This is a genomic window from Bradyrhizobium sp. OAE829, assembly GCF_040546575.1.
GTDB lineage: Bacteria > Pseudomonadota > Alphaproteobacteria > Rhizobiales > Xanthobacteraceae > Bradyrhizobium.
Genome location: NZ_JBEPOE010000001.1, coordinates 5832694 through 5886629, shown reverse-complemented (window position 1 = coordinate 5886629; position 53936 = coordinate 5832694). Strand labels below are relative to the sequence as shown.

General features: G+C 61.7%; 63 protein-coding genes, 1 tRNA gene and 1 pseudogene (1 of these 65 running past the window's edge). 24 read left to right on the top strand and 41 right to left on the bottom strand.

Annotated elements, in window-relative coordinates; all coding sequences use genetic code 11:
* Positions 1-168, bottom strand: the 5' end (the start) of a protein-coding gene (locus ABIE49_RS28245) for an MFS transporter (protein WP_354067013.1). Its footprint begins 1068 nt before the window's first position; only the first 168 of its 1236 coding nucleotides appear in the window; the start codon lies at positions 166-168; its stop codon lies off the left edge, out of view.
* Between the two features lie 148 nt (positions 169-316).
* A complete protein-coding gene (locus tag ABIE49_RS28240; RefSeq protein WP_192739928.1) occupies positions 317-1870 on the bottom strand; it encodes an amidase family protein in 1554 nt (517 codons plus the stop codon).
* 49 nt (positions 1871-1919) lie between these two features.
* Here ABIE49_RS28240 and ABIE49_RS28235 point away from each other — a divergent pair, with 49 nt between their 5' ends.
* On the top strand, positions 1920-2531 hold the full coding sequence (locus ABIE49_RS28235; protein WP_192739927.1) for a hypothetical protein: 612 nt from the start codon (positions 1920-1922) through the stop codon (positions 2529-2531).
* 224 nt (positions 2532-2755) lie between these two features.
* The gene (locus ABIE49_RS28230) at positions 2756-3982 is read left to right on the top strand and encodes an SMP-30/gluconolactonase/LRE family protein (RefSeq protein ID WP_192739926.1); all 1227 of its coding nucleotides are present in this window, start codon (positions 2756-2758) and stop codon (positions 3980-3982) included.
* A 367-nt stretch (positions 3983-4349) separates the two neighbouring features.
* Here ABIE49_RS28230 and ABIE49_RS28225 read toward each other — a convergent pair whose 3' ends face one another.
* The 3 genes from ABIE49_RS28225 to ABIE49_RS28215 all read right to left on the bottom strand — a co-directional run bounded on the left by ABIE49_RS28225 (position 4350) and on the right by ABIE49_RS28215 (position 5157).
* On the bottom strand, positions 4350-4607 hold the full coding sequence (locus ABIE49_RS28225) for a DUF3551 domain-containing protein (protein WP_192739925.1): 258 nt from the start codon (positions 4605-4607) through the stop codon (positions 4350-4352).
* A gap of 172 nt (positions 4608-4779) precedes the next feature.
* Complete coding sequence (locus ABIE49_RS28220) at positions 4780-4962, bottom strand: hypothetical protein (RefSeq protein ID WP_192739924.1); 183 nt, start codon at positions 4960-4962, stop codon at positions 4780-4782.
* A 42-nt stretch (positions 4963-5004) separates the two neighbouring features.
* Positions 5005-5157: a hypothetical protein gene (locus ABIE49_RS28215; RefSeq protein ID WP_192739923.1), complete on the bottom strand. Its 153-nt coding sequence runs from the start codon at positions 5155-5157 to the stop codon at positions 5005-5007.
* Positions 5158-5392: 235 nt separating this feature from the next.
* On the opposite strand from ABIE49_RS28215, the gene ABIE49_RS28210 reads away from it, so the two are divergent.
* Positions 5393-5572, top strand: a complete 180-nt coding sequence (locus tag ABIE49_RS28210) for a hypothetical protein (protein ID WP_192739922.1) — start codon at positions 5393-5395, stop codon at positions 5570-5572.
* 187 nt (positions 5573-5759) lie between these two features.
* On the top strand, positions 5760-6734 hold the full coding sequence (locus ABIE49_RS28205; RefSeq protein ID WP_192739921.1) for a dihydrodipicolinate synthase family protein: 975 nt from the start codon (positions 5760-5762) through the stop codon (positions 6732-6734).
* 6 nt (positions 6735-6740) lie between these two features.
* Here ABIE49_RS28205 and ABIE49_RS28200 read toward each other — a convergent pair whose 3' ends face one another.
* The gene (locus tag ABIE49_RS28200) at positions 6741-7844 is read right to left on the bottom strand and encodes a SecDF P1 head subdomain-containing protein (protein ID WP_354067012.1); all 1104 of its coding nucleotides are present in this window, start codon (positions 7842-7844) and stop codon (positions 6741-6743) included.
* Positions 7845-8002: 158 nt separating this feature from the next.
* On the opposite strand from ABIE49_RS28200, the gene ABIE49_RS28195 reads away from it, so the two are divergent.
* Positions 8003-9208 carry an amidohydrolase family protein gene (locus tag ABIE49_RS28195; RefSeq protein ID WP_354067011.1) on the top strand — a complete coding sequence of 402 codons (1206 nt, stop codon included), beginning with the start codon at positions 8003-8005 and terminating at the stop codon, positions 9206-9208.
* Between the two features lie 33 nt (positions 9209-9241).
* On the opposite strand, the gene tenA is transcribed toward ABIE49_RS28195, so the two are convergent.
* The gene (gene tenA / locus ABIE49_RS28190) at positions 9242-9910 is read right to left on the bottom strand and encodes a thiaminase II (protein WP_192739919.1); all 669 of its coding nucleotides are present in this window, start codon (positions 9908-9910) and stop codon (positions 9242-9244) included.
* Between the two features lie 227 nt (positions 9911-10137).
* Between tenA and ABIE49_RS28185 the strand changes: the two genes are divergently transcribed.
* Positions 10138-10362 (top strand): hypothetical protein, encoded by a 225-nt coding sequence (locus tag ABIE49_RS28185; protein WP_192739918.1) that lies wholly within the window; start codon positions 10138-10140, stop codon positions 10360-10362.
* A gap of 424 nt (positions 10363-10786) precedes the next feature.
* On the opposite strand, the gene ABIE49_RS28180 is transcribed toward ABIE49_RS28185, so the two are convergent.
* The 3 genes from ABIE49_RS28180 to ABIE49_RS28170 all read right to left on the bottom strand — a co-directional run bounded on the left by ABIE49_RS28180 (position 10787) and on the right by ABIE49_RS28170 (position 11448).
* Entirely contained in the window at positions 10787-10927 is a 141-nt protein-coding gene (locus ABIE49_RS28180; protein ID WP_192739917.1) for a hypothetical protein, read from the bottom strand.
* A 56-nt stretch (positions 10928-10983) separates the two neighbouring features.
* Complete coding sequence (locus ABIE49_RS28175) at positions 10984-11169, bottom strand: hypothetical protein (RefSeq protein ID WP_192739916.1); 186 nt, start codon at positions 11167-11169, stop codon at positions 10984-10986.
* 114 nt (positions 11170-11283) lie between these two features.
* Positions 11284-11448, bottom strand: coding sequence for a hypothetical protein (locus ABIE49_RS28170; protein WP_192739915.1), 165 nt, complete (start codon positions 11446-11448; stop codon positions 11284-11286).
* A gap of 312 nt (positions 11449-11760) precedes the next feature.
* Here ABIE49_RS28170 and ABIE49_RS28165 point away from each other — a divergent pair, with 312 nt between their 5' ends.
* Entirely contained in the window at positions 11761-13071 is a 1311-nt protein-coding gene (locus ABIE49_RS28165; RefSeq protein WP_354067010.1) for a TadE/TadG family type IV pilus assembly protein, read from the top strand.
* Between the two features lie 5 nt (positions 13072-13076).
* Here ABIE49_RS28165 and ABIE49_RS28160 read toward each other — a convergent pair.
* Together ABIE49_RS28160 and ABIE49_RS28155 are read right to left on the bottom strand one after the other, a co-directional pair.
* Positions 13077-13181, bottom strand: a pseudogene (locus ABIE49_RS28160) (IS5/IS1182 family transposase); the annotation flags it as partial.
* Complete coding sequence (locus ABIE49_RS28155) at positions 13182-13928, bottom strand: alpha/beta fold hydrolase (RefSeq protein WP_192739914.1); 747 nt, start codon at positions 13926-13928, stop codon at positions 13182-13184.
* A 780-nt stretch (positions 13929-14708) separates the two neighbouring features.
* Here ABIE49_RS28155 and ABIE49_RS28150 point away from each other — a divergent pair.
* Positions 14709-14894: a hypothetical protein gene (locus tag ABIE49_RS28150; RefSeq protein WP_192739913.1), complete on the top strand. Its 186-nt coding sequence runs from the start codon at positions 14709-14711 to the stop codon at positions 14892-14894.
* Positions 14895-15224: 330 nt separating this feature from the next.
* Here the strand turns inward: ABIE49_RS28150 and ABIE49_RS28145 are convergent, their stop codons facing one another.
* The 6 genes from ABIE49_RS28145 to ABIE49_RS28120 form a co-directional block, all read right to left on the bottom strand.
* A complete protein-coding gene (locus ABIE49_RS28145; protein ID WP_192739912.1) occupies positions 15225-16274 on the bottom strand; it encodes an MBL fold metallo-hydrolase in 1050 nt (349 codons plus the stop codon).
* Between the two features lie 337 nt (positions 16275-16611).
* The gene (locus ABIE49_RS28140) at positions 16612-16893 is read right to left on the bottom strand and encodes a hypothetical protein (protein ID WP_192739911.1); all 282 of its coding nucleotides are present in this window, start codon (positions 16891-16893) and stop codon (positions 16612-16614) included.
* A 531-nt stretch (positions 16894-17424) separates the two neighbouring features.
* Positions 17425-17658, bottom strand: coding sequence for a hypothetical protein (locus tag ABIE49_RS28135; RefSeq protein WP_108522855.1), 234 nt, complete (start codon positions 17656-17658; stop codon positions 17425-17427).
* A 135-nt stretch (positions 17659-17793) separates the two neighbouring features.
* Positions 17794-17946 (bottom strand): hypothetical protein, encoded by a 153-nt coding sequence (locus tag ABIE49_RS28130; protein WP_192739910.1) that lies wholly within the window; start codon positions 17944-17946, stop codon positions 17794-17796.
* Positions 17947-18297: 351 nt separating this feature from the next.
* Positions 18298-18561 carry a DUF3551 domain-containing protein gene (locus ABIE49_RS28125; RefSeq protein ID WP_192739909.1) on the bottom strand — a complete coding sequence of 88 codons (264 nt, stop codon included), beginning with the start codon at positions 18559-18561 and terminating at the stop codon, positions 18298-18300.
* A gap of 81 nt (positions 18562-18642) precedes the next feature.
* A complete protein-coding gene (locus tag ABIE49_RS28120) occupies positions 18643-18771 on the bottom strand; it encodes a hypothetical protein (protein ID WP_354067009.1) in 129 nt (42 codons plus the stop codon).
* Positions 18772-19090: 319 nt separating this feature from the next.
* On the opposite strand from ABIE49_RS28120, the gene ABIE49_RS28115 reads away from it, so the two are divergent.
* The gene (locus ABIE49_RS28115; RefSeq protein ID WP_192739908.1) at positions 19091-19357 is read left to right on the top strand and encodes a DUF3551 domain-containing protein; all 267 of its coding nucleotides are present in this window, start codon (positions 19091-19093) and stop codon (positions 19355-19357) included.
* A 32-nt stretch (positions 19358-19389) separates the two neighbouring features.
* Here the strand turns inward: ABIE49_RS28115 and ABIE49_RS28110 are convergent, their stop codons facing one another.
* The 5 genes from ABIE49_RS28110 to ABIE49_RS28090 form a co-directional block, all read right to left on the bottom strand.
* Positions 19390-19569 (bottom strand): hypothetical protein, encoded by a 180-nt coding sequence (locus tag ABIE49_RS28110; protein WP_192739907.1) that lies wholly within the window; start codon positions 19567-19569, stop codon positions 19390-19392.
* A gap of 218 nt (positions 19570-19787) precedes the next feature.
* Positions 19788-20027 carry a DUF6894 family protein gene (locus ABIE49_RS28105; protein ID WP_192739906.1) on the bottom strand — a complete coding sequence of 80 codons (240 nt, stop codon included), beginning with the start codon at positions 20025-20027 and terminating at the stop codon, positions 19788-19790.
* Between the two features lie 314 nt (positions 20028-20341).
* A complete protein-coding gene (locus tag ABIE49_RS28100) occupies positions 20342-20548 on the bottom strand; it encodes a hypothetical protein (RefSeq protein ID WP_192739905.1) in 207 nt (68 codons plus the stop codon).
* A gap of 189 nt (positions 20549-20737) precedes the next feature.
* Positions 20738-21433 (bottom strand): Crp/Fnr family transcriptional regulator, encoded by a 696-nt coding sequence (locus tag ABIE49_RS28095; protein ID WP_192739904.1) that lies wholly within the window; start codon positions 21431-21433, stop codon positions 20738-20740.
* Between the two features lie 717 nt (positions 21434-22150).
* Positions 22151-22306, bottom strand: a complete 156-nt coding sequence (locus tag ABIE49_RS28090) for a DUF2934 domain-containing protein (RefSeq protein ID WP_192739903.1) — start codon at positions 22304-22306, stop codon at positions 22151-22153.
* 15 nt (positions 22307-22321) lie between these two features.
* Between ABIE49_RS28090 and ABIE49_RS28085 the strand changes: the two genes are divergently transcribed.
* A complete protein-coding gene (locus ABIE49_RS28085) occupies positions 22322-22768 on the top strand; it encodes a hypothetical protein (RefSeq protein WP_192739902.1) in 447 nt (148 codons plus the stop codon).
* Positions 22769-22859: 91 nt separating this feature from the next.
* A complete protein-coding gene (locus ABIE49_RS28080; RefSeq protein WP_192739901.1) occupies positions 22860-23048 on the top strand; it encodes a hypothetical protein in 189 nt (62 codons plus the stop codon).
* A 120-nt stretch (positions 23049-23168) separates the two neighbouring features.
* On the opposite strand, the gene ABIE49_RS28075 is transcribed toward ABIE49_RS28080, so the two are convergent.
* From ABIE49_RS28075 to ABIE49_RS28055, 5 genes are all read right to left on the bottom strand, one after another.
* Entirely contained in the window at positions 23169-23555 is a 387-nt protein-coding gene (locus tag ABIE49_RS28075) for a response regulator (RefSeq protein ID WP_192739900.1), read from the bottom strand.
* A gap of 178 nt (positions 23556-23733) precedes the next feature.
* The gene (locus tag ABIE49_RS28070) at positions 23734-23931 is read right to left on the bottom strand and encodes a hypothetical protein (protein ID WP_192739899.1); all 198 of its coding nucleotides are present in this window, start codon (positions 23929-23931) and stop codon (positions 23734-23736) included.
* Positions 23932-24461: 530 nt separating this feature from the next.
* On the bottom strand, positions 24462-24731 hold the full coding sequence (locus tag ABIE49_RS28065; protein ID WP_192739898.1) for a hypothetical protein: 270 nt from the start codon (positions 24729-24731) through the stop codon (positions 24462-24464).
* 92 nt (positions 24732-24823) lie between these two features.
* Entirely contained in the window at positions 24824-24958 is a 135-nt protein-coding gene (locus tag ABIE49_RS28060; RefSeq protein ID WP_354067008.1) for a hypothetical protein, read from the bottom strand.
* A 131-nt stretch (positions 24959-25089) separates the two neighbouring features.
* A complete protein-coding gene (locus tag ABIE49_RS28055; protein ID WP_192739897.1) occupies positions 25090-25248 on the bottom strand; it encodes a hypothetical protein in 159 nt (52 codons plus the stop codon).
* Between the two features lie 785 nt (positions 25249-26033).
* Between ABIE49_RS28055 and ABIE49_RS28050 the strand changes: the two genes are divergently transcribed.
* Positions 26034-26681, top strand: coding sequence for an NAD(P)-dependent oxidoreductase (locus tag ABIE49_RS28050; protein WP_192739896.1), 648 nt, complete (start codon positions 26034-26036; stop codon positions 26679-26681).
* Between the two features lie 335 nt (positions 26682-27016).
* On the opposite strand, the gene ABIE49_RS28045 is transcribed toward ABIE49_RS28050, so the two are convergent.
* Both ABIE49_RS28045 and ABIE49_RS28040 read right to left on the bottom strand, forming a co-directional pair.
* Positions 27017-27736 (bottom strand): hypothetical protein, encoded by a 720-nt coding sequence (locus ABIE49_RS28045; protein ID WP_192739895.1) that lies wholly within the window; start codon positions 27734-27736, stop codon positions 27017-27019.
* 1565 nt (positions 27737-29301) lie between these two features.
* Positions 29302-29505 carry a hypothetical protein gene (locus ABIE49_RS28040; RefSeq protein ID WP_192739894.1) on the bottom strand — a complete coding sequence of 68 codons (204 nt, stop codon included), beginning with the start codon at positions 29503-29505 and terminating at the stop codon, positions 29302-29304.
* Between the two features lie 1036 nt (positions 29506-30541).
* Here ABIE49_RS28040 and flhA point away from each other — a divergent pair.
* Together flhA and ABIE49_RS28030 are read left to right on the top strand one after the other, a co-directional pair.
* Positions 30542-32674: a flagellar biosynthesis protein FlhA gene (gene flhA, locus ABIE49_RS28035; RefSeq protein ID WP_192739893.1), complete on the top strand. Its 2133-nt coding sequence runs from the start codon at positions 30542-30544 to the stop codon at positions 32672-32674.
* Between the two features lie 377 nt (positions 32675-33051).
* The gene (locus ABIE49_RS28030) at positions 33052-33258 is read left to right on the top strand and encodes a hypothetical protein (protein ID WP_192739892.1); all 207 of its coding nucleotides are present in this window, start codon (positions 33052-33054) and stop codon (positions 33256-33258) included.
* A gap of 345 nt (positions 33259-33603) precedes the next feature.
* Here the strand turns inward: ABIE49_RS28030 and ABIE49_RS28025 are convergent, their stop codons facing one another.
* From ABIE49_RS28025 to fliI, 4 genes are all read right to left on the bottom strand, one after another.
* Entirely contained in the window at positions 33604-34497 is an 894-nt protein-coding gene (locus ABIE49_RS28025) for an anti-sigma factor (RefSeq protein ID WP_192739891.1), read from the bottom strand.
* Between the two features lie 43 nt (positions 34498-34540).
* Positions 34541-35086: a sigma-70 family RNA polymerase sigma factor gene (locus ABIE49_RS28020; RefSeq protein WP_192739890.1), complete on the bottom strand. Its 546-nt coding sequence runs from the start codon at positions 35084-35086 to the stop codon at positions 34541-34543.
* 177 nt (positions 35087-35263) lie between these two features.
* Positions 35264-35683, bottom strand: a complete 420-nt coding sequence (fliJ, locus tag ABIE49_RS28015; protein WP_192739889.1) for a flagellar export protein FliJ — start codon at positions 35681-35683, stop codon at positions 35264-35266.
* A gap of 109 nt (positions 35684-35792) precedes the next feature.
* Positions 35793-37115 (bottom strand): flagellar protein export ATPase FliI, encoded by a 1323-nt coding sequence (fliI, locus tag ABIE49_RS28010; protein WP_192739888.1) that lies wholly within the window; start codon positions 37113-37115, stop codon positions 35793-35795.
* A gap of 365 nt (positions 37116-37480) precedes the next feature.
* Here fliI and ctrA point away from each other — a divergent pair, with 365 nt between their 5' ends.
* The 5 genes from ctrA (at position 37481) to ABIE49_RS27985 (ending at position 41435) form a co-directional block, all read left to right on the top strand.
* Positions 37481-38182, top strand: a complete 702-nt coding sequence (ctrA, locus tag ABIE49_RS28005) for a response regulator transcription factor CtrA (RefSeq protein ID WP_015688285.1) — start codon at positions 37481-37483, stop codon at positions 38180-38182.
* 296 nt (positions 38183-38478) lie between these two features.
* Positions 38479-39285, top strand: a complete 807-nt coding sequence (locus ABIE49_RS28000) for a cytochrome P460 family protein (protein ID WP_192739887.1) — start codon at positions 38479-38481, stop codon at positions 39283-39285.
* A gap of 133 nt (positions 39286-39418) precedes the next feature.
* The gene (locus tag ABIE49_RS27995; protein ID WP_192739886.1) at positions 39419-39823 is read left to right on the top strand and encodes a DUF350 domain-containing protein; all 405 of its coding nucleotides are present in this window, start codon (positions 39419-39421) and stop codon (positions 39821-39823) included.
* A 2-nt stretch (positions 39824-39825) separates the two neighbouring features.
* The gene (locus ABIE49_RS27990) at positions 39826-40272 is read left to right on the top strand and encodes a hypothetical protein (RefSeq protein WP_192739885.1); all 447 of its coding nucleotides are present in this window, start codon (positions 39826-39828) and stop codon (positions 40270-40272) included.
* A 5-nt stretch (positions 40273-40277) separates the two neighbouring features.
* A complete protein-coding gene (locus ABIE49_RS27985; RefSeq protein WP_192739884.1) occupies positions 40278-41435 on the top strand; it encodes a glutathionylspermidine synthase family protein in 1158 nt (385 codons plus the stop codon).
* A gap of 22 nt (positions 41436-41457) precedes the next feature.
* Here ABIE49_RS27985 and ABIE49_RS27980 read toward each other — a convergent pair whose 3' ends face one another.
* The 6 genes from ABIE49_RS27980 to chpT form a co-directional block, all read right to left on the bottom strand.
* Positions 41458-42339: a CheR family methyltransferase gene (locus ABIE49_RS27980; RefSeq protein ID WP_192739883.1), complete on the bottom strand. Its 882-nt coding sequence runs from the start codon at positions 42337-42339 to the stop codon at positions 41458-41460.
* Positions 42336-43523: a protein-glutamate methylesterase/protein-glutamine glutaminase gene (locus ABIE49_RS27975; protein WP_192739882.1), complete on the bottom strand. Its 1188-nt coding sequence runs from the start codon at positions 43521-43523 to the stop codon at positions 42336-42338. Before ABIE49_RS27975 ends, ABIE49_RS27980 begins: the two co-directional genes overlap by 4 nt.
* A gap of 75 nt (positions 43524-43598) precedes the next feature.
* Positions 43599-43964: a response regulator gene (locus tag ABIE49_RS27970; RefSeq protein ID WP_192739881.1), complete on the bottom strand. Its 366-nt coding sequence runs from the start codon at positions 43962-43964 to the stop codon at positions 43599-43601.
* A 73-nt stretch (positions 43965-44037) separates the two neighbouring features.
* Positions 44038-44508: a chemotaxis protein CheW gene (locus ABIE49_RS27965; protein WP_192739880.1), complete on the bottom strand. Its 471-nt coding sequence runs from the start codon at positions 44506-44508 to the stop codon at positions 44038-44040.
* Between the two features lie 18 nt (positions 44509-44526).
* On the bottom strand, positions 44527-47304 hold the full coding sequence (locus ABIE49_RS27960; protein WP_354067007.1) for a hybrid sensor histidine kinase/response regulator: 2778 nt from the start codon (positions 47302-47304) through the stop codon (positions 44527-44529).
* A gap of 193 nt (positions 47305-47497) precedes the next feature.
* Positions 47498-48145: a histidine phosphotransferase ChpT gene (gene chpT / locus ABIE49_RS27955; protein WP_192736560.1), complete on the bottom strand. Its 648-nt coding sequence runs from the start codon at positions 48143-48145 to the stop codon at positions 47498-47500.
* A 162-nt stretch (positions 48146-48307) separates the two neighbouring features.
* Here chpT and ABIE49_RS27950 point away from each other — a divergent pair, with 162 nt between their 5' ends.
* Entirely contained in the window at positions 48308-49135 is an 828-nt protein-coding gene (locus ABIE49_RS27950; protein ID WP_192736561.1) for a 3'(2'),5'-bisphosphate nucleotidase CysQ family protein, read from the top strand.
* Positions 49136-49177: 42 nt separating this feature from the next.
* On the opposite strand, the gene ABIE49_RS27945 is transcribed toward ABIE49_RS27950, so the two are convergent.
* Complete coding sequence (locus tag ABIE49_RS27945; protein WP_354067006.1) at positions 49178-49642, bottom strand: YHS domain-containing (seleno)protein; 465 nt, start codon at positions 49640-49642, stop codon at positions 49178-49180.
* A gap of 153 nt (positions 49643-49795) precedes the next feature.
* Here ABIE49_RS27945 and ABIE49_RS27940 point away from each other — a divergent pair, with 153 nt between their 5' ends.
* The 4 genes from ABIE49_RS27940 (at position 49796) to ABIE49_RS27925 (ending at position 53840) form a co-directional block, all read left to right on the top strand.
* Positions 49796-50488: an EipA family protein gene (locus ABIE49_RS27940; RefSeq protein WP_192736563.1), complete on the top strand. Its 693-nt coding sequence runs from the start codon at positions 49796-49798 to the stop codon at positions 50486-50488.
* A 246-nt stretch (positions 50489-50734) separates the two neighbouring features.
* Positions 50735-52015 (top strand): coiled-coil domain-containing protein, encoded by a 1281-nt coding sequence (locus tag ABIE49_RS27935; RefSeq protein WP_192736564.1) that lies wholly within the window; start codon positions 50735-50737, stop codon positions 52013-52015.
* Positions 52016-52162: 147 nt separating this feature from the next.
* Positions 52163-52237, top strand: a tRNA-Val gene (locus tag ABIE49_RS27930).
* A gap of 1267 nt (positions 52238-53504) precedes the next feature.
* The gene (locus ABIE49_RS27925; protein WP_192736565.1) at positions 53505-53840 is read left to right on the top strand and encodes a hypothetical protein; all 336 of its coding nucleotides are present in this window, start codon (positions 53505-53507) and stop codon (positions 53838-53840) included.
* Positions 53841-53936: the final 96 nt, after the last annotated feature.

Here is a 53936-nt window from a genome sequence, read left to right as displayed (position 1 = left end):
CGTGGCGCCAAAATCCTGCTGCACCACCGGCAGCGCGACCACCACCGACCACATGCCGACGCTGCCGAGCGAGCCGATCAGCACGGCCACGGCAAGCCGGGCCCAGGCTCGGCGCGAGTCGGGAACGAACAGTTCGGAATCTCGAATGAATTCAGAAGAAATTACCACGGCGGGCGCAACTTCTAGCGCAATTGCCTAGAGGTCAAGCCACAATGGCGCGATATTGGGCATGCAGATGTGGAGGGGGTGCGCGTCATATGACGAGCACCTCCCCCTCAGAGCATTGGCGCCTACCCCTCAGAGCAATGGCGCCTGCTCACGCCATCTGCTGCCACAATTTTTGTACCAGCACGCCGGCGCGTTTTTCGATCGCCGCCGCGGCATCGAGCGCAAGGTCCTCGCGATAACGTCCCGCGATCAGCTGCACGCCGATTGGCTTGCCCTCGTGCAGTGCGACGGGAACCACCGCGGACGGCAGGCCCAGCACGTTGATGGCGGAAATGAACCGCAGATCGTTGAAGAACATCTCGGCCACGCGTTCAGGGCTGGTCGTATCCGCGCGCGGCCCGGGCGTCGGCATGACCGTGGTCGGCGCCAGCACGACCGGATAATCCTCAAAGAAGGCTTGCCAGGCGCGAATATGACCGCTGCGCGCGGCCGTCGCACGCATCCAGCCCGCCAGATCGAGCGTGTTCGCCTTCAGCTTGATACCGCCCCACGCGGTGTGGAAATGCTCCGAGGCTACCGCCAGCATTCCGGCCTCCTGCAGCACGGCGACTTCATTGACGATGATGTCGCACCAGGTCTGCCAGACGCCATTAATATCGGGCACCTCGACTTCGCTGACGCGATAGCCCCCGCGCTCCAGATGGTCGGCGGCCTGCTTCAGCGCCGCGCGCACCGACGGATCGACGTTCATGTCGGCGGGCAGCTTCGCCAGCGCGACCTTGATCGGCCCTTTCGGTTTCGGACCCGCCAGCGGTGCCGGCACCCACCAGGGATCGCGCGGATCGCGCTGGCACATCACTTCAAGGCCGAGCCTGACGTCGCCGACGCTGCGCGCCAGCGGTCCCTGCGCCGACATCAGGTGCGCGAGCATCGGCCGCTCGGCCGAGGCGCTTTGATTGAAGGCGGGGATACGGCCTTGCGTCGGCTTGATGGTGGCGACGCCGTTGCAATGCGCCGGCCAGCGCAGCGAGCCGCCGATGTCGTTGCCATGCGCGATCGTACCGATGCCAGCCGCGACCGCCGAGCCGGCGCCGCCCGATGATCCGCCGCAAGTGATATCGGGGTCCCATGGGTTGAGCGTCAGCCCGTGCAGCGGATTATCCGTGAAGCCGCGGAACGAGAATTCGGGCGTGTTGGTCAGCCCCAGCACGACAGCGCCGGCCTTCCTGAGGTTGCGCACCACAGGCGCGTCTGATGGAGCGATGATGTTCATTTGCGCGGGCACGCCATTGGGATTGGGCCTGCCTTCGTAATCGACATTTTCCTTGATCGTGATCGGCACGCCATGCAGCAGGCCGAGTTCTTTGCCTTTCGCCCGTGCCTGGTCCGCCGCCCTGGCGGCCTTGAGCGCTTCGTCGGAGAGGTCGACCACAATCGCGTTGAGCTTTGGATTGATCGCGCGCATCCGCGCGACGTGAGCCTCCGTCACCTCGACCGAAGAAATCGCGCCGGACCGGATGGCGGCCGCGGTCTCCAGCGCCGACCATTGCCAGACCGGCCCCTTGGGCGTGGCCGGCTTGCGCGAGGCAGTCTTTTTCCCGGTCTTGCTGGCCGCCTTCGTGGCTGCGCGGACAGTCGTTTTTTTCGACGATTTCTTCGCGGGCGTCCTTTTCGAAGCGCGCTTCACAACTCTCTTGGCCAATTCGGTTCTCCTCCAATTGCGCGGCGGAGGTTATGGGCCGAGAGGCCGCGTGTCGAGGCTTGCGCGGCGGACCAACGAGCTTCGCCAATCGATTGATTCAAAAGCGATCGATGCGAGCAAGCGCGGTCCAATCGCAAAATGCGCCGGGAGGCTGAACGGCGATCGAATGGGAAAGGCGCATTTCCATCGGCATTTCCGTGATCCGGATCACTTTTTCAAAGGCGCGGATCGTTCAGGCTGCGCGCGGGCTCGGGACCACCGCCCGGTCACCCCTAACGGATTTGTGAGCGGCGATAGTGAAGCAGCTCACGATTGCCGCCGCGCGTCTCGACTTACAAACGCGAATGCAACGTGGGAGCTGAACATGCCAAGAGACTTAACGAGAGTCCTGCGCCATGACGTCACTCAGCGTACACATAAAGATTGGGCGATCGCGATCCCGGTTGGATTGGTGATCGCGGGCGTGCTGGGCTTCGTCGCCTTTTATCCGAAGCCGTCACATCTATCCAAAGCCGGACAGGCTGAAACCGTGGGTGTGGTCACCGCGAAGCCGGAGCCGGTCCCCGCTGCAAGGAAGCCGGTCCGCTACGAAGCGACCATCGAAAACTGGAAGCGCTATCGCGCGGCAACCAAATCTGCCGAGAATCCTCCGGCGGATTGAGCCCTCCTGATCTGCGAGCGGACCAGCGGAGTGCTGACATCCCGGCGATCCCCTTCGCGCGCCACCGCCTTCCGGCGGACAGAGATCAACGGGTAAAGCCATCTTGCACTGCATCCTTCAGCCCCGGGCTGCATCGAAAGATGCTCGCAACCGAGGCCGGGCCGGCATAGCCTTGTCCCCGCTTGGCCGGATCAACCGGCCGGCGCATATCCTGGGAGGAAGTGATGACACGCGACGTGCAGCGCGATCCGCAATCCATGATTTCACGACGAACGCTGGTCCACGGCCTGGCGCTCGCCGCGGGGGCCACCGTGGCGGGGGCCGGCACCGCGCTGGCCCAGCAGGGCGGCGCGGTGGGCCCGCCATCCGTGGTCACCACCCCGCCGCGCGATTTCAGCCCCAGAGGCGCGCCGACCACCTATTTCTGGGACCCCGATATCATCGCGGTCGATCCGTCGTTCAACGACCTCGCCCAGCCCAACGCGCCAATCCAGCGTCTCCATACCGGACTGTTGTGGGCCGAAGGCCCGGCCTGGAGCTCGCAGGGCCGCTATCTCCTGTGGAGCGACATTCCCAATAACCGCCAGATGCGATGGACCGAGGATGACGGCCGCGTCAGCGTATTCCGCACCCCGTCCAATAATTCCAATGGCAACTCGTTCGACTTCCAGGGCCGGCAGCTGTCCTGCGAGCATCTCACCCGCCGGGTGGTGCGCTACGAGCACGACGGCACCGCGACCGTGCTCGCCGATAATTTCGGCGGCAAGAAACTCAACTCGCCGAACGACGTCGTCGCCCATCCCGATGGCAGCTACTGGTTCACCGACCCGCCCTATGGCGGCCAGCTCTATGAGGGCGAACCGGACGTTGCGGGAGGTCCCAGCAATCCTGCCGGCAAGCTCAACCCTCGGATCGGCCAGCCGGCCGGCTTCGCGCCGGGCAAGCGCGAGCTGCCGACCAATTGCTACCGCATCGACCCCTCGGGCCGCGTCGACCTGGTCGTGACCGAGGAGCAGGTGCCCGATCCCAACGGCCTCTGCTTCTCGCCGGACTACAAAAAGCTCTACGTCGCCAGCACCGGCAAAGGGCCCGGCGATACCGGGCCGGGCGGCAAGGGCGACATGTTCGTGTTCGATGTCGGCACCGACAACAAACTGTCGAACCACAAGCGGTTCAGCGACTTCATGGTGGACGGCGTCAAATGCGGACCGGACGGCGTGCGCTGCGACGTCAACGGCAATGTCTGGGCTTCCAGCAATGCCGGCCGCGCCGTCGGCTATAGCGGCGTGACGATATGGTCACCGGACGGCAAGTTGATCGGCCGGATCCGCCTGCCCGAAGTGTGCGGCAACGTCTGTTTCGGCGGGCCGAAGCGGAACCGCCTGTTCATGGCCGCCAGCCAGTCGCTCTACGCCGTGTACACCGCAACCCAGGGCGCCGGTCCCGGCTGAGCCGTTCGGCGCCGCGCGAAACAGCGAAGGGAGAAGCCGGCGCAACCCGCCGGCTTTTTCATGCCGCACAGCCCTCGATGCAGTCTGGTTTCGAGAAGTCCTGTCTCGAAAAACTTCTGGCATGCTCACGCTTGTGCGCGACCATGCGCACGCGTGGGGTCTCCGCAGTCATACGGAGCCAAATCGCGGCGTCTGTGTGCTAGATTGAACAGACGCTTTACCACTGTTCGATATTAATGTCGGCGTTTCATTACCAAACAATTTTTACGAGGGCCCGGCAGGTGTGCCGGGCTTTTGTTTTTCGGCCGTGTGGATGGCGGGTCAGCGGAGTCTCAACGCGCGCAGGGCGGATCGAGCCCAGCGGTCCTCAATAGTCGCGGCGAGGCTTTTTATTGGGTCGCTTTCCGCCCTCGTAATAGGGATTGACGACGCATTGTGCGGCGCGGCCCGATGCCGACATATTGCACTGTGGAATCGAGGTGTAGCCGCATTCGAAGTAAAAATCGTTCCGGCCTGTGTAGACCTGCAGGCAGACGGGATATTTCGGATCATAGGTCTGGGCGTACGCCGACGGCGCTGCCACCACCGCCGCAATCGCCAACGCGGCCAACGTCAGAATGCGCATCAGAACTCCTTGGACGGCAGAATTGCCCGCTGCCGGGATAACCCCGCGCTGGAGCCGGTAGTTCTCCCAAGGAAGCGGCGCATGCCCGATCTGGAAACCCCGACGCTACACCGCGCCGTCGATGGAGGCCTGCAGCCGATTGAACCCGGCTGCAGGTCAAGCTTACTCGCGATCACTTGCCGATATTTCCGGCGATTGTCCTTGTCGATTCATTCATGGCGCGGAGCATGTTGGTGGTCAGTTGTATGGCCATCTGCCGCTGAGACAGCAGGCTTTGCAGACGGATCATGTACAGTTCGCCACCGCAAACCCGGTCGAGTTCTGTTTCTGCCAATTCGTGCGCACGGTTATTCATGTCGTTTTCCCCCAGTTGGATGTCTCGGTAATAAACGTTCGATCAGCGGATCGGGAAGACGACCTTCGGCAGCGGCTGCTTCGGGAACAGCAGCTTCAGGATGTCAAGGATGCAGCCACCTTCGATCACGCCGCCGGCCACGATCTCCAGTTCCTCGATCGCCAGTTCACGGTTTTCGGTATTGCGCTTGGTCATGACATGTCTCCATCGGTTGAGAATGAGGTGAAGAGCGCTACTGCTCGTCATGACGCGACACTACGATCGCCGATCTCGGATTACCGTGACGATCGTCACATGCGCCGGAATGACGGGCGCGAATGAGGCCGATGCTTCAAACCGTGACGTACCTCACGGCACGTCACTCGCGCGAACCTAGCCTGCCCAGTCTGACGATGCGGATGGTCCCTTCGTCCCACGGCAGGAGACAGATATGGAATCCGGGCAAATCGAAACCAACCCGCTCAGGGAAACCGAACTCGATACGATCTCGGGCGGCCGCACTTGTAACCACGCTCCGCCCAGGATGGAAGTGAGCATACCGTTCGGCGGCCAGGTGCTGGTGATCTGGGCGACCTCCACTTGCTCCGGCACCTACTGGTACGTGAAATGACGCACAGGCTGCCAGCCTTGGCGGCCTCGCGTGTCCGCTTCGGGAGGATGATCGCGCGTCAGAACCGCGGCGCTTTCGCGGACGCATGGCTGCGTCGTTGATCCCGGCTGGTTCGCATCTCCCGGCCGTGATAATCATGGCGAAGCGGCCAAGCTTGAAAAAGAAACGTGACGGGAGATCGCCAACCATGGCCCACTTCAAAGCGGCGCGCTTCAAGGACTTCGTACCCCAGGGGGTGATCCCCGCGGTGCTGCTGCCGTTCCACGACGATCTCACCATCGACGAGCCGAGCTTCCGCAGCCATCTGCGTGACGTCGCGGCTGTCGATGGCCTGTCGGCGGTGACGATCAATGCGCATTCGACCGAAGTGGCCTCGTGCACATCAGATGAGCAGAGCCGGGTGCTTGAGGTCGCAGGCGACGAGATCGGCGACCGGCTACCATTGATCCATGGCATCTGGGCGGACGGCAGCCTGGAGGCGGCGCGGATCGCAAAGCGTGCGCAGGCCGGCGGCGCTTCGGCGCTGCTGGTATTTCCGCCGGCGCCCTTCACGCTCGGCCAGACCGCTGAGATGGCGCTCGCGCACTTCAAGGCGATCGCGGCGGCCTCCGATCTGCCGCTGATCGTTTTCCAGTATCCGCTGGCGACCGGACAAGGTTATCCGGCGGCGACGCTGACCCGCCTGCTCGACGAAGTCCCCACCATCCGCGCCATCAAGGACTGGTCACAAAGTGTGCCGCAGCACGAGGCGCATGTAAGGATGCTGCAATCGCGAAAGCAGCCGGTCAACGTGCTCTCCACCAACAGCGCCTGGCTCATGAGTTCGCTGGTGCTCGGCTGCAACGGATTGCTGTCGGGAAGCGGCAGCGTGATCGCCGATCTGCAGGCCCGGCTGTTCGGGGCGGTTACCGCCAACGACCTTGCCGAGGCGCGGCGGCTGAACGATCGCATCTATCCGCTGATGGGCGTGTTTTACGCCGATCCCTTTGTCGACATGCACAACCGCATGAAGGAGGCGCTGGTGCTTCTCGGCCGCCTGCCGCGCGCCGTGGTGCGGCCGCCATTGGTCAAGATCAGCGAGCCGGAGATCGCGCGGATTCGCGAGGCGCTGGTGGCCGCGGGTCTGCTCGATGAATCCGGCAAGCGGCGCGAAGCTGCCTGACGTAGCTTACTGTTTGCCGGCGGTCGCGACCGGTTCGACCACCTGCTGATCGACGACGCTCAGGCGCCCCGGCAGCGCTCCTGAACGCACCAGCATCGCGACGTTGTTGGCGTCTTCGATCGTAAAGTTGCCCGATATGATCGCCGAGCCACCCGTGATCGGCTCGCTGATGACCGATTCCGACAGCACCCGGTCGTCAACGACGATCGCAAACGGCTTTCCGATATTGTCCTGCGTGATGGTGGCGAAGCGCCGGGCGCCGCGCGCATTCAAGCGGAACGACGCGATCGGCTGCTGGGTCCGCGGGTCGATCGAGGGTGACGCATCGATGATATCGTCGCCCTCCATTGCGATCTCCTTCAGGACCACAGAAGGCTCCCTGGTCTTGAAGTGGTAAAGAATTTCGGATGTCGGCGGCACCGGACCTTTCTGAGCCAGCGCGGCGATCACGGACACATCGACAAGGCGAAACGTCACCCGCCCTCGCTTGCCGAGCATCGCGCTCACGCGCTCGGGATCCCTGACGCCCGGCAACAGCACGCGAAGCCGGTCGGCCCCGTCGGGCTGCACGCTGGCGTCCCTGATGCCGGCGTTGCGCAGGCGTTGGTCGATCATCTCGCCGGAATGCCTGACCAGTTCGCGCAGGCGCTCGGCGAATCCCGCCTCCGTCGGCATCAGCCGGATCAGCCCGTCACCGCTGTCACTGACGCTGATCGTCTGTGCGCCGGAAGGCGAGTCTTTCGTGGATGGCACCAGCTTGGCCAGCACGCGTTGCCGGTCCTTGGGTTCGGCAATCCGGACCTCGACGCCGCCGTCGCGCATCGCCAGACCGGAGAACGGAATGCGCCCTTCCCGCACGGTCCGATACACATCATCGCGCAGTTCAGTCACGACTGCTTCGCGCAACGCGGCGCTATCGACCTTGAACTGAATCCTGGAGCCGCCTTGCCTGGCCAGCGCCTTCTCCGCGTTGGCCGCAATCGCCGCGCGCATCTTGTCGACCGCTTGCGCGTCATCGGACGTCGCGCGCGGGGCGGCTATGGCCGAACACGCGGCGGACGCCAGCATGAAGGCGACGAGAAACCCAGCCGTCTTGCCCCGCACGTTCATGGTCACAGCGTCCTCTCATCCGGCGGCACTGATGTGCCAGTCCTTTAGTGCCGGAGGGGCGCGCCGAGGTTCAATGGTTCGGGGCGCGGGTGCAAACGCCCCCTTGCCAAAGACCCGGCACCGATATGAACTCTCCCAGCCATCATGGGAGACGTCGCGTGAGCCCGATCGATACACTGTTCACCAACGCAAAATTCGCTGACGGTTCGCTCAATGATGTCGCCGTTGCGAACGGACGCATCAGCTCCGTTTCGAGGGCGGGAACCCAAACCTCCACCGGTGCGCCGACACGCGATCTCGGCGGAGCGCTGATCGTTCCCGGATTTGTCGAAGGACACATCCACCTCGACACCAGCTTCTATGGCGACGACTGGAAGCCCCACAAGCCCTATACCAGCGGCTTCAATGTCCATGAACGCGTCGCCTTTCAGGCGCAGAATTTCGCCGAAGCGGCTCCCGTGGAAGTCCGCGCCCGAAATCAGCTCGAGCTTTGTATCGGCCATGGTTCGACGCATATGCGCAGCCATGTCACGGTGGACGGCACCATCGGGCTGCAATCGCTGGAGAAGATTCTGGCAGTGCGTGAGGCCTACCGGGGTATCATCGATATCCAGCTCGTCGCGTTCCCGCAGAGCGGTATCCTGCAAAGCCCGGGGACAGCTGAACTGCTCGATGCAGCGGTGGCGATGGGCGCTGATCTCGTCGGCGGCATCGATCCCGCGAGCTTCGATCGCGATGTCGAAAAACATCTCGATGTCGTGTTCGGCATCGCGGATAAGCGCGGGGTCGGCGTCGACATTCATCTGCACGATAGCGGAACGCTTGGAATCTTCGAGATCGAACAGATTGCGGCGCGGTCGCGCGCGCTCGGCATGGGCGGCCTTGTCGCCATCAGCCACGCCTATGCGCTCGGCGATGTCGCCACGGACATCGCCAAACGCACGGCCGACGTTCTGGCGGAAAGCGACGTTGCGATCATGACCAACGCGCCCGGACGCCGGCCCTTTCCGCCTGTCGCGCTTCTGCGTGAGGCCGGCGTCACCGTATTCGGCGGCAGCGACAATATCCGGGACTCCTGGTGGCCATACGGCGATGGCGACATGCTGGGCCGCGCCAACATGATCGGCTACCGCTCCGGCTTCAACACCGACGGCGAATTGGGGATCGCCCTTGACGTCGTGACCAGGGCCGGCGCGAAAGCGCTGCGGCTTAAGGGCTATGGGCTTGAGGTCGGCGACAAGGCCGATTTCGTGACCTTGAATGCGCAGCACGTGCCGGAGGCGGTGGTGGCGATACCTCGCGGGCGATCGGTCTACAAGAATGGAAAGCTCGTGGCCCGCGATGGCCAGCTGGTCCGATCGTAAGCCTGCCGGGACCCTGGACCTGCCAGCTACCTATCAAGACTTGTTCAGGCGCCAGCCCATTTCCCAGAAATCGGCTTCGAGCCGGGTTGCTTCCTTGAAAATTGCGATCAGCTCCGCCTCGCGGGCCGGCGTCGCGTAGCGATCGGCCAGGGATTCCAGATGCGCCCGCGCCTTCGCTGCGACCTCCTGATAGGGCGCGCCGGCATATTCGGCGATCCAGACGCGATACGGGTTGGTTGCGAGCAGCGCGTTCGGGTGCGCGGCGAGCCTTGTTGCGATCTCGGCGTAGCCGATCACGCAAGGCGCCAGCGCCACCTTCAGCGACAGCAGGTCGCCGCGCATTCCGGCGTCGAGCACGTAGCGGGTATAGGCCAGCATCTCGACCGCCGGAGGGGCTTTTTCGAGATCGCCGGGCGACAGCCCCCAGCCGGCGCAGAGTTTGACGTGCAGGTCCATCTCGACGTCGAGAATCGCCGAGAGGCCGGCCGCCGCCTCGCGCATGTCCGCCAGCTGAGACGACTTGTAGACCGCGAGCGCGTAGGCGCGCGCAAACTCGATCAGGAACAGATAGTCCTGAACGAGATAGTGGCGAAACGCCGCCTCGGCGAGCGAGCCGTCCGCCATGGCGTTCGTAAAGGCATGCCCGGTATAGGCGCGCCACTCGGCGGATGCTTCGGTCTTCAATCGCTCGAAGAAACTCATGATCTTTCGCTGGGCTGGCTTTTCAACGGATGGCTTGTCCGGTGATAACAGACCCCTGCGGCACGGGACAATGCCCCGCTCCGCGCAGAAGCATTTCATGGCCAGACGGAGCACGACGGCAGCTTGAACGCTGCTGCGACGTTTTGCGCCTCGCCCAGCCTTCCGGCGCCGGAACTCCGCGGTACCGACCGCCGTTGACGTGCATGGCAACCATTCTGCGAAAACCCGTGATCATTGCCGCGATTGTCGCGGCCGTCTCGATTATCACCATCATCCTGGTAGATCACACCAACCTGATCGTTGACCGACGGGCTCCCCAGACGCCTCCCGGCACGACATTCAACACGGTGAATGACGCCGGCGCGACGGTCAATCCGACCCGGCCTGAATCGGCGATCAAGCCGACGCCGCCCGGCCCGGCACCGGTTCAGCCGGCCATTCCGGCCAAGTAGCCGACGGCCCGTGCCGGCGAGCAAAAAGCCCCCAGCACTGGCGTCTCGAGACCGACGGAAGCCGGAAGTGCGTGCAACTTAAAACAGTCCGCTTCGCGCCAATGGGTCAGATCTTGAATCCCTGACTGCTGCAAAACCACCAGGTGGTACGGGCATCCCACCCTTTTTTGTCCAGCATCGACAGGCATTGGGTGTAGCTGGTGGCTGTAGGTTTTGAGCACTGCACAGGCGACATAACGGGCCACGAACTACCGGAGCATTTGCTCTCGGCATTCGCTGGTGCGACTGACAGGATTGTAACAGCTAGGCCAGCAACGAAGAGTGACGCGACTCTCATGGCGATCTTCTCCCCCACTTCGCGGGACAGCGAATGCCATCCCAGAGCGCAAGCGCCGGATGACTATCCTCTCGGTTGCGTTCCAATTCAAGACAGACCATTGATTAAATTTTCGAACATGGCCAGCATCCGCCGTTCGCCAGCAAACAGCGCTATAGCGGATTGGCGACAGCGCAATCCGCCGTCCGGACCAAAGACAAAATGGCGAATGACGCCGAAACCTGTCATTGGGCCGCGCCTTGCGCGCGTGACCCATCGGCTAGTCGGCCCCCGGCCCTACCGGGTCACTTGGCGTAGCCCTGGGATCGGAGCCACGCGATCTTGCGGTTTCCGTTCATCCAGTCGTCAGCATCTGCCTTGCTGGTCAGCCCGGTGATCTCGCGTTGTTCGCTGCCCGGATAGTCTGCCTGGATAGTCCAGTCGTCATCTGCGATCCGGACGGTCTTGAAGGTCACTTTTGCTTTTGCCATGAAACCTTATGCACCATCCGGAGCGGACTGTGTGAGGTTTCTCGCGACTGGAACCAGCGCGCAGGCAATGAAAAAGGCCGCCAACCGAGGCGGCCTTGCAAGCTGAAGTGTCAATTATCGGACGCCGTTATGGTTGGGCGGGCATTTGCCTTCACCCTTCGACTCGGCGACGCGCCGAGCGCCGCGCTGGATCCCGGCTACTGCCATATCAGTGATCATTGAGCCACCGGCCACGGCGCCAAGTTCGATGTCGGTCAAGATTGAGGTCTGTTTGGTCATTGTCCCACTCCGTGTTTGGCGAAGGCCGCCGTTGATCTGGAGCGAATGCCGGGTGACGATCCCGTGGACTGTGACCGCCGTCACTCAGCACGCAGGGGACGCCAACCAGGACGGACAAGCGAGAGCCTTGATCCGCCTGCTCAAATTGAAGGCATGACGGCAAAAATTCCGTAGAAGTACGCAAATCGCGCACGGCCAACGCAGCGCCTCCGGGAAATCGCGGGGATCGTTCAATGGAACTTTAGTGTTTGCCGTCTAACAAGCGCGGCACCGACCATTACCGGCTGACATAGATCCGAGGCGAGCCCATCCGTGCGTGTTCAATTTTTTCGGGCTCTGGCCAACATTGCCAAATCGACGAGGATCGGCGCGATCGAATGCGTCGCCCGCTTTGGAAAAAACAGCTCGGGCAATATCGCCGTGCTGTTCGGGATTGTCCTGGTGCCCCTGCTGATCGCCGTCGGCTGCGCCGTCGACTATTCGGTGGCGAACAATCAGCGCACCAAGATGCAATCGGCGCTCGATGCCGCGATCCTGGCCGGCTCGATCGCCGGCAAACAAGCGCTCGATTCCGGCGCCAGCAGCACCGCGGCGATTGCGGCAGCCAATGCCGCCGCCGCCAATTTCTTCTCCGCCAATATAGCATCGGGCATCTCGGCCAGCATCAGTACCAACTTCACGATGAACGGCCTCACGCTTGCAGGAAAGGGAACGGCGACGGGCACCGTTTCCAACTCCTTCCTGAAGGTGGCCGGTCATCCGACCACGCAATTGTCGACGGCCTCGCAGTCGAGCTCGACGGCCCAACCTTACCTCAACGTCTATCTCCTGATCGATATCTCCGCATCGATGCTGTTGCCATCGACCCCTGCGGGCATCACGCAGATGATAAACGGCCAGGGCGGCTGCGCGCTGGCCTGTCACGACAAGGCCAACGGCACCGATTCATATGCATGGGCGCAGAAGAAGGGAATCGAACTGCGCTACCAGGTCGTCAATCAGGGCGTCCAGAATCTGCTGACACACCTCAACAGCAATTCCAGCCTGAAATCCCACGTCAAGGTCGGGCTGTGGTCGTTCGACGACAACCTGACGCAACTGACGGCTCCGACCTACACTTATTCGATGGTATCAAGCAATTTTCCGGCGCCTGCGCTTGCCAGCACCGACGCATCGGCGGCAACGCCTTTCAACAGCCTGATATCGAAATTCATCAGCGATGTCGGCCCCGCCGGTGACGGCAGCTCAGCGTCGAGTCCGCAGAAAATGGTGATCATTGCCACCGACGGCGTCAACGATCCGACACGCGCCTGGGTCTCGGAGCCATCGCTTCGATCGCAGGTCAAGGTCTTCGACACCGCCTTCTGCAGCACGTTCAAGAGCAAGGGCGTCACCGTTGCGATCATCAATACGCCCTATTATCCGATGACCTGGGACTGGGGTTACAACGTGACGCTCGGCCAGCCCGGCAGCCTCGGCGGCGCGACCCGCGTCGACGATATTCCGATCGCCTTGTCGGCGTGCGCAGGCAAATATTTTACGGTGGCGTCAGACGTCGCCTCGATCCAATCGGCGTTCACGAAGCTTTTTGTGGCGGCGTCGCCGATACGGTTGACGAACTAGCGCGTGGCGTTTTGGCGGGATGTTGGCCCATGCGCCTCGCCTCATGGCGAGCCCCTGATCCAATCGGCGTCATAGCCACGGTCGGCAAGCAAGGTTGATAAAGACCTGACCTAGCTGAGGTTTGCCAGGAACGCGTTTATCGCATCCGCTCCTTGTTTGGGCTGCTGGCACATCCACCAATGACCCGCTCCTTCCAGCACTGCGACTTTTGCGCCGGCGCGCTCGGCAGAACGGCGCGCGAGCGTTTCTCCGCCAACAAAGGAATCTTCCGTAGCGATAATCGCCAGGCCGGGTTTGGCAACGGCTCGCGGCAAGCTCGCACCGAGATCGCGCATCACCGGTTGAGCGGCTGATCTGTACAGCGACAACATCGCTCGACCCATGTCCGCGTTCGCACCTGCGATTATTTTCTGAGCGATTGCCTTGGTCATGCCCAGGCTCACGTACCGCTCGACTCGGGCCTCTGCCGGCATGGCGGCCATCTGTGCAAGCGCCTGCTCGCCGATTTCTGCCTTCTGCCAAGCCTGTGCCATGTCGTGCCAGACGTAATCAGGGTCGAAGGCGCCCAAAATATCACTTGCCCAGGACCGTATCAGATCTGGACGGTCCATCGCGATGCGGACGACATGTCCGCCACCCCAATCATGTCCCACAAGATCGACGGGCTGTGACAACTTGCCGAGTTCGAGGGCGAGCCAGTCGCGATAAGCGTCGGTGGAACAGTCGAAGCCCGAAGGGATTGCGGAGCCAAACCCGGGTGGAGACAGACGAACAACGTCGTGGTTGCGCAGATGCGGGACCAAGTCGTCCCATACAGCCTCTGTTTCAGGATTTCCGTGAACGAAAACAATCGTCATCGCAGATCCCCCTCAAACAACGTTTTCGCAATGCCTGTGCTTACCGCCGTAACCTATCGCTTCGACGTTAATGCGGAAAGCGGGCTTCAAGGTGGTTTTTTGGCCGGGTCACGATAAAATTGCGGTGGGCATGTCAGCTGATGGGCACTCATAATCCGATCACACCCGCTCTGCTCTCAGGGGCGGACATGGTCAGTTTGCCACGGCACGTCCGAAAAGTGCTGCCAGAAGCAGACATCGGTAAAGATGAGATCGGATGTCGCTACGCTACTATCAATGCCAATTAATGTTGGTAGTCGAGTGCGGAAGCCGCCAGCCGATCCTTCATCCGGCTGATCGAACGGAACCGCTATTGCGCCGATATAAACTGGAAATGGCGGAGCGCCTGAATACCGTGTCGATTGCTCGGAATTGACTCGCTATTGGACCGTCAAAAGGCGCAGGGTGATTTATCACCGTTTCGCGCTTTCGGCTGTTGTCGGTGACTGAGAGTGTTGAGCTCCCGCCTTGGTGAAAGGGAGATCCCATGCCCAAGAATTCCCCGCCTCCGATCTGCCCGAAGTGCAGCATGCCTATGCGATTTGTGCTCGTGAAGACGGGAGGACGCAAATTCCGCTGCGTCGATTGCGATGTAACAGACCTCCTTGAATTGCCGGAGGTCACCCAGCTTCTCACGGGCGAATTAAGACATCCGGGCTAAATTACCTCCGTTGGCTTTGATGCCGAAACTTACTGAGAGGCTGGCATTCATCCGACAGGCATAGGTCTTTGGAGGTCATCATGAATGACGCATTCTCGCTCTCAATCTCGGTAGGTATCATTGCCTTTGGATTTTGCATTGCTGCTAGCGCGATCGGCGCTGGCTCGTCTTGGGCCTGGATGCTCATAGGACTACTTCCCGTCATCGTAGGTACGATCAGCCTTTATCTGGCGATTCGCGAAGTCAATGTTGCGCAGCGGAATTGAGATTCAGTGAGTGTGGAGGACGGCAAGCGCCAGGGTTGATTGCTGGCAAGGAAAGGTCATTTTCGGAAGGTGCCCCTTGTGACAGGAATGTCGGTATGACCCTCGGCGACCGCTGGGGCGTGATGACCGCTTCGGGTCATCGCGTCGTTTTGACGGTCGGCCAGCCGCCTCCGGTCCACCCGATCAGCGGACATCCGCAGGGTTCGTCGGCACGTTTCAAACGAGCCATTTCGCACCTTCAGGCGCATCTCTGCCCTTGGGCCGTTTATGGCAATAGCGGCATCCCCGTCCTGCACTGTACGTCGATCGTGCTCAGTTGGTTACGCGCCTTCACTGGTGCGAAAGCTTTGAGCGTTGATTTCGCGCGTGGAGAATGCCGAAGGGGTCTTCGCGGCGGGCGAGCTTCCGATAGGTGATGAGGTCGTCCTCTTGGAACACGGGCCCCTCGCCCCGTCGCCCGACTGAGCCCGTACTTGGTCCCAACGGCAGCGAGGTGCCAACGCCCGCATAAAGGTAGCGGTCACCGAAGGCCTGCTTCAACGCAGCGAAGGTCGGCTCACCAGTGCAGTGGCCCGGAGCGATGTTCTCTACCTTGAACGTATCCTTGAGCGCTGCCACGGACTTGGTAATGACCTCGTCCGCTGCGACGACGAGGTGGAAGCCGCCGGCGATCAGACCAATTTTAGGATTGATGGTCGCCGCCGCCTCGACGATCTTTTCGACCCCCGGGTGCGCGCAGCCGACCACGAGCACTACGCCGTCCGAGGTGTTGACCGCTAAGGACAACTCTTTGAGCTCCCTCGTGCCGGGGGCGTCGGACACCAGTGCTATCAGGGTAATGCCTGGGGCGATTTCCGTCGTTTTGTCTACTAGCTCGATGTTGGCTCCCCGCCAGGCGGTGCCGAATTTCATGACTTCCGGCGGCCTGCCATCGTAGTAGCGCATCTCGGTCGGCAACGATTCGTCCTTTCGGTAGAAGCTCGATGGCAGCGACGAGCCGTAAATGCCGAACCCTTCTCTGGGTGCGTAGATCTTCACCGTCGGATTCACGCTCAGAACATGATTTAGGCCAGCCATGTGATCGGAGTGCCGGTGCGACAGGACGACGAAATCGATGTTGGTGAGGTCAACACCCTTCGCCTTGACGTTGGCTGCGAAGATGTCTGGATCGTTGCCAGTGTCGAACAAGATCCGTTTACCGGCGACCTCCACGAGCGCGGAGAAGCCCCAGTCCTTCTTCATTGCGGCATCGGTGCCGAAAGCGTCATAGAGGATGGTGATCTGGCTGTTGGGCTCAGCCGCGGCCGTTGTAGCAGGGGCAACCACGGCAGCGACGCCGCCAAGTGCGGCCGCAAAGAACAATGTTGCGCGAAGTTTCATGGAAGTCCTCCTTCTTTGAGAACACCCCCATTGAGTTTCTGATCGGAGCCTTGCGCGACTGCGCGCCGGGGTCGCTGCGCCAGCTGGCACGCGGCGGACGATCTTTGATCAGCCGGTCGCCGTTCCTGCCGCCATTCGGGAGTTTATCTCAAGGCGCTTTGGCCCGCTCATCAGCGCACGCATGGCTACGCCCTATTTCCGGAAGTGTCACGACAGAGTCGCGCCGCACAGCGTAGAGCGCGTTTCCGGTCCGCTGAAGCTATGGGTTATATAATGCATAGCGAGAAAGAGTCCTTTCTGGATGAGCGATGTCCGCAGTGGGTCAATCGCGTCACTTTTACAGCGCGCCGCGAACTTCCGCTCTTCCCCGATCAGCGGACATCGCCGATCGAGAAGACAGTTGAACAGCACCACCATCACTTAGAACGGTGAGCGCTTGCGCGCGCTCCCCTATCATCGTCGCGAACGCTTGTTCAAGTGCGTCCAGTCCGCGTGCTTCGGCCGGGACAAGCGACAACCCCAGCGGCCCGGCGGCGTCTCGCATCGACTTCAGACGCTCGAAATTGAGCGCAAAGTCCGGCGCTGCGCGACGATTGGGGGCATCAGCCAAGGCAGACATAGGTTTGGCCGCGCGGACGGCAAGGGGCTAGGTCAGCATCCCTCACTTGATCTTCCTTGAGCCGCGCCCAGTTCTAAGAAAGTTAGGTTTGATCGATAGGTTCTCGCACCGGCTAGCACCAACAAGAGACATAAGAGACCCATAGCGGCCACTGTCTAAGGCTAGAGCAAAGTCGAGCGCATCAATCCCAACTGTAAACGAAAGGACCGCCGGTCTCCGGTGGTCTTTTTGTTTGGGTGAGCCGGGGCGATCAGGTCCTCGTGATATGCTTAAGCCAACGCAAGGAGGGCTGGCATCATGCCTACCGGATTATTTAAAACACCAGATCAGTCGGCTCAGGTTGAATACGACGGCGTTTCCATCCCGATACCTAGGTCGACATACGAGAAGAACGGCTACAAGCCCGATTTCGACAAACTGCCCCTCGAAGACGAATATAAGGCGGCCCAGGAGAAGTTGCGTAATGCCCCGAGGCCCTAAAGGCACCCCCTCGGGCTGACTGCTATCTGCAGGATCACCCCTGAAAAACAATTATCGAAGGTGCTGCGCTTTGGCGATGTGTTGACCAATTTCGTTCGCCTGATTGGCTTCGCCGGCATCAGTCAACAAATGCTGAAGCTGGGTAGCACCAGTCAAATCCAAGCCGACCAGCGGATTTCCCGTTGATCGAAACCACAGTCGCGGCACGCCCAATTCATCTTTGCGGGCTTCGATTTCGCATTCGGTGGGTGGTATTCCGAACATGCTGAAGAACTCTGATTTCATCTCAGCCTCCTGTGCCCTATCAAATAATGTGGGAACGAAAATGCGACTGTAAAGGCAAAGAAACCGAAAGCGACCCCGACCGGCGATAGAGGAATTACCGAGGCCGCCCGGCCCGCCGCTACAGAGTTCCGATTTCTAACCGTCCTTCGACTTGGCAACCTCTCTCGCCAGTCGCTCAGCCTTGAGCCGTTCTAGGTTTTTGCGCAGCGCTTTTTGCTCCTGCTCGTATTCGTTCAGGGGCCTATCCGATGGACGGAGCTTGCTTGCTTCATTTTCACGTTTGCTCATGACGTGACCCTTTTGATGGATGGATCCCCACGACTGAATACCGCGCATCGTACTGGCTCAGACTAACATACTTGAAGGGGCCGATGTCAGTTCTGGCGGCGAACTAATGTCTCAATTGGGTCAAAGGGCGAAGTCCCGAAGTTTCTTGGAAAGTCTGCTTCACCCCCAAGAAGCGAACATCTCGCATTTATGAGTACGCGTCCTAGCGCTCAAGGCGGATGAGCTGAAGCGCCATCCGCCGTTCGAACCCAAGACAGGATGGCGGCGCCACCTGTTCATCGGGCCGCGCCTTGCGCGACCCGATGGGCTCACTCCGCCCTATGGCCCTGGCCGAAACAGGCCGCGCGCAGATCAGTACCGGTCGTAGTAACGGCCGCGCGGATAGTAGGCGTAGGCGTGCATGGGGTTGATGCCACAATAGGCGTCGGTCCCGTACGCGGTCGCCATGCACTGCTGATAGCTGGAGAACTGGCAATTGCCGGGATAGCCCCACTGGCGGCCTTGCAGGCAATAGCGATCCTGGATGCGCTCGGCTGCGGGTGCTGGCGACATCGATCCGACGACGGTCAAGGCGGAAACGGCTGCCAGAATGGCAAGGGAAACATTGCGGCGCATGGTCGAAACTCCGTGAATTGCTGTCAATCGCTTTCGATAGATAGACGGGCTAGCCCCTCGAAAAGTTCAACCTGGGGCGGATTAATTCCTGGTGATGTTCAGGGCGTTGATGACGTGGCTGGTCGCTGCCGGCGGATGATATCTGTTGTTGGGGTGCATCGCCGCCGCAACGAGCAGGGCGAGAATCACGAAGCCGACTATCTTGCGCATCGTCCCGCTCGGTGCTTGGCGAGGGCTCGCCGTTGATCTGGAGCAAGTGTGCCGAGGCTGTTCTTGCAGGAATGTGACCGGAATCACAAAGGCCGCCCAACTGAAGCGGCCTTATCCGTGTTGATGCTCAAGCCTGATAACGAAGCCTTGACCGAGGCGGCTAAATTCGAGGGCGTGCAGCCGGAGAAGCCGCGTTAGTATCAGTGACTGTGTTGCGCGTCTGTGCCGTGGCTTTGGCGGCAGACATTACGCTCCAGCAAGCGGCCTCGACAGTAAACCCGCGAGGCTGTTCCGGTTGGCGATTTCGAGGGATGTTCCGATGCGCATTCTGGCTTTGACGTTTCTAACGATTGGTCTGGTTACCGCAGCCGAACAAGCTCCGGCGCAGACCTATGACCCGGCGTTTCCAGTTTGTGCGCATGTCGTTCCGTGGGGCGGCGGTTCGTTTGAAGATTGCACCTATCATACGATGGCCCAATGCGCGGCATCGGCTTCCGGCCGCGCTGCGCAGTGCCAGCTCAACCCGTTTTACGCTCGTGCGGCAGCGCCGAGACAGGGCGAGCGGCGTTATCGCCGGGGTTACTGAGCCGGTCTAGCCGGCCCCGTTGGCGCCCCTGTTCATCGGCTGCCCGATTTTGAAAGGGCCCGGTCGACGGCCAGTACCACCTGCGTGATGGCCTCGCTGCGCGTTTTCGTTTCGCCGGTTTTGGTGGTGTGGTCGTCAAGCGTCACCGCCCATCGCCACGAATCGGGCTGGTCGCCTTCGAAAACCAGATAATTCTTGCCGCGGTATTCCATCGGAAAAAATTCGATACTTGTCTGCAATCAATGCCGGTCGCACTAATCTCCCAACATAACACGGTTCTGCATCCTAGCGCACGGTGAAATTCGTGCGCCGCAGCCGAACGGGCCGCGCTGGCAGGCCCGAAGCTTAAGGCGTTCCGGCCAGCCCTTGCCCTCCCTGGCAATGACGGCCTGACAAGGCTCAATGAAAAGGCCGCAATGAGATACTGGTTCTATTTCTCACGCAGCGCACGCGGCAGCGCGTCGCGCAGATGGACGGTATCCAGCACGTTTCCTGCTTCGTCCGCGATCAGAATCCTCGTTGGCATGCCGTCGATAGCGAGGACGATCCACTCGGCGAGCAATTCGCGCGCCGCGAGCAGCGCTTCCCGTCGCGCGGCGTCGAGGTCGGGCAGTTCGGTGCCGTCGGGATCGGTGTCCAGCTCATCGATGTGAAAATAATATCGCGGCATGGTTCTCAGCCACCAAGGCGAACACGCTTCTCAACATACACATTGGCAATAAGTTGCTGTGCCGGTCAGCGAGGAGGCGCCAGGGGCCCGCCAAGTTTTCCCGACTTCGCCTAGCGAGCAGACGAATGGCTAAAGGGCGGTTAGCGTGGAACATCATCGCCCGATTCCCAAAGTATTTATCGTTGACGGAGAGACGCTACTGCGCTCCCGCCTTCCCCGGAACACAAGCATGGCGCGCCTTGGTTCCACTTGGCGAATGGCACCACAACCCTGGACCCGGCCGGCCTTGACCTTCCGGATTTGGGCGCGGTCGATCACTTGCGCGATGCCAACCCTGGCGACGACAGCCACCGGTTCATGCGTGAAGCTGCTTCAGCCTGTTGCGCCCGGCGCAAGAGCAGCTCCCGGGCCATGCTGCCGGCAGGTTGATCTTCAGCCGCTTCCTTGAACCGCAGGGCCTCTTCCGCCAGCCGCTCCTCAAAAGTGGCCGTGTGCTGGATCCGTCTTCTCGTCTGGACCATGGCCTTTGTCCTCACACAAAACGCCCTTGGCGAGATTTTAATCGCGGTCGTCCGGATCGTCTGTCCGGTGCCCGACATTTTGAATTATCGCCGTGCCCGGGCCGCTGCTGGCATGCTTTCGCCTGCGCGAGAAGCGTGCGACGTGTTGCGCCGGCATTGCATCGGAAAATCGCACGCCCGGCCGGCAGCTCAGCTGTCGAAGATGCGCGCGTAGTGCGAATTGACGGCTGCATCGCACTCGCAAGTGCGCTGCTGAATCTTGGCAATGTCGATGATGTGAACCCGGCCTCGCGAATAGGAGATCAATCCGGCGTCCTGTAATTTTCCCGCCACTGCCGTGACGCTGGTTCGGCGGACGCCGATCATCTGGGCGAGAAATTCCTGCGTCAGCGACATGTCGTCGCCGACGAGTTGTTGCATCCTCAGGAGCCATTTGCAGGTGCGGGAATAGACGTCATGAACCGCGTTGCACGCACAGGTCTGTTGCACCTGCGCGAGGAAGAACTGTTCATAGTGCATCAGCGTCTTCCGGAGCTTGGGATTCTCCTGGGTGAGATCGCGCAGCCGGTCGGCATCGACAACCGAAGCGGACCCTGCAACCAGCATCACGACATGGTTCAGGGAGATCTTGTGATCCATCGCGGGGCCTGCGCCGTACTGACCGTCCCTGCCGATCATGCCGGTTTCGATCCGCCCGCCGTTGGACAACTCGACGACGCAGGAAATGATGCCGCCGTGCGGAAAGTATACCCTCTGGACATGCGCATGGGTTTCCGCGATCGCAAAACCTTGACGCAGCTCTGCGATGGCGAGGTGCGGTTCGAGCTGCGCGAACGTGGCGCGATCGAGCCGGGACAAAAGTTGATTTTCGCGATGACCGCGCATGGCGCTCACTTCCGGAAAAGGCGGGAGCGCGACGAACTCTCAGTCACCGAAAGATGCCCAGGACGGCGCGGCGATAATGTTATCTACCCGACATTTGCGGCCTTCGTCTGCCCGCTAGGCAACTCAAGGGGGCGACGCTGCCAGGATGGAATTCGACCACTCAGGCCGAACAGGCCAGCGGTTCCGCTCTGGCCTGTTCGTGGGTTGCGAGAAGGATACGGTGGAGGCTTCGCGCGGCGCTAGAGCAACGCAAGCGCGATACCAAAGCACGCGATCAGCGTCGCGGTGCTCAGTGACATCACGACCAGGGCCTCTTCCTTGTGCTTTTCCAAATCGTCCATTCTGATTTTACGCCGACGGAGCGGCTTTGTTCCGCTGCTCGTCGATCGCGCGGAGTTTCATTTCCGGAACTCTTGCGGCGGATGGACGAAAGCGCAATTCGCCGTTCGCCCCGAACACGGTAGAAGACGCCGGAGCCCGGACGAGCTTCACAGAAACCTAAATCGGCCTAACCGGACGATCTTGCCATGTGAGAAATGACGGCCTTCGCACTGCGGGAATAGTACGAGCCATGGAAATGCTCGTCCACAAAATGGAGCACAAGGAGAGCAACGATCGTGGCCGCCAACACCCTCATGCGAATATCGTCGCGCCAGGGACTTAACGGCAAGTAAAGAGGCCGCCAACCTTGTGCAGTCCTGAATCCGTCCTCGGGACTTATTCCAACCTGTCTTGCGGGGGAACGGGCGCACTATCGCGTTCGGCGATTTCCTTCTCTGCCTGTAGCCAAAAATCCATCTCCGAACCTTTCTTGCCGCTTTGCTCCCAAAGTTCGTATGCGCGCTGCCGAATCTTGTCGTCGTTGCCGGCCATGAATCTTTCCCTGTCTTGAAGCTCTACATATTGAATGCAGAACCAATTCAGCGGAACGCCGCGCGTTCCTTGGACCGCGCGCGTGTATTGCCGCACCCACCGCCATTGCTGCAAACAAAAATGGCGGATTGCGCCTTCGATTATTGGCCGGGCGCCTTCTGCGCCGGCGCCGGTGGAGCGCTCAATCGTCTGATCAGCAACGCCAACAATCCGGGGATCAGCGAGATGAGAAATCCGCAGGCGAGGATGGCGTTAAACGGTCCACCCAAGCCGACGATCGCGGGATACATCATCAGCAAGAACCCGTTGATCAAAACCACCGGGATTGCAAACGCTAGTCCGATCACCCAGTTCATTTCGTCGACCTGTGCCGTTGACGCGGGCGGCATCGTATCGAACAAACCAGGGGTTGCAAGGTCTCGGCGTGCAGCGCGTTGGAAGCGCGACCGGAGAAAGCCGTAGCGCATGGGCGGATCGGCGACAGGCCAAACGCCGGTAACGAAAAATTAACCCTGCCCGCGCCACCCTTTGATCAGATGGAGGGCACCCAAGAATGCAGGTTTTCAGACTGACGCTGAGTGACGGCGCGAGGAAATTCCACATCGCCATTCAGGCACCGGATGCCGCCGCCGCGGAGACGAAGGCCGCCGATTGTTTCGATACTTCGAAATGGCAGATACTGAATATCAGGCGCGCCGGCGTGGTGGCCGCCAGGCCGGAAGCGCAATCCGTCGCGGCTTGATCCGCCGGGAATGTGATCCGGCCCGCCGGCCGCGTTCGCTCAACCGGCCGCTGCCTTGTCTTCCTCATCCATACCGCGCGCCACGGATGCGCAGATCGGTCCGCTTCCGCGGCACATCGCCTATGTCGGCGGCGGTCCGGCATTGAGCAAATTGGAAATGGCGGTGACAAGCTGCGCCGGGGCAAAGGGTTTGGCGAGCAGAACACTGTTGGGGACGCCCTTGGAAGCCCACTCTCCTTCGTGAGTGCCGGTCATATAGATGACCGGCATCGCCGGATCGGTCTCTCTGGCCGCGCGAGCGACTTGCCATCCATTCAGGCTTCCGAGCAGATTGATGTCGGTCACGACCGCCCGGTATTGCGCTTCATCACCCTGGAGAAGCGCAATGGCTTCCTCTCCGGATGTGGTGATGGCTGATTTGAACCCGCCGTCTGCAAGCGCATCTTCGACGATGGCCTGGATAAGCTGGTCGTCCTCGACGACCAGTATGGTAACCGCATGATCCACTTCAACCGCTCCCTGCTGCAGCGTTGCAGTCCTCCGGCAGGGTAAGTGACGCTGGAAAGATTCGTTCCCAAACAATGTTCAAAAGTGAACATTGGGCGCAGGGGCTGCGTTACGTGCGCGGGATCGGCGTTGGCTTCTGCACGTCAGGCCGTGGCTTGATCGACACAGGCTTCGGGCGTCACCGCGGGGCCTGCAGGCCCGGTGACGCCAGCCATTCCTGCATGTGCGAAGCCGTCTCCGCCTGTCGGGCCCGGCGAATGAGCTTGTCGCGCGCAACTCCCGGCGGGGTGCCTCGCGCTTCCTTGCGCAGGCGTTCTGCCTCTTCCGTCAAGCGTTGATCGAGCGGGGCGGTCTGTTTGAAACTGCGTCGCTGCATGGCGCTGCTCCATTCCTGAGGGAGGCGGGAGCGCAACTGGCGGTCCATCACCGATGGAAGCCACTGGCCGGGCGGTGATGCCACGACAATACGCTGCTGGTAGTGCTGGTCTGTCCACTTGTGCACATAGCGGAAACCAGTGCGTCGGCAGGCCTCAAATCCAAATTCTTGATGTGGCCACAAATTTCTTATGGTCTACCGTACTGTCTGTTGCTCCCTCGGAAGGCTTGGGAAAATGAAAGCTGGAGAACCGGCGCATTGCCCTACCTGTCAAAGCGACATGACCCTCGTTCGTACGCAGCCCGATCAGCCTGGATTTGAGTTGCAAACCTTGCACTGCCCGAAGTGCGACATCACGCATCGCTGGATGGTCAGGAAGCAAGCATCGCCGCCAAGCGGGTCCAGACTTGTCAGCAAGCGACCCAGGCCCAAAATCCTCGCGCGTTTCTGGAAGAAGAAATAGCAGCGCAGCAGGGCTGATCAGCGACGGCGTCATCCGCCGTCCGGCTCGAAACAACATAGCCCGGGCGCTAGTTCTTCAGGACATCGCCGCTTGTCGCTGCGTCAACGGAATCGACAGCGGCCATTGCTTCTTCGGCTTCTTCACTTTGAACCTGCCGGAAGAGAGTCGTAAAGCTCTCGGCGATCCGTCGCCAGGCAGCCCTGTCCGTCTCGTTCGTGGCCCGTCGCGCTTGGTCGTGGGCCGCTAGCGCCCGCCGCCAATATTCGGCGCTGTTATCCATGTCAGTATCTGCAACCGGGAAAAATACGTTTCGATCAATGTCACCAAAATGTCGCATCGGCGACCGCCGGTCAATCCGTCTCTCGGGCAATTCCGGGGTAGACCGGGACCAGGCGTCCGGTACTGACTGAGGATATCAGACAATCTCAATCAGGACAGTCTTCTTGCAGGGACTTGCGGGACGCTCGGCTTGCCCGGTTTTGGTTTGAGCGGTGGCAGATAGATGCCGAACTCGAACAGCATCGCAAGAAGGCGGCAGATTACTTCCAGGACGACTTCGGCCATCTAACCCTCGCAGAGGGGAATTCGGGCGCCTTTAGATAGGTCGGAGGGCTGGGGAAATCAGTTCAGTCACTTTTGGAGGCGTTCCTGATCACGGAATCAGGAACGCGACATGACCCGCACGGAGCGGGTCGTCAGAAGTGGAACTTGATCAAAAGAGCGGGCACGACCGGTGTATTGACAACGGGCGGCTTGGGTTCCTTGTGGGGCACCGTCTGTCCCTTGGCGTTCTTGTCACCGCCGCTCACGAAGTCGAGTTCGGCATCGCTCAAGATCGAGGTCTGGCTGTGCATGGTCCCGCTCCGTGTTTTGGCGATATGTCGCCGTTGATCTGGAGCGAGTATGCCGCGGCGCTGTCCCGCGGACTGTGACCACTGTCACGCAGCGTCGCGACCTCGCAACAAGCCACCCTGAGTGAGCGGGCCGCTACGCTTCGCCAGCGCGCAAGGTGGATTAACGGCGGCGTGATCCGCCGTTCGAACCGGATACAAAATCGCTGATTACGCCAACGGCCCTAGCCGGTGCGATAGGCGTCCAACGCGTGCGCCACGAAAACGCCGATGCTGAGGAAGGCCAACAGGGCTGCTACGAGCTCGGTCATCGGCGGCTCCCCTGGGTCACTGCCATGCCAACGATGGCTGCCGTGATGAAATGGCGGTAAATCGAATTGAGGATGGCGACTAACATGACCGTTCCCCTTGTTTGAGCTTCCCCTTGTTTGACCTGACAAAGGCTACCGGCGGTCTGTTTCAGGACGACTTCGCGACGCGGGAAAACGGTTTCGTCCGGCCGATCTATTAGGGCGGATTTGCGGCAGCGTGATCCGCCGTTCAAATACAAAATGGCGGATGACGCCTTCCGCCTTCGCTCTTTGAGCGACGGTGGACAGGTCGGCTCGATCCGCCCTGCGGACCGACACCTTGGTATGGCTCCCCCTCTTCCTCGGCCCAATCGACCGCAAACACGCCTCAACGTAGCGTCGTCGATGCCGCGTGTAAGGCGGCGGTGAGCAGGAGACAAACATGAGCCAGGCTCCGCATGGCGGTCGCGCTTCGAACCCGCGCGACGGGAGGGTGTGATGAACGTCGTTGTCTTTGGTGCAACGGGGTCGACAGGAAGGCTGGTCGTTGAGTCCGCTCTGTCCGCGGGTCACGTCGTCACGGCCTTTGTCCGTGATATCAAGCGCATGCCCTTGACCTATCCGAAACTCCGGATCGTCAAGGGCGATGCAATGGATCCGGCCTCGGTGGCATCTGCGGTCAAGGGGACGGATGCGGTCATCTGCACCTTGGGGGCGATCCCTCAGGCGAAAGGCGATCGGGGTCGACGCCAGACCGGCGTCCCGGTTTGCTCGGTGGGTACCAGGAACATTCTGGCCGCCATGCCTCGAGGCCGGGGCCGGCTCATCGTCGAAAGTTCGGTGAGTGTCGGCGAGAGCTACCGCACCGGGAGTTTCGGCGCAGGCTTCCTGGTCAAGCTCGCACTCAAGGAGGTGATGGCCGACAAGGAAAAGCAGGAAGCCGCTGTTCGGAAGAGTGACTGCGATTGGACGATCGTTCGGCCGGCAACGCTGACATTCAAGCCCGCTCGCGGAAACCTGAAGGCCGGCACCGATCTGCGCTGGAACGTCACCTCAACAGCCACCCGCGCTGATGTGGCCGAGTACATGGTCAGGATCCTCGATGACCCCGCGACCTACAGGAAGGCCATAACGTTGCGCAACTAGGTTTGACGGCGAACGGTCGTATGCCCGTTTGGTGGAACATCGTTCACGGCAGCAGAACTACGGGAGTTCGCGAACGTCGCTTTCCGAATTTTTAAACGGCCCCAACGAGGGGGCCGCCAACCCGAACGGTACGGGTTTTCCTCCAGCAGTCGGGGGGGCACCTTTCTGGCTGGAAGCTTCAAACAGACGCTCTGACAAGCCAGTTTGTTCCAAGGCGAATTAGCTGGATGGGTAGATCAGCGACAGCGTCATCTCGGTCGAAAACAAAACGGCGGATTACGCCGGAGCCTGTCATCGGGCCGCGCTCTGCGCGAACCCGTTGGGCTCAATCAGCACTACGGCCGTTTTTCCTTCTGCTCTGCCCCAGCTACCGGATCAGGTTTTTCCTCAACCGGACCCGGGAGATGAGGTTGCTCCTCCGTCGGACCGGGGAGAACGGCATTTCCGCCGCGCGCGTAGCGGATGATGTTTTCAGCCTGTGTAAAAATAATATCCAGAATAAGCCTGGCGATAGGACGTGCAACAAGGCCCAACGCGGCCGCCAAAACGCCACCGACCAAAGGAACGTTTTCAACAGGTTTCATCAAACCCTTGATCAGGGCATCCACCGATACGTGACGGTAGTTCTGCGCAAGATTTTCCTTGTTCATGAGCATCTGGATGGCAGGGCGGCCTTCCTGCCCTTCGGCCAGCACCGTGGCGCTGAATTTGGGTGACCCGACCAGCGCGTCGGCCTCCGCAGCGGCCAACGGCATCGTGCGCAAGATGTCGATATCCGTCGATTTCGGGCCTGTGCAGGTAACGACGAGAGACAGTTCGCCCATTTGAAAGGCGGCCATCATCGTTGCGAGGTAGGCGGCATCCGGCTCCCGCCTTTCGAAATCGACGCCCGGGATTTTATCGAGAATGTCGAGCAGCTTGCCAAGATCGGCGGCCTCTGCCGCGCGCCTGGCCATGCTGTCAGCCAACGCCTTCAAGGCGACGGCAGCTTCGGTCACGCCTTTTGTAGCTGCACTGACAGCGCCTCGCGCGCCTTGCTTGAGCCACTCAAACATCGCCACAGCCCTTTGTCGGTTCTGGGGAAGGATATGGTGGGCAATTGCTTCATGTCAAAATGCGCCGGTCGCATTTCGTCGGCGCTGGGACAACCTGGAGCGCGTGGCGCGTAGGCCGGATAGCGACAGCGTCGAAACCAAAGCGGTACGCCTCCGGCTCAATCCGCCCCGCGGCAGACTCTATCGTTCTGATCCAGCGCCACGGCTTTCGAACTGCAGGTCAACGGGCGTTAGCCTTGGGGGAGTTTTTGAGCGCCGTCCGCATATCGTGATATCAAATCCAGAAGCCGCCCCTTGATGAAGGGATCGTTCGCCCTCTCGGCCAAGCCGCGCACTGTTCGGGCGCGCTCCTTCTTGAATTCCTCATCCAACATGGACTTCACCTCAACGCACAATGAAAACTGGATATCCGAGAGTCCAGCCCCTTCAGATGACAACACCCCCGTCCGGGAGGCGAGCGCGGACGGAGGTGTGTTGGAGGCAAAATCTCCAATCAAAGCGCTCCCGGCGGCGGTTTGGTGAGCGCCAACCCAAAACCTAACAGCGGAGTTCATTGCCGGAAAGGAGATTCGGGAAAACTTGGTATTTGTACCGGGAACAAGTCGCAACTGCGGGCGTTGAGGCCGTATGTCTGGAGGAGAGAACGGACATATCAGACGGCCTCAGCGCGCTGCCCCCCGATGGCGCTGGGGCCGTCTCTTTTAAAACGGCAGTTCCGTTGAAACCATGCGGGCGATCAAATCGTAAGATGAGTGTCGGCTATGGCTTCTGTTTGAGGCAGGGCAATTGGAAGTGGTCGATAGGGGCCGCCCGCTTAAAGAACTACGGGCGGCCCCAACATAAGTTTCAGAATGTCTCGCCCAAAATGGGGGTGCCCCGCGGTCCACGACGGGTCGCCCCCTTGTTCGCTCTTACGTTTCAGAACAAGTGGGAGGGTGGCGGGCGAGAGGGGCATGCACCATTGAAGCGCGGCGCTGCATCTACGGCAAATTATCGGCCCCCTTGGGGATCGAAGCCGGTGCCACTTATTCCCCATCAATCGCGCGCCTCGGCTGAGGGCCGGCGCCGCCAACCGTGGTACTCCAGAATAGTTCGGAACCACCGAAACAGGTTGCGGTAGCTTGGCGGAACCCGCAGGCAACCGCCATTGCCATGCGGTATGGCGGCCCTAGTTGCATCGCCAGGCGCACTGGGGCCGCCTATCCGCGGCTAATTCGAGATCGCAGGATGCCGTTTCAGATGAACTAAACTTGCCACTTGTTCCTGATTTCAGAACCGATGTTTTAATGGAGTAAGTTTCGATGGGCAGGCGTTGGACTGACGAAGACATTCAGCACCTTAAGCAACTGGCGCGGCGTCACCCGGTTCCGAAAATTGCGGAGATCATGGACCGAACGGTGGGCGGTGTCGTTTTCAAGGCCCATCAACTGAAGCTCTCGCTCAGGAGCCGCCGTCAGGACAATGCGAGAATTTCGCGTGTCGATCCAGGAGTCGCGGGCTTCAAGAATTGGCCACCTGAGATTTAGCTGCAGCGGATTGAAACCGCCAACTGAGGTGCTCCGACCCTACGCTTTGGTCAGAGCCTTCTGGCGGGGTGCCGCAACCCTCTTGTTAGAGGCCGGTTCTGCAAGTCGCGCTTCGCGAGCAAGCCTGTCGCGCTCCACCACCCCGGGCAGAGCCATTCGAGCCTCTCTCCAGCGACGCTCGGCCTCCTTCAACAGGTTTTTGTCGAGCGGGTCGATTTGTTTGAAGCGTCGCCCTTCGGTCATAGGCCTTTCCTTTAGAGGAACGGCTAGTGGCCGAAATAGGCCACTCGCAGATTCAAAATAGGCCACTCAGGCAACAGCGCCCCAAAGCCGAATGATGCTTAGTGGCGCTGTGCTAGCCCCGGAAAGTGCAATCCCCCGGTAGCTATCTGTCTGCGGGGACGGGCTAAAGGTTCAAAGGATTGTTGGAACCGGCGCCGGGCCGGGAGTTATTTTCTGATTTACGGAAATTCCCCTTGACGACGACCCCGACTCACCTGGCATATCTCCCCCGTCTCATCCCTCTGCGAGGGGCGTATCGCGATCGTCCGGACGCGGGGTGGGATGTGGTGGACGCCGATGTTGCGCTTGACGGGCGCGACAAAGGCGTACGGTGAAGTCGTGTGGTCCTGACGCCCGTAACGGCGTCAAGTCTTTCGGGAGCCAACGCTTCCGAGGGGCGACGGTGGCAATAGAGGCCGTCTCACCGGGGAGAGCACGATATAAGCCGTAAAGCCATTGCGCAGGGAATGTCGGATGCTCTCCGCTGCCCTGTATGCTCGTGTGCACCATCTTGTTGCACAATCGCACACGAGACCGCGGGTGCAGCGCGCACCCGGCATTCCCTGCTCCCTCGTTTTTGGGAGAAACGGTTTGAACCACCCGGGCGCCTTGCGTCGCGGGATCGCGAAGGTGTGCTTGGTGAAGGCGAGCGCCACATCACCGCTGTCGTCACCCGCGCAGGCGGGTGACCCAGTATTCCAGAGACGCCGGTGAAAGAACCGAGAAGCCGCGGCGTACTGGATACCCGCATGCGCGGGTATGACACCGATACGAGGGGCGAATCCGAGGGCTAAACGCCAGCCCAAAATCCGGAAATTAACCCTTTACTAACCATACACCGGGCAAAATTTGCCCAGTGAAGTCGAGTGTCGTCAGCCGCGTAGAACGGGAGGAACCCGTGGACGCCAGTGCGGTGCCTCACTTACGGAGCGGCGGCCCTTCGGCCGCCGCGAAGACGTCTGGCGGCCGCGGCCGCCATTCGCGAGGAGCTGCGAGCATGGTCGACGTCACGGCAGGTCAGGGCACAGGGGCAAGCGGCGGCTTCCCCAGCTTCAGTGAAATCGGCACCATGCTCCGGCGCGGCGATCTCGCCCTCGCCTTCGGCGTCCTCACCATCCTGGTGGTGCTGATCCTCCCGCTGCCCGCGATCGTGCTCGACCTGTTCCTGGCGATCTCGATCACGGTATCGATCCTGATCCTGATGACGGCGCTGTTCATCCAGGCGCCGCTGGAATTCTCGTCGTTTCCGACCGTGCTTCTGATCTCGACCATGCTGCGGCTGTCGCTGAACATGGCCTCGACCCGGCTGATCCTGAGCCACGGCCATGAGGGCACGGCGGCGGCCGGCCACGTCATCGAAGCCTTCGGCAATTTCGTGATGGGCGGTAATTTCGTGATCGGAATTATCGTGTTCGCGATCCTGGTCATCGTGAACTTCATCGTCATCACCAAGGGTTCGGGCCGTATCGCCGAAGTCGCCGCCCGCTTCCAGCTCGACTCGATGCCCGGCAAGCAGATGGCGATCGACGCCGACCTGTCCGCCGGCCTGATCGACGAAGCCACCGCCAAGCGGCGCCGCAAGGAACTGGAAGACGAAAGCGGCTTCTTCGGCGCCATGGACGGCGCCTCGAAATTCGTGCGCGGCGACGCCATCGCCGGCCTTTTGATCGTTTTCATCAACGTCATCGGCGGCATCATCATCGGCGTCGCCCAGCAGGGCATGAGCTTTGGCGATGCCGCCCGCACCTACACCATCCTGACCGTCGGCGACGGCCTGGTCACCCAGGTGCCGGCGCTGATCGTCTCGACTGCGGCGGGCCTGCTCGTCTCCAAGGCCGGCATCACCGGCGCCGCCGACAAGGCGCTGATGAAGCAGCTGTCCGGCTATCCGCAGGCGCTCGGCATGTCGGCCGGCGTCATGCTGGTGCTGGCCTTGCTGCCGGGCATTCCGATGCTGCCGTTCCTGGCGCTCGGCGGCGGCGCCGCGGCGCTGGCCTGGAAGGCGCGCAACCGCAACCGCGACACCAGGGCCGCCGAAGCTGCCGAGCTCGCCGCGCCCGACATTGCCGCTGCCGCCGCCAGTGCGGCGGCGGAAGAACCGATCGCCAACTCTCTCAAGATCGACGATCTCAAGATCGAGCTCGGCTATGCGCTGCTGCCGCTGGTCAACGGCCCCGACGGCACCGACCGCCTCACCGAACAGATCAAGGCGCTGCGCCGTTCGCTCGCGGTCGAAATGGGCTTTGTGATGCCGGCGGTGCGCATCCTCGACAACGTCCAGCTCGAGGCCAACACCTACATGATCAAGATCAAGGAAGTCGACGCCGGCAGCGGCAAAATCTGGCCGAACCAGTTCATGGTCATGGACCCCGCCGGCAACCAGGTCGGCGTGCCCGGCATCCACACCATCGAGCCGACCTTTGGATTGCCCGCGACCTGGGTCGACGCCAGCCTGAAGGAAGAGGCCTCGCTGAAGGGCTATACCGTCGTCGATGCCGCGACCGTGCTGTCGACGCATCTGACCGAACTGTTGAAGAGCAACATGTCGGACCTGCTGTCCTACGGCGAGGTGCAGAAGCTGATCAAGGACCTGCCGAAGGAACAGGGCGAACTGGTCAAGGACATCGTGCCGAGCCAGGTCACCATGTCGGGCATTCAGCGCGTGCTGCAATTGCTGCTGTCCGAGCGGATCTCGATCCGCGACCTCTCCACCATCCTGGAAGGCATTGCCGACGCGCTGGCGTTCTCGCGCAACCCCGCCACCATGGTCGAGCATGTCCGCGCCCGGCTGGCGCGCCAGATCTGCGCCCAGAACACCTCCTACAACGGCTATTTGCCGCTGATCGCGCTGTCGGCGCGCTGGGAGCAGGCGTTCGCCGAATCGATCGTCGGCAGCGGCGAAGACCGGAGTCTCGCGATGCAGCCGTCAAAGCTGTCGGAGTTCATGACCGCGGTGCGCGTCAGCTTCGAGCGCGCCGCCCAGGAAGGCGAGGCGCCGGTGCTGGTGACGTCGGCGGCGATCCGCCCGTTCGTGCGCTCGCTGGTGGAACGGTTCCGGGCCCAGACCACCGTGCTGTCGCAGGCCGAAATCCACCCGCGCGCCCGGCTGAAAACGGTCGGCAGCGTTTAGAGCGGGAGAGCGAGTTCAATAGCCCGCGAAGGGACCGTGCCCCTCTCCCAGCCCTTTGTTCCGCCGAGCAAATCAATAACGGCGCCGTGAGGTGTTTTCGCCACAGGCAAACGGTTTGTTAAAATCCGGCAAGGTGGCCGATTTTCCGCTCCGACATGCCACTGCAGCACTAATGATTTGTAATTGTTTTATTATTTGTCATTTCAGGCAGCTATCGCCGCTCAGCTGATCGCGGCCGTTCAAGTCTTTTCACCGCCTTGTGATCGCATCTGTGGAACGAAACAGCGAATTCCTACGTTTCCTGTGCCGAGACGTTGAACCTGTTTGTCGATGAGGTCGTCTAATTCGACACAGGGGAAGGCGGGCAGGAGACTTCCATGAATCACTCGATTTACAGCGCAGACCGCATGACCCATCTCAAGATTGTGGTCGTAGCTTTGGTCGTGGGCATCCTGGTCGCCGGCTTCGGCATCTCGGCGCGCACCACTTCGGACGAAGGTTACCAGCAGACCGCGAGCACCCGCGTGATGAAGGCCGGCAAGCCGGTCGTGATCACGAGCTCGGGCAATTCGGTGGTTCGCTAAACAAGGATTGCGCTAACAACAGGAATTCACGAATTCACGCGGCTCTTTACAGCCCCCCAAAGTCGCCACGTGAAGTACTAGAAGACCCCAACTACCCCCAAGTTGACTACGAAAACGCCCGCTCCCCACGGGCGTTTTCTCTTTATGGGGGGTCAGTTGCCGGCACACCATTGGAACTCACGGACCTCATCCCCGCGTGAGCGTAAGCTCATCGCTGGAGGAGCCCGCGAAGCAGGCGTCTCGAAGGATGGCCACGGGCGCAATCGATGATGCATGGGCCTTCATGGTTCGAGACGCGCGAAGACGCGCTCCTCACCATGAGGAGGCAGCTTCAGCGTGCAGGCGTCAGCGAGAGGCCGGCACTGTCTCGATCAGCTTGCCGGCGAAGACCGGCGGCAAGTTTGGCTTGCCGTCACGCGATCCGCCGGCCTGCTCGACCGTCACCGCGTAGGTCGCGGCGTTGATCGTGCCGGCGTCGTAGGACGCGAGCACGTTGCGCGCGGTGAACTCGCTGCCGCCGATCACGCCGAGCGAGCGCGGCTGCGGCAGCTTGTCGGAGACCAGCCAGAGCTCATAGCTCTTGCCGGCTTCGGCGGCGGCGCCGACCTTGCGGACGGTGAAATTTTTTGTGGCGGCGTCGACCGTGAGGATGAACGCCGGCGAGCCGCCGTTCCCCTGCAAGATCGCCACGTATTGCGCCGACGTCGGCGCCGGCAGCGGCGGCGTCTTGACCTCGACCACTTGCGTGCGGATCTTGGGACGAAGCGCGTTGGGCAGCGAGTCCGGCGAATAGACCTGCAGGCCGAGCATCGCGATCAGCGCCGCGGCGGCTGCCGTCGCGAACGACGCCAGATTGCGCCAGCGCTTCACCCGGCCGGACAACTGGACGACGTTGGAATTATCAGCAGCCTCGGTCAGTTCGGCCATCAGCGAATCCGCCGGCGGCGGAGGCGCGGCGGCTTCCGGCGGCGGAGCAGCGGCCGCTTCCGGCAGCGCCAGCGGCACCTGCGGTCCGGCATGTCCGATCGCGCGTTGAATGTTTTCCCAGACGATCGGCCGCGGCTCGACCGAGCCGACCATCTGGTTGAGGACGCCGAGCCTGTACTCCCACGCCTGGACCACGGCGGTGAATTCCGTGTCGACGGCCATCATGGTTTCGACCTGCGCGCGCTCGTCGGCATCGAGGGTGCCGAGCGCATATTCCGCGGCGAGCGCGATATGGTCTTCGCTATAGGCCATCATCTAACGTCCAGAACACCTTCCAAATAGCTCATTCCAAAACTCAAAGCCCGAGACATTCCCGGATATCCATCATGCTGCGGCGCAGCCACGTCTTCACCGTATTCACCGGCGTCTCAAACTTGGCGGCCAGCTGCTCGCGGCTCCAGCCGTTGTAATAGGCCAGCAGCACCAGCTTCTGCCGGTCGGGCTCGAGACGGCCGACGCATTCCAGCAGCCGCTTCAACTCTTCCGTCATCTCGCGCCGCGCCAGCGGATCGGGTGAATCGGCAGCCACTTCCATCGCGGTCGGCTCCTCCTCGATCGAGGCCTCGGTCTTCTTGCGCACGACGTCGATCGCCCGGTTGCGCGCGATCGCCGCCATCCACGTTATCGGTGAAGCGAGCGCCGGATTGAATTGTCCGGCGCTGTTCCAGATCTTGACGTAAGCCTCCTGAATGACCTCCTCGGCGAGATCCTGTCGGCGCAAGATACGGAGGACGACACCGAAGAGTTTCGCGCGCGTGGCGGCGTAAAGCCGCTCGAAAGCGGCTTCATCCCCCTTCGCAACAGCGGCAATCAGCCAGACCAGCTCTGCTGGCGTCAGCATTCAGTGTCCCCCAAATCGCGATCCCCCATCGCGCTTTACGCCGGGAGCATCGAGAACCCTCCTAGCATACCTTGCAGCAAACCAGCCACCAAGACGCCTGTCTGTGGACATTATCAAAGAAAAACCCGGACCTTGCGGCCCGGGTTGTCGATTGATCGGATGAGAGAAGGTAAGGCGTCAGGCGATGGCGCCGAGGCGGGCGCGCATCAGACCGATGGAGTCCATGTCGGCCTGCTCGCGGGCGTTCTCCTCGGCGCGTTCGCGCGCCTGGTCACGCTCGTCCAAGAGTTCGACCTTCTTGAGCTCCTCGAAGGCTTCCCCAAGCAGAGCCTTGGCATCTTCCAACTGGATGCGCAGTTCGTCGGCCGAGCGGGTCAGGTTCTCGCGCCGCTGGATCGCCGCCTTGGCATAGGTCGGATAGGCGAAATGGGTCGGATCCTGGATCCCTGCCCGGTCCTGCTCGGTCTGGATTTCGCGCTCGAGATCGACCGACATGCGCTGGAAATCAGCGATCATGCCTTCGATCTGGGTGACCCTTCGGCGCTTCTCATCGACCTGAAATTTCTTCAGGCGGATCAGCGTTTCACGTGACTTCATCGACTCATACTCCCCAGAAGTCCCAATCTTAACGCGGGACAAAGCCGGCTTCCCCCGGGGGCCCCGCCAGCAAGACTATTCATGTGACGGGGATGATGGCCTGACAAAGTTAGCGTTCCGTTTCCAAACTAGTCAGTATCTGCGCCAATTGCTGGTAGCCGTCGGCGAGGCTTGCTTTTTCGCCCTTGCCCTGCCGCAGGAACCCTTCCAGCGGCTCGTGCAGCCGGATCGCCTCGTCGACCTCCGGGCTCGACCCCGCCCGGTACGCGCCGAGCCGGATCAGTTCCTCCATATCGGCGTAGGTCGCCATCACCTGACGGCCCCGCATGATCACGGGCAGATAAGCCGGATCGGCCGATTTCGGCATGGTGCGGGAGACCGATTTGAGGACGTTGATCGCGGGAAAACGCCCGCGCTCGGCAATCGATCGCTGCATCACGACGTGGCCGTCGAGAATGCCGCGCACCGCGTCCGCAATCGGTTCGTTATGATCGTCGCCATCGACCAGCACGGTGAAAATGCCGGTGATGGTGCCGGCGCTGATGCCCGGCCCTGCCCGCTCCAGAAGCTTCGGTAGTTCAGTGAACACCGTCGGCGTGTAGCCTTTGGCGGTCGGTGGCTCGCCCGCTGACAGCCCGATCTCGCGCTGCGCCATCGCAAAGCGCGTCACCGAATCCATCAGGCACAGCACGTCCTTGCCTTCATCGCGAAAATACTCGGAGATCGCGAGCGTCAGATAGGCCGCCTGCCGGCGCATCAAGGCCGGCTCATCGGAGGTCGCCACCACCACGACCGAACGCGCCAGGCCCTCGTCGCCGAGGTCGTCCTGCAGAAACTCCTGCACCTCGCGGCCGCGTTCACCGATCAGGCCGATGACCGTGATATCGGCATCGACATTACGCGCCAGCATCGACAGCAGCACCGATTTGCCGACGCCGGATCCGGCGAAGATGCCGAGCCGCTGGCCGCGGCAGCAGGTCAGGAAGGTATTCAAGGCGCGCACGCCAAGATCGAGGGGGGCGCCGACCCGCTGGCGCGAATGCGCTGGCGGCGGCGAGTTCCGATAGGGCATCGGCGATGGCCCCTGCGTCAGCGGCCCCTTGCCGTCGATCGGTTCCCCCATCGCGTTGAGCACGCGGCCGAGCCAGAATGGCGAGGGCCGCACCTGCCCCGCGGCATTGGCGATCACGGCGCGGCAGCCGCGCCTGACGCCCTCGAGGCCGGCGAACGGCATCACCACCGCATTGTTCCCGGAGAAGCCGATCACCTCTGCCGGAATGAAACTGCCGCCGGTCTCGATCACGATCCGGGCGCCGACCGACATCGCATGGATCGGCCCCGCGATCTCGACCATCAGCCCGCGCACGCCGATCACACGGCCATATATATTGACGCCATCGACGTCGCCGATCTGTTCCGCGAGCGCCTTCATTGCGAAAACCTTAAGTTTCCGCGTGTTTGAAAGGGGCGCTTAACCTCGTGTTTACCCGCATCGTTAATCATTGCGTCACTGTCTTTGGTGACTGAGAGCGCTCGTCCATCAGAAGAAGGATGAGTCGCGGGAGTCGGTTAGGCCCGTCTCTTAATGTGGAACTTGAACGAGAACGGTAAGGAAAAGCTGCTTCGACGCAATATCTTACGGCGATTCGACAAAAATTGCACGGTTAGAGCTTGCGAACACGAATCAGTATTTGTTAACCATATGTCGTCAGGATCCGAATCAGTTGTTCAAAGGCGTTTTGAGTGCCGCAAGTGCGGCCGACCTGACGCCCGGAGCGGCGACTATAGGGGACTGGCATGCGCGTTTTGCTGATAGAAGATGACAGCGCCGTCGCGCAGTCGATCGAGTTGATGCTTAAATCCGAGAGTTTCAACGTCTATACGACGGATCTCGGAGAAGAAGGCGTCGATCTCGGTAAGCTTTACGATTACGACATTATCCTTCTCGACCTCAATTTGCCCGACATGTCCGGTTATGACGTGCTCAAGCAGCTTCGGGTGTCGAAGATCAAGACCCCCATTCTGATCCTCTCCGGCCTCGCCGGCATCGAGGACAAGGTCAAGGGTCTCGGCGTTGGCGCCGACGACTACATGACCAAGCCCTTCCACAAGGACGAACTGGTCGCCCGCATCCACGCGATCGTGCGCCGTTCCAAGGGTCATGCCCAGTCGGTGATCCAGACCGGCGACCTCGTCGTCAATCTCGACACCAAGACGGTCGAGGTCGGTGGCCAGCGGGTCCATCTGACGGGCAAGGAATACCAGATGCTGGAGCTGCTCTCGCTCCGCAAGGGCACCACGCTCACCAAGGAAATGTTCCTCAACCACCTCTATGGCGGCATGGACGAGCCCGAGCTCAAGATCATCGACGTCTTCATCTGCAAGCTGCGCAAGAAGCTCGCCAACGCTTCCGAAGGCCGCAACTTCATCGAGACCGTGTGGGGCCGCGGCTACGTGCTGCGCGAGCCGCACGAGCAGGAAGAACGCATTCCCGCCTGACCAGGGTTTACGGCGAGCCGCAAGGCTCACTCCTCCCCGACTGGACCCCGCCGCAAATGGCGGGGTTTTTGTTTTTAGAGCGTTTTCGAGCGAAAGCCTGTCCCGCACTTAATGCGGGATGGACGCCGGTTCGCGTGAAGAAAACGCGTCAAAACAAGAGGCTAGAGCTTCGGTTCTGATTCATCAGAACCGAAGCTCCAGGCCGCTGCCACGCGACAAATTCGATTCCTCCGGATTGAAACCCACTTCGCGGTGTCTCGTATCTGACGGAATTGTCCGCAAACGAGGGGAAAGTCATGAAAAACGTCAGGCTGCTTGCTGCGGTTGCGCTCGGATCGGCATCGGGCGCGCTGATCGGCTATTCGGCGCTCGCCAGCGGCGACAAGGTCGCCTTCCCGGAGAATTTCGACAAGGACACGCTCTACTCCATCGTCAGCCGTTACGACAACAAGCAGTATCGCGAGCTCTATGCGACGCCTGCGGCGGTCGATGCCGTGCGCAAGGGGCAGCCTATCCCGAGCGGCACGGTGCTGACGCTGGTTCAGTACAAGGCGCAGCTCGATGCGGCCGGCGAGCCTCTCAAGGACGCCAACGGCCGCTTCCAGAAGGGCGACCTCATCGCCTACACCGTGATGGAAAAGCGCGACGGCTGGGGTACCGAGTACAAGGACGACATTCGGAACGGCGAATGGGAGTATCAGGCGTTTGGGCCGGACAGGAAGGTCAACGACAAGGCCAATTTGACGGCTTGCTTCGCCTGCCACAAGCCACATGCCGGGCAGGATTTTGTTATCTCATTGGCGGGCCTGAAGGGCACGCCAGAAGGCGCCATGGCAAAGCCCACGCTGGGCCCCGGCGTCGTCTCGATCTCCGACTTCAAATTCGGACCGGAGACCGTCGTCGTCAACAAGGGCCAGACCATCACCTGGCACAACACCGATTCCTCGCCGCACCAGGTCACAATCACCGGTGCCAAAGCGCAGCGCTCGTCCATCGCGCTGAAAGGCCAGACCACCCAGCTGACCCTCGCCGATGCCGGAATCTACGATTACATCTGCGGCCTGCACCCGGCGATGAAGGGCAAGATCGAGGTCAAGGAATAGCCGGCTGCATCAAGGCCGATTTGCGAACCCCGCCTGAAACGGCGGGGTTTTTGCTTGGGATTGAACCGACCTCTCCGATGCGCCGACCAATGGATCGTGCGAACGTGGGGACCGATCGAGTCGGGGCGTCATAATGATCTTGCAATCCCTCGCCGGGCTACCGGCGTTTCTGGTCTATTTCTGCACGGCGCTTGTCGCCGTGGCCGCCTACCTCTTCGTCTATACCCGTGTCACGCCGCATGACGAGTTCCTGCTGATCCGCGACAATAATCCGGCAGCGGCGATCGCGTTGGGGCTCAGCCTGCTCGGCTTCGCGCTGCCCTTGGTCAGCGCCATCGCCCATTCCGCCAATGTCTGGGATTGCCTGATCTGGGCTGTCGTCGCCCTGATCGTGCAGATCATCGTCTTTTACCTCGTCAAGATACCGGTGCCGAACCTGTCGCAGCGCATCGCGGGCGGCGAACTTGCCGCCGCCATCTGGCTTGGTCTAGCCTCGCTGGCCGCGGGCGCACTCAACGCTGCCAGCATGATCTACTGACCATGGCGAACAAGCCCCCCAAACGCACAAGCGAATTCGGGACGCGAAAACCGTCAGTACCGCCTGTGCCGCAGTCGTCGGGCCCGCCGGCAAAGCGTTCCGGCCACGTCGCGTTGTTTCTGATGGGCACGCTCGCGGTTGGCAGTGCCGCCTACACGTTGATGCCCAGCAGAAAATGCGAACCGTCGCCGAACACAGCGCAGCCGTCGCTGCTGCAAAGCAGTGCCGCCGAATGCCAGCAGCGCGGATCTTCATCCAGCAGTTCGGGTGGCGGCGGAAGCTCCTCACGCAGCAGCTATTACTCCGGCGGCTCCTCGTCGAGTTCTTCGGGTTCGAGCAATTCCTCCTCGAACTATTCGGGCTCCAGCACGTCCGATTCCGGCTCGCACAGCGCGCAGCGCGGCGGCTTCGGATCGTTCGGGCATGCCGTCGGCTTCTCGGGCGGCTGAATGTCATGGAGCGCATCCCCTGCCCCGAACGCGACGACTGGCGTGCCACCGCCGAAAGCGCCGGATTCACTTTTCACACGATCGGCGGCGAGCGCTATTGGGACGAACGGGCCTATTACGCATTCACTCTGAACGAGATCGAACGGCGGATTGAGGCGCCCACCGGCGAGATCGAGGCGATGTGCCTCGAGGTGGTCGGCCGCGCGATCAACGACGAAAAATACCTGCGCCGGCTGAAAATACCCGAAGCCTTCTGGCCGCTGCTGTCGGAGAGCTGGCGCCGCCGCGACGCCAGCCTCTATGGCCGGTTGGACCTGAGCTACGACGGCTGGAGCCCGGCGAAACTGCTGGAGTACAACGCGGATACGCCGACCTCGATTTTCGAAGCGGCGGTTTTTCAGTGGACCTGGCTCGAACAGGCGATCGAACGCAGCATCATCCCGAAGCGCGCCGACCAGTTCAACTCGATCCATGAGCGGCTGATCGACGCCTGGAAAAAACACGGCAGCGCAAAGCACCTGCATCTGGCCGGGATGACCGACAATGCCGAGGACGCCGGCACGCTGGCCTATCTGCAGGACACCGCGAGTCAGGCCGGATTGAAGACCACGCTGATGGACATCAAGGACGTCGGCCTCGGGGGCGATGGCCGGTTCGTCGATCTCGACGATCGCGGCATTGAGCTTGCGTTCAAGCTCTACCCCTGGGAATGGATGTTTCAAGACACGTTCGGCGCAAATCTGTCGAGCGCCCCGACGCGCTGGATCGAGCCGCCGTGGAAAGCGATCCTGTCCAACAAGGGCATTCTTCCGCTGCTCTGGGAGATGTTTCCAAAACACCCCAATTTGCTGCCGGCCTATTTCGAGGACGATCCGAAGGCGACGATGCTCGGCTCCTCGTTCGTGCGCAAGCCGCTGTATTCGCGCGAAGGCGCAAATGTGACGCTCGTCAGCGCCGGCTCGACACTGATGGAACAGCAAGGCCCATATGGGGCGGAAGGCTTCATCCTGCAGGGTTTCGCGTCCCTGCCGAGCTTTTCCGAACAATATCCGGTGCTCGGAAGCTGGCTGATCGATCACACACCGTGCGGACTATCGATCCGCGAGGACGAAAATCCGATCACCGGCAACACGTCACGGTTCGTACCGCACGCGATCCTCTAACTGATGTCGATAGACCGACAGATCAGCGTGCCGACGCCACCGACCTTGGCGCCTGCGGCACCAGGGTCGCTACCCCGGGGCGCACAATAGTTGGTGCGGCATTTGGACGATAGAGCCCGCGGCGATCCGGATAGGGCTTGAAGGCGTTGGTGATTCCGACCACGGATTCGGCAGCCCCCAGAGCCAGCACGCCATCGGGCTCCAGCATCCGCGAGATGCGTTCGAAGATCTTGGCTTTGGTGTCCTGGTCGAAATAGATCAGGACGTTGCGGCAGAAGATCACGTCGAACGTGCCGAGGTGAGAAAAATCCTGCAACAGGTTCAACTGACGGTGCTGCACCATGCTGCGGATGTCGGCGTTGAGCTGCCACAGCTCGCCATTCTGCGTGAAATATTTCACCAGCATCTGGATCGGCAGGCCGCGCTGCACCTCGAACTGGCTGAAGATGCCGGCCTTGGATTTTTCCAGCACGGCCAGCGAAAGGTCGGTCGCAACGATCTCGGTGCGCCAGCCCGCCAGCATGGCGCCGGCCTCCTTCAGGCACATCGCAATCGAATACGGCTCCTGCCCGGTGGAGGAAGCCGCGCACCAGATGCGCAGGGAACGACGCGCCGCGCGCGCCTGCGCCAGCGCCGGGAGAACCGCCTCTTTCAGATGATCGAACGGAAGCTTGTCGCGGAAGAAGAAGGTCTCGTTGGTGGTCATCGCTTCGACCACCTCGGCGGTCAGTGCCTCGGCGCCGACCTTCATCTTCTGAACGAGCTCGGGGATACCGGCAAGGCTCGCCTTGCGCGCCAGCGGCACTAGACGGCTCTCGACCAGATATTGCTTGTCGGCGGACAGGTCCAGCCCGGAACGCTCTTTCAGAAGCTTACGCAGATACTCATAGTCCTGAGGCGTCACGAACGATCTCCCGAAAACAACCGAACCAGTTTCGGCGCGATCTGATTAAGCGGCAATATCGCGGCGCAAATGCCGGCATTCGCGGCCGCACCCGGCATGCCCCACACCACACTCGTCGCCTCGTCCTGGGCAATCACGCTGCCGCCGGCCGCGACAATATCCTTGCCGCCGCGCATGCCGTCGGAGCCCATGCCGGTCAGGATCACGGACATGATGCCGCCCTGCCAGACATCGATCGCGGAGGTGAACAGCGGATCGACCGCAGGCTTGCAGAAATTCACCGGTGGTCCGTCGTCGAGCGCGATCGCCGCCTCTGCGCCATGGCGCACGACCCGCATATGGCGGCCGCCCGGCGCGAGATAGATCTGGCCGGCCTTGACGATTTCGCCATCGACCGCCTCATGCGCCGGCCGCCGGCTCGAACGCGCCAGATGTTCGGCGAGAATCGTGGTGAAAGTCGGCGGCATGTGCTGCGTGATCAGAACCGGAAAACGGTCGATCACCGGCCCGATTTCGGTGACCAGCGACATCAGCGCCTGCGGACCACCGGTCGACGAACCGATCAGGAGCACGCGCGGCGCCAGCATGCTGAACGGGCGGCGTGTCGGCGCCGGATGTGCGGCCGGTGCCGGCGAAGCCAACGGCGCGCGGGCTGCGGTTTCGCGCGGCTTGTCGTGGTGAGCCGGCGCCAGCGGCGGACTCGCCGGCGCGTGTGCATGCGCACTGCGGCGGATCTTGGCGCCAAGGTGACGGATCTTCTGGATCAGATCGTGACGAAAAGTTTCGGCTGCGGAAGCCTCGCGCGTGCTTTCGGGCTTTGGAATGTAGTCGGAGGCGCCAAGTGACAGCGCCTTGAAGCTGATCTCCGCATTGCGGCGAGTCAGCGTCGAGGCCATGATGATGATGAGATCGCGTTTCTTCGCCAGCAGTTTAGGCAGCGCGGAAATGCCGTCGAGCTCCGGCATTTCGATATCGAGCACGGCGACGTCGGGATTGATGCGTTCGAGCTGGTTGACGGCGTCGAGGCCGGTGCGCAGGGAGGCGACGACCTCCATATCCGGCTCAGCTCCGATCCAGCGTGAGATCATCCCGCGGATGACGACGCTGTCGTCGACCACCATAACACGCAGCTTGTCCTGCCGTGTCGAAGTCGGGGCCGGGGCACTTGTCAACGCAGTACTCATTACTTCACCAGGAACGACTCGAACGGCACACTTAACAAGGAAAAGCCGAGGGCCGTTGAGCCGCCGGATCGCTACTTAGATCAGGCCGACTTCCTGGAACTTCGCGGTGACGATGTCCTTGTCGAACGGCTTCATGATGTATTCGTTGGCGCCGGCATGCAGCGCACGTGCGATGTGCGCGACGTCGTTTTCGGTGGTGCAGAACACCACCTTGGGCGCATCGCCGCCGGGCATGCGGCGCAGATTGCCGAGGAATTCATAACCGTCCATCACGGGCATGTTCCAGTCGAGCAGGACCGCCTCGGGCATGGCGCGCTTGCAGGCGTCCAGCGCTTTCGCGCCGTCCTCGGCTTCGATGATCTGGAAATCAAGACCTTCCAGGATACGGCGTGCGACCTTGCGAATGACGCTGGAGTCATCGACGACGAGACATGTTCTCATTTTCGGCCTCTACTTCCATTCCCCGAAGGGACGTTTCCAAGTGTTATGTACGCTTTCGCTTTGCTTCTGCTTCTTATGCCGCCATCAGATCCGGCACGATTTCGAGGACGCGATCGACATCGAGGACGACCATGAGCTGGCCGTCGAGGCGGTGGACGCCGCCGGCGAGCTTGGCCATGCGGGGGTCGAGATTGACGGGGTTTTCCTCGCGGCTGTCGTCGGGCAGCCGGAGCACCTCGCCGATCTGGTCGATCAAGAGGCCGTAGGACTCGCCGCGCAGGTCGACGCCGACCGCCATCGGCGGCTTGCCGTCGTCGTTTTTGGGCAGCCCGAGCCGGGCGCGCATGTCGACGACCGTGACGATGCGGCCGCGCAGATTGAGCACGCCGGCGATCTCGGCCGAGGACAGGGGAACGCGGGTCAGCCGTTCCGGCATGAACACGTCCTGGACGCGGGAGATCGGCAAGCCGAACAGCTGCCCGCCGATCACGGCGGTGACGTATTCGACCACGGTGCCCTCGATGGTGTCGGTCTTGGTTGTCATGATGTCTTGCCTTTAGCCTTATGCCGCGCGCCTGGTCTCGCCAGCGGTCTGTTCCTTCAGCGCCGCGATCAGGCCCGGACGGTCGAACTTGGCGACGTAATCGTGGAAGCCGGCCTGCCGCCCGCGCTCGATCGCCGCCGGAGAGACCATCGAGGACAGCGCGATGATCGGCATTGCGCTTAAGTGCTGGTCGGCCCGGATCGTCTCGGCAAACTCGAACCCGTTCATGTCGGGCATCTCGATGTCGGTCAGCACCACATCAAAAGTCTGGCCCGAGCGCAGCGCGGTGAGGCCTTCCTGCGCATTGGGGGCAACCCGCACCCGGTAGCCGGCGGCTTTGAGCACCGGCGCCAGCATGTTGCGGAAGAAGGCTGAGTCGTCGACCAAGAGCACCGATTGCGCCGATACCGAGGGGCGCATCTCCTTGCGCGAGAACCAGTCGGCAAACGCCATGGGCAAGAAATGGCCGACGTCGATCACTTCGGTGGCCTGGCCCTTGATCACGGCCGAACCCAGAATGCCCTCACTGGAGCCGGCGACTTCGATGTGCAGCCGCTCCTCGACGATGTCGATGATCTCGTCGACCACCAGCCCCATCGAGCGGCCGTCGTCGGCGAACACCAGGATCGGCTGGGCGCCCGAGGTCTGGACGTTGACCCCGTTCATCTGCACCAGCGGCATCAGCTGCTCGCGGTACTGCACCATGTAGCGGCCGTTAGAGAGTTCGATCTTGTCGGTGGCGATCTCCTCCAGCCGGGTAACGAGGCCGAGCGGCACCGCCTTGGGCTGGCTCGAACCGGCGCGGAACACCAGCAGCGAGGTCAGCTGTTCGCCGGTGTTGGCATGGGCCGCCGCGTTCTCGTCCGCCATCCCCTGGGCGGAGGAGCCGGCGGCGCCGAGCGCCTTGGCAAAGCCGTTGGGGTCGATGATCATGATCACGGCGCCATCGCCCAAAATGGTGTTGCCGGAGAACATGTCGATGTGACGCAGTTTTGTGGACATCGGCTTGACCACGATTTCTTCGGTGTGGAACACGCCGTCGACCACGATGCCAAAGGTCTGGCTGCCGACTTGCGTGACCACGATAAAACCGTTCTCGGGGTCGGAGGAGGAGCCGTCGTCGATCTTGAGCAGCTTCTTCAGGTGCATCAGCGGCAGCAGCTTGTTGCGCAGCCTTAAGACCGCGGTGTCCTTGATGCGCTCGATGCGGTGTTCGGAGTTGGCGCGGGCGCGGACCAGCTCGACCACAGACAATTGGGGTATCGCAAAGCGGTCGCCGCCGGCTTCCACGATCAGGGCCGAGACGATGGCCAGCGTCAGCGGGATCTTGATGGTGACGGAAGAGCCCTCGCCGGCCACCGACTTGATGTCGATGGTGCCGCCGATCTGGTCGATATTGGTGCGCACCACGTCCATGCCGACGCCGCGGCCGGAGACCGAGGTGACGGTGGCGGCGGTGGAGAAGCCCGGCGCGAAGATGAACTTGTGGATCTGGGCTTCGGTCATCTTCTCCAGTTCAGCCTCGGAGACGAGCCCGTTCTGCAGTGCCTTGGCCTTGATCCGCTCGGTGTTGAGCCCGCGGCCATTGTCGGCGATGCAGATGATGATGTGGCCGCCTTCGTGATAGGCGGAGAGGCGAATGGTGCCCTGCTCGGGCTTGCCGGAGGCGGCCCGCTCGGCCGGGGTCTCGAGGCCATGATCGGCGGAGTTGCGCACCATATGGGTGAGCGGGTCCTTGATCAGGTCGAGCACCTGGCGGTCGAGCTCGGTGTCGGCGCCGTGCATCTCCAGTTCAATCTGCTTGCCGAGTTCGCCGGAGAGGTCGCGGACGATCCTTGGCAGCTTCTGCCAGGCATTGCCGATCGGCTGCATCCGCGTCTTCATGACGCCTTCCTGCAGTTCGGCGGTGACGTTGGAGAGGCGCTGCAGCGGCACCTTGAACTCGGTGTCCTCGTTGCGGCGGGAGATCTCCAAGAGCTGGTTGCGGGTCAGCACCAGCTCGGAGACCATGGTCATCAAATGTTCCAGCGTGTCCACGTTGACGCGGATCGACTGGTTGGCGATCTTGTCGGCTTCCTGGACGTCGCCGACATCGGCGGCGGCAGCCGCCTTGCGGGCCGGCTTTGCCTTTACTTCTTTTGCCGCCTGCGGCGCAGGGGCGGCTTCCGGCACCGCCGCGAGAGCTACTGCCTTGGGAGCAGTTGCGGGCGCGGGTACGACTTCGATCTCGGTCTCGCGGAAGGCGCGCTCGAGATCGTCGAGCGAGACTTCGCCCGGACGCAGGGGCCGTTCCAGCACCTGCTCGACCAGCGTGCCCTTGGCAATCTCTTGTGTCTTCGCGGGCTGTATGGGGGGCGCGGCTACGACCGGCGCCGGCGCTTCCACGGAGACGGCTTCGGCCTCAGCGTGCGCGTCGTGCGCCCCGCCTTCCGCCAACAGATGCAGCTTCTCGATCAGGTCCTCGTCGCTGCCTTCCGGCTCGTTCTCGGTGGCTTCGAGACCTGCGAGGATTTCCTTGATGCGATCGATCGAGGACAGGATCAGCGTCACGGCGCCGGCGGTGACCGGCATACCGTCGCGGAATTTGCCCATCAGGGTCTCGCCGGCATGGGCCAGCGCTTCCAGCCTCGGCAGGCCGAGGAAGCCGCAGGTGCCCTTGATCGTGTGCACCAGGCGAAAGATGTTATCCAGAATCTTCGCGTTGTTCGGGTCCTGCTCGAACCGCACCAACTGATTGTCGACCGTATCCAGGCTCTCGCTGGTCTCGGTCAAAAATTCCCGCAACAAATCATCCATGAAACCGGCCTTCGCACGCACCGGCACGCGACATCGACGTGCCTTACGGAACTTGGCCAGCTTCTATGCAAAGCGTTTAATATTGGTTGAGCAAATGGAAAAGAACGGCCTCAACAAAGAGATAAGACGGCTGCAATGAATCCAGCCGCCCGATATCAACCTCTGGTTAACCATAATCGCCGCGTGGCGGCGCTCAGGCGGCGGTAACGAGCACCTTGTCGCCGTCGAGCGCGAGCGTCACGGCGAGCCCGCAGGCCTGCGCCAAAAGCCGGGTATAATAAGGCTGCACCGCATGCGCATCGATGGCCGAGCTGGAACTCGCACTCAAGAGGTCGGCGATGTTTTGCGGCACGCGGGCGTTGAGGCCGGCCGAGGTGACGCGAAAGCTCATCGTCTCGCCGTCGCCGATCGGGTCGATGGTCAGCGTACCGCCGCGCGGAATGGTCTGCTGCGCAATGACCAGCATGTTCAGGAGCAGCTTGACGCGGTTCTTGGGCAAGAGCAGCCGCGGCAAATTCCAGGTGATGGTGATCTTGCCGTCCTCGATATGGCCGCGCGCCATGGTCTGGGCGTCGCCGAGATCGATCTGCGCGCCGGCCGAGCCAGCCGCGCCAAACGCCAGCCGGCAGAACTGCAACCGGGCCGAGGCGGTCTTGGCGCTCTTGCGAATCAGATCGAGCGCGAATTCACGATCTTCGGGCTTGGGATTGTCGTCGAGGACCTCCAGCCCATTGACGATGGCGCCAACCGGACTGATGAGATCATGACAGACCCGCGAACACAGCAGTGCCGCAAGTTCGAGGGCGTCAGGAGCGACGCCGGGAGAGGGAGTGTCAGACATCAGATTTTCCTGGAAGGCCGCGCAGTCCCCAATCGCTGCAAGACTGCCGGCGGACAGTTACGAATCACGCATGCTCGATGGTTTGATACACTGCGCGGGCGCGTGCTGCCAGCACAGGGCGGCACCGGTCAAGGGAACACGAACAGCAAATGAGCTCCGCTTATGAATGAGGCAACTCCGGCCATTATCGATCATGTGGCCGCTAGCGCCCTGATCGAGCCGCTGACCGATCTGGTGATCCGGGCCGGCGCCGCGATCCTTGCCGTCAACCGCGCCGCCATGACGGTCGATGGCAAGACCGACGGATCGCCGGTCACCGAAGCCGATCTCGCCGCCGACCGCATCATCGGCGAAGGCCTGGCGCGGCTGGCGCCAAATATACCGTCATTGTCCGAGGAACGGACGCATCTGGCGAAACTGCCTTACAAGGACAGCTTCTTCCTGATCGACCCGCTCGACGGCACCAAGGAATTCGTCGCCGGCCGCGCCGAATTCACCGTCAACCTGGCGCTGGTGACCGGCGGCGTGCCGCTGCTCGGCATCGTCAGTGCGCCCGCGCTTGGCTTGATCTGGCGCGGCATCGTCGGCCGGGGCGCCGAGCGGTTGACCCTTATTGACGGCGGCGCGCCGCGGATCGAGCCGATCCGGACGCGGCCCTGCCCGATCAGGGGAAAAGCCTGGACCGTGGCCGTCAGCCGCTCGCATGGCGACGACCGCACCGAAGCCTTTATTGCCGCAAGGCCCGGAGCCGTGCGCGCCGAACTCGGCTCGGCGGTCAAATTCGGCCGGGTGGCGGAAGGCGCGGTCGATATCTATCCTCGCCTGTCGCCGACCTGCGAATGGGATGTGGCCGCGGGCCATGCGGTGGTTACAGCCGCCGGCGGCAAGATCACGGATTCAACCGGCGCCGCGCTGCATTTTGGTGCTGGCCGCGAAGACTTCATCGTGCCGGAATTCATCGCCTGGGGCGATCCGGAGGCCTCCCTCTGACTTCAAGCGTCGTTCGTATTTGGGTCGGTAGCCCGCCGAATCCTACTGCGCGAGACCCTGTTCGAGCCGAGGCCAGCGGGCGGCGGCGTCTTTCAGGAAACGCGAAGGATCGGCCTTGAAGGCATCGCGGTTTTCCTCGCGACCGAACAGATAGAGCCGCTGGCCTGCGACCACCCAGAAGCGCGGGTTACCGGCATAGGTAACGCCTCGCCCGAGATCGACCGGATCGTAGCCGCCGAACTGCGGGCCATAGACGTCGGGGTGGGCGACAAAGGAAGCGCGATTGCCCTCGTTGCGAAAGCGCCAGACGGCGCCGGCCTCGGCGGCCTCAAAATCCGCCACGCCCTGGGCGGCCACTGAATCGGTGAAATAGGCGACGGGATCAAACCCCTCGATCGCAAGGCCGGAATAGCGATTGACCACCACCCGTTCGGTGGTCGCGGCAAGGGCGGTGAAATCAAGGCAGAGAACGCCGAAAATGCCTGCCCATAGGGCGAAAATGGCCATTCCGGGGCGCGAAGCATATCTTTCCTGCCGTTGTGCCGTCATAGTTGATACCGATAACATACGAGTCGAGGGGACACTGGGCGCAACCTAGAGCCGTGCTTGTTGGCGTCAGGTTAAGGCTGCGGCCAGAATTTCGATACCAGGGGTTCTTTGATGATTTTCGTCTCACGCCTTGCCGCGGTAACGCTCGCCGCGCTGATGTGCTGGACTGTGCCCGCACCTGCGCAGCAGTCGGGGCCGATGCAACAGGCGCCGCTGCAGGCACCGGGCCAACAGGCGCCGTACCAGCAGGCTCCTGTGCAGCAAGCGCCGTACCAGCAGGCTCCGGTCCAGCAGGCGCCGCCGCAGCGCGCGCAGGGCCCGGCGACCTTTGGGCCGGACGAACTGGTCAACGCCGGCCACAAATTCTTCGGCAACGTCTCGCGCGGGCTGGCATCGATCATCGAGCGCGCGGTCAGCCAATGGGGCCTGCCGAACGGTTACGTGCTCGGCGAGGAAGGCTCCGGCGCCTTCGTCGCCGGCCTGCGCTACGGCGAAGGCACGCTCTACACCAAGAACGCCGGCGACCTGCGGGTCTACTGGCAAGGTCCGTCGGTCGGCTTCGACTGGGGCGGCGACGGCGCCCGCACCATGACGCTGGTCTATAATCTGCCCGCCACCAACGCGATCTATCAGCGCTTCGCCGGCATCGACGGCTCGGCCTATATCGTCGGCGGCTTCGGCATGACCGCGCTCACCGCCAACAACATCGTGCTGGTACCGATCCGCTCCGGCATCGGTCTGCGGCTCGGCGCCAACATCGGCTATCTCAAATTTACCCCGCGCGCGACCTGGAACCCGTTCTGACCTTTTCCTGAGCAACGGTTTCCTGAACAGCGGAGCCTGATCGGTTCTGATTGCATCAGAACCGGGCTCCAGCTTTTGTTTTGACGCGTTTTCTTTACGCGAACCGGGGTCCACTTCGCTCGAAAACGCTATGCCCACACATTGATCTTCACGATTCAGGTTAACGCGGCATTGGGCTGGCCTTTTGCCGGTCCCCCATGGCATTGTGATTAACGAATTCTTTACGCCCTCGGGGAGTGACCATCCATGATCGAACCGATCATGTATCTGGCGATCGGTTTTCTGGTCTCGATGCTGTTTGGCCTGATGATCGTGCCGCTGGTGCATAACCGCGCGGTCCGGCTGACGACCCGGCGACTGGAAGCGGCCACCCCGCTCTCGATGGCTGAAATCCAGGCCGACAAGGACCAGCTGCGCGCGGAATTTGCGATGTCGGCGCGCCGGCTCGAGATGAGCGTCGACCAGCTCAAGAACAAGACCACCAGCCAGCTTGCCGAACTCGGCAAGAAATCCGACGCGATCAACCGCATGAAGATCGAGCTTGGCGAGAAGAACGCCACGATCTTCGGGCTCGAGGCGCGCGAGAAGGCGGTGAAGGAACAGCTGCGCGCCACCGAAGAGGAATTTTCGGCCAAGACCGAGATGCTGCGCGGCGCCGAAAAGGCGCTGACCGACAAGCAGGGCGAACTTGCCAAGATCAATCATGAACTGTCCGACCGTTCGATGGTGGCGGACAGCCGCCAGGTCGAGCTGGTCGCGGTGCGCACCCAGATCGAGGAGTTGAAGGGCCGCGTCGGCGACGCCGAAAAGGAATTTGCGGCGACGCAAGCCCGGCTCGCGCAGGAGCGCGGCGAATCCGAAAACGCGACGCGCGAACTCAACGAGGCCCGCAGCCGCGTCGAAAACCTGAGCCAGCGCGTCACCGATCTGGACCGGCAGCTGATCATCCAGGTCAAGGAAGCCGAAATGCTCGGCAACCGCGTTGGCGATCTCGAAGCGCGGCTCGCCACCCAGGGCAAGCTGCTGGCCGAACGCGAGTTCGAGAACAACCAGCTCAAGCAGGCCAACGACGTCGCCGAGCGCACGACCAAGGAATTGCGCGTCGAGATCGCGGCCCTGAGCCAGGGCGGCAATTCGCCGGCGATCGAAAAGCTGCGCAGTGAGAAGGCCGCGGTCGAGGAACAGCTTCGTGTCGCGCGCGACGAACGCGCCAAGCTGCAGCGCGACATCAACGCGATCCAGCAGCAGGCCGAAAGCTCCTGGGCCACCGAGCGGATGGAGAACGCGCTGCTGCGCGAACGCATCAACGACATCGCCGCCGAGGTGGCCAAACTGGCGATCCAGCTGGAGGGGCCGAATTCGGCGATCGAGGCCATGCTGGCCGCGGAACCGGCGGCACCCAGGCCCCCGGCCAAGCCGGCCAACGACACCGCCGCCACCACGCCTTCCGAAGGCGGCGGCACGCTGGCCGAGCGAATCCGGGCCCTGCAGTCGCACGCCTCCCGCGCCCGCCAGCAAGGGGCGTAACTTTTTTTGACGCGTTTTCTTCACGCGAACCGGCCTCCACTTCGCTCGAAAACGCTATGTCCCGATTCGGCCGCTTTGTTTGCTTGACACTATGGGCCCTCACTTCGTAAATCGCGGGCTCTGACGGCGCTGATTTCGCCGGATCCCGGACGCATAGCTCAGCGGGAGAGCGTTCCCTTCACACGGGAGAGGTCCAAGGTTCGATCCCTTGTGCGTCCACCATCGTCCTGACGGGACGAGTTCAGGTTCGAATTTCAGACAGCCATGACAATTCGATTGCAGCATCGCGGGCCTGATGGTTCGAGACGCGCCGCGTTGCCGCGCTCCTCACCATGAGGGTCTGACAACCGCATCCTGAACCATTCGACCTCATCCTGAGGAGGCCGCAGAGCGGCCGTCTCGAAGGATGCAGCCACCGCACGCAGCCACAAACGCACCTCAGCGATCCCGCGGCGCGAAGCGCCCGAGTTGTAAGGATCGTTTCGCCCTCTCCAATCAGAGGGCGCAGGGAATGCCGGATGCGCGCTGCACCCGCGGTCTCATGTGCGATTGTGCATAAGAATGCTGCACATGAGCATACAGGGCAGCGGAGAACATCCGACATCCCCTGCGCAGTGGCTTTACGGCTTATGACGCGCTCTCCCCGGTGAGACGGCCTCTATTGCCACCGTCACTGCGCAGGGCGTGAGCCCTTGCGCAGCTTGACGCCGTTACGGGCGCCAGGACCACACGCTTTTGCCGTACGCCTTTGCCGCGACCGTCAATCGCAACATCAGCGTCCACCGCATCCCCGCCCCTCGTCATGACGACGGCCGACGCCCCTCTGAGTGGGACGGGATGGCGAAAGATATGCACCTGATTTTCATTCGGGTAAACAGAAATATTTTTTATTTCAGGGCTTGACATAGATTCCGAAAATCAGAACTGATTTGCCCGACGGGTCAGTTTGTCGCGCAAAGGAGCAGACCAATCAGCGCGCAGACTGCATTTGCCGAGGCGGATTCGGAGGCGTCGCGTTCTTTCGCGTTTTCCGACCGCTCATCGGCAATCGCTTTGGTCACCTGCGATAGCCGTCGCGTTCCGGAGTACTCCGGAAGAGTGACTGCAGCTCGCTGACGAGCCGGGCTATGATGCCCAGAAGTGCCGCAGGATCGCGACTTTGGATGGAAGACAAGATTTACTTCGCGCTGGTCGGCGTAGCCGGGCTGATCGGATCGTTTGTCACTGCAGCCTTCATGCCGTTGAGTGGGCGATGGGCAGTATCTGACTGCCTCTTCTCTCACCTATCTGCCTGACGGGTCCGGCCGAATGCGGTGCAGGTCTCTGCAGGGTCTTGGCTGTTGATGCCACGGAAAAGTGCGGCGGTTGGCAAGAGCGGATGTACCTCTTGCCAATGCCAGGGCCCCGGAGCGATCCGGGGCCTTTTCGCCGTCCTGAAGCAATCACTCTGCGCTGGTGTGATACGGGTATCGTTGCGTGGAGTTGCTTTATGAGTAAGTCCATTTGGACCCCATGGATCGTTGCAAACGAGCACAATCGAGAAGTCTACCTGGTGGTCGATGACTTTGGCTCCCTCGGCCGGGCATGGCGGGGGAGTGGTGTCGGCGATACCGGCCTCGAAACGGTCGTGCGCGATCTGCTGGAGGGTCAATATTGCAACCCCGTCCGCGTTGCCGGTTTTAATGTCGCTGAAGGATGGTGCAGAGACGTTTCAGCAGAGGTCGCCCACGAGTTGCAGAAACGTTGCTCGGATCAGATGCGAGAGCTGCCGAGCTTCCTGCAGGAATTCGTTCGCCGGCATGCCGGAAAAGCGACGCCCAGGTAGCGCCTGCCTGGCCGCACGTTGCCGAGAACGAACGAGTCTTTAATCTTCCCACGTGCGCTGACCGCACCGGCATTCAAACATGTGGACGATGCAGCC

Bases quoted from the DNA above. Each gene is read 5' to 3' on its own strand.
- ABIE49_RS27960 (WP_354067007.1), bottom strand. From the start codon at position 47,304: ATGGATGATTTGTTGCGGGAATTTTTGACCGAGACCAGCGAGAGCCTG.
- ABIE49_RS28105 (WP_192739906.1), bottom strand. From the start codon at position 20,027: ATGCCGCGATATTATTTTCACATCGATGAGCTGGACACCGATCCCGAC.
- ABIE49_RS28020 (WP_192739890.1), bottom strand. From the start codon at position 35,086: ATGCTGACGCCAGCAGAGCTGGTCTGGCTGATTGCCGCTGTTGCGAAG.
- ABIE49_RS27925 (WP_192736565.1), top strand. From the start codon at position 53,505: ATGAGTAAGTCCATTTGGACCCCATGGATCGTTGCAAACGAGCACAAT.
- ABIE49_RS28205 (WP_192739921.1), top strand. From the start codon at position 5,760: ATGGCCCACTTCAAAGCGGCGCGCTTCAAGGACTTCGTACCCCAGGGG.
- ABIE49_RS27970 (WP_192739881.1), bottom strand. From the start codon at position 43,964: ATGAGAACATGTCTCGTCGTCGATGACTCCAGCGTCATTCGCAAGGTC.
- ABIE49_RS28225 (WP_192739925.1), bottom strand. From the start codon at position 4,607: ATGCGCATTCTGACGTTGGCCGCGTTGGCGATTGCGGCGGTGGTGGCA.
- ctrA (WP_015688285.1), top strand. From the start codon at position 37,481: ATGCGCGTTTTGCTGATAGAAGATGACAGCGCCGTCGCGCAGTCGATC.
- ABIE49_RS28115 (WP_192739908.1), top strand. From the start codon at position 19,091: ATGCGCATTCTGGCTTTGACGTTTCTAACGATTGGTCTGGTTACCGCA.
- ABIE49_RS28025 (WP_192739891.1), bottom strand. From the start codon at position 34,497: ATGGCCTATAGCGAAGACCATATCGCGCTCGCCGCGGAATATGCGCTC.
- ABIE49_RS27985 (WP_192739884.1), top strand. From the start codon at position 40,278: ATGGAGCGCATCCCCTGCCCCGAACGCGACGACTGGCGTGCCACCGCC.
- ABIE49_RS28045 (WP_192739895.1), bottom strand. From the start codon at position 27,736: ATGTTTGAGTGGCTCAAGCAAGGCGCGCGAGGCGCTGTCAGTGCAGCT.
- ABIE49_RS28070 (WP_192739899.1), bottom strand. From the start codon at position 23,931: ATGCAGCGACGCAGTTTCAAACAGACCGCCCCGCTCGATCAACGCTTG.
- ABIE49_RS28060 (WP_354067008.1), bottom strand. From the start codon at position 24,958: ATGGCCGAAGTCGTCCTGGAAGTAATCTGCCGCCTTCTTGCGATGCTG.
- ABIE49_RS28150 (WP_192739913.1), top strand. From the start codon at position 14,709: ATGAATGACGCATTCTCGCTCTCAATCTCGGTAGGTATCATTGCCTTT.
- ABIE49_RS28135 (WP_108522855.1), bottom strand. From the start codon at position 17,658: ATGAAATCAGAGTTCTTCAGCATGTTCGGAATACCACCCACCGAATGC.
- ABIE49_RS27990 (WP_192739885.1), top strand. From the start codon at position 39,826: ATGGCGAACAAGCCCCCCAAACGCACAAGCGAATTCGGGACGCGAAAA.
- ABIE49_RS28130 (WP_192739910.1), bottom strand. From the start codon at position 17,946: ATGAGCAAACGTGAAAATGAAGCAAGCAAGCTCCGTCCATCGGATAGG.
- ABIE49_RS28140 (WP_192739911.1), bottom strand. From the start codon at position 16,893: ATGTCTGCCTTGGCTGATGCCCCCAATCGTCGCGCAGCGCCGGACTTT.
- ABIE49_RS27940 (WP_192736563.1), top strand. From the start codon at position 49,796: ATGATTTTCGTCTCACGCCTTGCCGCGGTAACGCTCGCCGCGCTGATG.
- ABIE49_RS28110 (WP_192739907.1), bottom strand. From the start codon at position 19,569: ATGGAATACCGCGGCAAGAATTATCTGGTTTTCGAAGGCGACCAGCCC.
- ABIE49_RS28055 (WP_192739897.1), bottom strand. From the start codon at position 25,248: ATGCACAGCCAGACCTCGATCTTGAGCGATGCCGAACTCGACTTCGTG.
- ABIE49_RS28155 (WP_192739914.1), bottom strand. From the start codon at position 13,928: ATGACGATTGTTTTCGTTCACGGAAATCCTGAAACAGAGGCTGTATGG.
- ABIE49_RS28080 (WP_192739901.1), top strand. From the start codon at position 22,860: ATGCAGGTTTTCAGACTGACGCTGAGTGACGGCGCGAGGAAATTCCAC.
- ABIE49_RS27965 (WP_192739880.1), bottom strand. From the start codon at position 44,508: ATGACAACCAAGACCGACACCATCGAGGGCACCGTGGTCGAATACGTC.
- ABIE49_RS27975 (WP_192739882.1), bottom strand. From the start codon at position 43,523: ATGAGTACTGCGTTGACAAGTGCCCCGGCCCCGACTTCGACACGGCAG.
- fliJ (WP_192739889.1), bottom strand. From the start codon at position 35,683: ATGAAGTCACGTGAAACGCTGATCCGCCTGAAGAAATTTCAGGTCGAT.
- ABIE49_RS27950 (WP_192736561.1), top strand. From the start codon at position 48,308: ATGAATGAGGCAACTCCGGCCATTATCGATCATGTGGCCGCTAGCGCC.
- ABIE49_RS28175 (WP_192739916.1), bottom strand. From the start codon at position 11,169: ATGGCAAAAGCAAAAGTGACCTTCAAGACCGTCCGGATCGCAGATGAC.
- ABIE49_RS28040 (WP_192739894.1), bottom strand. From the start codon at position 29,505: ATGACCGAAGGGCGACGCTTCAAACAAATCGACCCGCTCGACAAAAAC.
- ABIE49_RS28095 (WP_192739904.1), bottom strand. From the start codon at position 21,433: ATGCGCGGTCATCGCGAAAATCAACTTTTGTCCCGGCTCGATCGCGCC.
- ABIE49_RS28180 (WP_192739917.1), bottom strand. From the start codon at position 10,927: ATGACAGGTTTCGGCGTCATTCGCCATTTTGTCTTTGGTCCGGACGGC.
- ABIE49_RS28050 (WP_192739896.1), top strand. From the start codon at position 26,034: ATGAACGTCGTTGTCTTTGGTGCAACGGGGTCGACAGGAAGGCTGGTC.
- ABIE49_RS28200 (WP_354067012.1), bottom strand. From the start codon at position 7,844: ATGAACGTGCGGGGCAAGACGGCTGGGTTTCTCGTCGCCTTCATGCTG.
- ABIE49_RS28030 (WP_192739892.1), top strand. From the start codon at position 33,052: ATGAATCACTCGATTTACAGCGCAGACCGCATGACCCATCTCAAGATT.
- ABIE49_RS28220 (WP_192739924.1), bottom strand. From the start codon at position 4,962: ATGAATAACCGTGCGCACGAATTGGCAGAAACAGAACTCGACCGGGTT.
- flhA (WP_192739893.1), top strand. From the start codon at position 30,542: ATGGTCGACGTCACGGCAGGTCAGGGCACAGGGGCAAGCGGCGGCTTC.
- ABIE49_RS27935 (WP_192736564.1), top strand. From the start codon at position 50,735: ATGATCGAACCGATCATGTATCTGGCGATCGGTTTTCTGGTCTCGATG.
- ABIE49_RS28125 (WP_192739909.1), bottom strand. From the start codon at position 18,561: ATGCGCCGCAATGTTTCCCTTGCCATTCTGGCAGCCGTTTCCGCCTTG.
- tenA (WP_192739919.1), bottom strand. From the start codon at position 9,910: ATGAGTTTCTTCGAGCGATTGAAGACCGAAGCATCCGCCGAGTGGCGC.
- ABIE49_RS28210 (WP_192739922.1), top strand. From the start codon at position 5,393: ATGGAATCCGGGCAAATCGAAACCAACCCGCTCAGGGAAACCGAACTC.
- ABIE49_RS28120 (WP_354067009.1), bottom strand. From the start codon at position 18,771: ATGCGCAAGATAGTCGGCTTCGTGATTCTCGCCCTGCTCGTTGCGGCG.
- ABIE49_RS28065 (WP_192739898.1), bottom strand. From the start codon at position 24,731: ATGCGACATTTTGGTGACATTGATCGAAACGTATTTTTCCCGGTTGCA.
- ABIE49_RS28170 (WP_192739915.1), bottom strand. From the start codon at position 11,448: ATGACCAAACAGACCTCAATCTTGACCGACATCGAACTTGGCGCCGTG.
- ABIE49_RS27995 (WP_192739886.1), top strand. From the start codon at position 39,419: ATGATCTTGCAATCCCTCGCCGGGCTACCGGCGTTTCTGGTCTATTTC.
- ABIE49_RS28215 (WP_192739923.1), bottom strand. From the start codon at position 5,157: ATGACCAAGCGCAATACCGAAAACCGTGAACTGGCGATCGAGGAACTG.
- fliI (WP_192739888.1), bottom strand. From the start codon at position 37,115: ATGAAGGCGCTCGCGGAACAGATCGGCGACGTCGATGGCGTCAATATA.
- ABIE49_RS28145 (WP_192739912.1), bottom strand. From the start codon at position 16,274: ATGAAACTTCGCGCAACATTGTTCTTTGCGGCCGCACTTGGCGGCGTC.
- ABIE49_RS28090 (WP_192739903.1), bottom strand. From the start codon at position 22,306: ATGGCCGGCAACGACGACAAGATTCGGCAGCGCGCATACGAACTTTGG.
- ABIE49_RS28100 (WP_192739905.1), bottom strand. From the start codon at position 20,548: ATGGTCCAGACGAGAAGACGGATCCAGCACACGGCCACTTTTGAGGAG.
- ABIE49_RS28000 (WP_192739887.1), top strand. From the start codon at position 38,479: ATGAAAAACGTCAGGCTGCTTGCTGCGGTTGCGCTCGGATCGGCATCG.
- chpT (WP_192736560.1), bottom strand. From the start codon at position 48,145: ATGTCTGACACTCCCTCTCCCGGCGTCGCTCCTGACGCCCTCGAACTT.
- ABIE49_RS27945 (WP_354067006.1), bottom strand. From the start codon at position 49,642: ATGGCCATTTTCGCCCTATGGGCAGGCATTTTCGGCGTTCTCTGCCTT.
- ABIE49_RS28230 (WP_192739926.1), top strand. From the start codon at position 2,756: ATGACACGCGACGTGCAGCGCGATCCGCAATCCATGATTTCACGACGA.